This window comes from Halomonas sp. RT37, assembly GCF_040070525.1.
GTDB lineage: Bacteria > Pseudomonadota > Gammaproteobacteria > Pseudomonadales > Halomonadaceae > Halomonas > Halomonas litopenaei.
The window spans coordinates 4406172-4463842 of record NZ_CP098827.1; the positions used below are offsets into that span (position 1 = coordinate 4406172).

Annotated in this window: 52 protein-coding genes, 5 tRNA genes and 3 rRNA genes (2 of these 60 cut by a window edge); 18 read left to right on the forward strand and 42 right to left on the reverse strand. The window is 62.5% G+C overall.

What is annotated here, in order from left to right:
• The 33 genes from rplE to NFG58_RS19325 all read right to left on the reverse strand — a co-directional run.
• A protein-coding gene (gene rplE, locus NFG58_RS19165; protein ID WP_045990850.1) for a 50S ribosomal protein L5 crosses the window boundary here: on the reverse strand, window positions 1-424 show its 5' portion. Its footprint begins 116 nt before the window's first position; only the first 424 of its 540 coding nucleotides appear in the window; the start codon lies at window positions 422-424; its stop codon lies off the left edge, out of view.
• Window positions 425-442: 18 nt separating this feature from the next.
• Window positions 443-760 (reverse strand): 50S ribosomal protein L24, encoded by a 318-nt coding sequence (gene rplX / locus NFG58_RS19170; RefSeq protein WP_045990851.1) that lies wholly within the window; start codon window positions 758-760, stop codon window positions 443-445.
• A gap of 14 nt (window positions 761-774) precedes the next feature.
• Window positions 775-1146, reverse strand: coding sequence for a 50S ribosomal protein L14 (gene rplN, locus NFG58_RS19175; protein ID WP_009723896.1), 372 nt, complete (start codon window positions 1144-1146; stop codon window positions 775-777).
• A gap of 48 nt (window positions 1147-1194) precedes the next feature.
• Entirely contained in the window at window positions 1195-1455 is a 261-nt protein-coding gene (gene rpsQ, locus NFG58_RS19180) for a 30S ribosomal protein S17 (protein WP_045990852.1), read from the reverse strand.
• A 1-nt stretch (window position 1456) separates the two neighbouring features.
• Window positions 1457-1648, reverse strand: a complete 192-nt coding sequence (gene rpmC / locus NFG58_RS19185; protein WP_045990853.1) for a 50S ribosomal protein L29 — start codon at window positions 1646-1648, stop codon at window positions 1457-1459.
• Complete coding sequence (gene rplP, locus NFG58_RS19190) at window positions 1648-2061, reverse strand: 50S ribosomal protein L16 (RefSeq protein ID WP_045990854.1); 414 nt, start codon at window positions 2059-2061, stop codon at window positions 1648-1650. Before rplP ends, rpmC begins: the two co-directional genes overlap by 1 nt.
• Before the next feature lie 15 nt (window positions 2062-2076).
• Window positions 2077-2775 carry a 30S ribosomal protein S3 gene (gene rpsC / locus NFG58_RS19195; protein ID WP_045990855.1) on the reverse strand — a complete coding sequence of 233 codons (699 nt, stop codon included), beginning with the start codon at window positions 2773-2775 and terminating at the stop codon, window positions 2077-2079.
• Between the two features lie 11 nt (window positions 2776-2786).
• On the reverse strand, window positions 2787-3119 hold the full coding sequence (rplV, locus tag NFG58_RS19200) for a 50S ribosomal protein L22 (protein ID WP_045990856.1): 333 nt from the start codon (window positions 3117-3119) through the stop codon (window positions 2787-2789).
• Window positions 3120-3137: 18 nt separating this feature from the next.
• On the reverse strand, window positions 3138-3413 hold the full coding sequence (gene rpsS, locus NFG58_RS19205) for a 30S ribosomal protein S19 (protein WP_045990857.1): 276 nt from the start codon (window positions 3411-3413) through the stop codon (window positions 3138-3140).
• 33 nt (window positions 3414-3446) lie between these two features.
• Entirely contained in the window at window positions 3447-4277 is an 831-nt protein-coding gene (rplB, locus tag NFG58_RS19210; RefSeq protein WP_108133879.1) for a 50S ribosomal protein L2, read from the reverse strand.
• A 17-nt stretch (window positions 4278-4294) separates the two neighbouring features.
• Window positions 4295-4591 carry a 50S ribosomal protein L23 gene (rplW, locus tag NFG58_RS19215; protein ID WP_045990859.1) on the reverse strand — a complete coding sequence of 99 codons (297 nt, stop codon included), beginning with the start codon at window positions 4589-4591 and terminating at the stop codon, window positions 4295-4297.
• The gene (rplD, locus tag NFG58_RS19220; protein ID WP_045990860.1) at window positions 4588-5196 is read right to left on the reverse strand and encodes a 50S ribosomal protein L4; all 609 of its coding nucleotides are present in this window, start codon (window positions 5194-5196) and stop codon (window positions 4588-4590) included. Before rplD ends, rplW begins: the two co-directional genes overlap by 4 nt.
• Before the next feature lie 14 nt (window positions 5197-5210).
• Window positions 5211-5849, reverse strand: a complete 639-nt coding sequence (gene rplC / locus NFG58_RS19225) for a 50S ribosomal protein L3 (protein ID WP_045990861.1) — start codon at window positions 5847-5849, stop codon at window positions 5211-5213.
• A 152-nt stretch (window positions 5850-6001) separates the two neighbouring features.
• On the reverse strand, window positions 6002-6313 hold the full coding sequence (gene rpsJ, locus NFG58_RS19230; protein WP_045990862.1) for a 30S ribosomal protein S10: 312 nt from the start codon (window positions 6311-6313) through the stop codon (window positions 6002-6004).
• A gap of 160 nt (window positions 6314-6473) precedes the next feature.
• Window positions 6474-7667 carry an elongation factor Tu gene (tuf, locus tag NFG58_RS19235; protein WP_045990863.1) on the reverse strand — a complete coding sequence of 398 codons (1194 nt, stop codon included), beginning with the start codon at window positions 7665-7667 and terminating at the stop codon, window positions 6474-6476.
• Window positions 7668-7695: 28 nt separating this feature from the next.
• Window positions 7696-9816 carry an elongation factor G gene (gene fusA / locus NFG58_RS19240; RefSeq protein WP_045990864.1) on the reverse strand — a complete coding sequence of 707 codons (2121 nt, stop codon included), beginning with the start codon at window positions 9814-9816 and terminating at the stop codon, window positions 7696-7698.
• Between the two features lie 30 nt (window positions 9817-9846).
• A complete protein-coding gene (rpsG, locus tag NFG58_RS19245) occupies window positions 9847-10317 on the reverse strand; it encodes a 30S ribosomal protein S7 (RefSeq protein WP_023007554.1) in 471 nt (156 codons plus the stop codon).
• Window positions 10318-10429: 112 nt separating this feature from the next.
• Window positions 10430-10804, reverse strand: a complete 375-nt coding sequence (rpsL, locus tag NFG58_RS19250) for a 30S ribosomal protein S12 (protein WP_045990865.1) — start codon at window positions 10802-10804, stop codon at window positions 10430-10432.
• Window positions 10805-10951: 147 nt separating this feature from the next.
• A complete protein-coding gene (gene rpoC / locus NFG58_RS19255; protein WP_045990866.1) occupies window positions 10952-15169 on the reverse strand; it encodes a DNA-directed RNA polymerase subunit beta' in 4218 nt (1405 codons plus the stop codon).
• 87 nt (window positions 15170-15256) lie between these two features.
• Window positions 15257-19336: a DNA-directed RNA polymerase subunit beta gene (gene rpoB / locus NFG58_RS19260; protein ID WP_108133878.1), complete on the reverse strand. Its 4080-nt coding sequence runs from the start codon at window positions 19334-19336 to the stop codon at window positions 15257-15259.
• Window positions 19337-19570: 234 nt separating this feature from the next.
• Complete coding sequence (gene rplL, locus NFG58_RS19265) at window positions 19571-19945, reverse strand: 50S ribosomal protein L7/L12 (protein ID WP_108133877.1); 375 nt, start codon at window positions 19943-19945, stop codon at window positions 19571-19573.
• Between the two features lie 80 nt (window positions 19946-20025).
• Entirely contained in the window at window positions 20026-20529 is a 504-nt protein-coding gene (rplJ, locus tag NFG58_RS19270) for a 50S ribosomal protein L10 (RefSeq protein WP_045990869.1), read from the reverse strand.
• 253 nt (window positions 20530-20782) lie between these two features.
• A complete protein-coding gene (gene rplA, locus NFG58_RS19275) occupies window positions 20783-21475 on the reverse strand; it encodes a 50S ribosomal protein L1 (protein WP_045990870.1) in 693 nt (230 codons plus the stop codon).
• Between the two features lie 2 nt (window positions 21476-21477).
• Window positions 21478-21909: a 50S ribosomal protein L11 gene (gene rplK, locus NFG58_RS19280; protein WP_045990871.1), complete on the reverse strand. Its 432-nt coding sequence runs from the start codon at window positions 21907-21909 to the stop codon at window positions 21478-21480.
• Between the two features lie 141 nt (window positions 21910-22050).
• The gene (gene nusG / locus NFG58_RS19285; RefSeq protein WP_045990872.1) at window positions 22051-22584 is read right to left on the reverse strand and encodes a transcription termination/antitermination protein NusG; all 534 of its coding nucleotides are present in this window, start codon (window positions 22582-22584) and stop codon (window positions 22051-22053) included.
• A gap of 8 nt (window positions 22585-22592) precedes the next feature.
• The gene (gene secE, locus NFG58_RS19290; protein ID WP_045990873.1) at window positions 22593-22961 is read right to left on the reverse strand and encodes a preprotein translocase subunit SecE; all 369 of its coding nucleotides are present in this window, start codon (window positions 22959-22961) and stop codon (window positions 22593-22595) included.
• A 72-nt stretch (window positions 22962-23033) separates the two neighbouring features.
• Window positions 23034-23109 (reverse strand) — tRNA-Trp (locus tag NFG58_RS19295).
• Between the two features lie 143 nt (window positions 23110-23252).
• Window positions 23253-23327: transfer RNA gene (locus NFG58_RS19300), tRNA-Thr, on the reverse strand.
• Window positions 23328-23367: 40 nt separating this feature from the next.
• A tRNA-Gly gene (locus NFG58_RS19305) sits at window positions 23368-23441 on the reverse strand.
• Window positions 23442-23559: 118 nt separating this feature from the next.
• Window positions 23560-23643, reverse strand: a tRNA-Tyr gene (locus tag NFG58_RS19310).
• A gap of 211 nt (window positions 23644-23854) precedes the next feature.
• Window positions 23855-24694 carry a type III pantothenate kinase gene (locus NFG58_RS19315; protein ID WP_045990874.1) on the reverse strand — a complete coding sequence of 280 codons (840 nt, stop codon included), beginning with the start codon at window positions 24692-24694 and terminating at the stop codon, window positions 23855-23857.
• Complete coding sequence (locus NFG58_RS19320; RefSeq protein WP_348827181.1) at window positions 24691-25743, reverse strand: biotin--[acetyl-CoA-carboxylase] ligase; 1053 nt, start codon at window positions 25741-25743, stop codon at window positions 24691-24693. The genes NFG58_RS19315 and NFG58_RS19320 overlap by 4 nt, the downstream gene beginning before the upstream one ends.
• Before the next feature lie 368 nt (window positions 25744-26111).
• On the reverse strand, window positions 26112-26792 hold the full coding sequence (locus tag NFG58_RS19325; RefSeq protein WP_348827182.1) for an FCD domain-containing protein: 681 nt from the start codon (window positions 26790-26792) through the stop codon (window positions 26112-26114).
• Between the two features lie 153 nt (window positions 26793-26945).
• Between NFG58_RS19325 and NFG58_RS19330 the strand changes: the two genes are divergently transcribed.
• The 3 genes from NFG58_RS19330 to NFG58_RS19340 are packed head-to-tail and all read left to right on the forward strand — an operon-like array spanning window position 26946 to window position 29599.
• Window positions 26946-28085: an aminotransferase class I/II-fold pyridoxal phosphate-dependent enzyme gene (locus tag NFG58_RS19330; protein WP_348827183.1), complete on the forward strand. Its 1140-nt coding sequence runs from the start codon at window positions 26946-26948 to the stop codon at window positions 28083-28085.
• Window positions 28086-28106: 21 nt separating this feature from the next.
• Entirely contained in the window at window positions 28107-29261 is a 1155-nt protein-coding gene (locus NFG58_RS19335) for a Na+/H+ antiporter NhaC family protein (protein ID WP_348827184.1), read from the forward strand.
• Window positions 29156-29599, forward strand: coding sequence for a Na+/H+ antiporter NhaC family protein (locus NFG58_RS19340; protein WP_348827185.1), 444 nt, complete (start codon window positions 29156-29158; stop codon window positions 29597-29599). Before NFG58_RS19335 ends, NFG58_RS19340 begins: the two co-directional genes overlap by 106 nt.
• 145 nt (window positions 29600-29744) lie before the next feature.
• Here NFG58_RS19340 and NFG58_RS19345 read toward each other — a convergent pair whose 3' ends face one another.
• The 6 genes from NFG58_RS19345 to tyrS all read right to left on the reverse strand — a co-directional run bounded on the left by NFG58_RS19345 (window position 29745) and on the right by tyrS (window position 38393).
• On the reverse strand, window positions 29745-30308 hold the full coding sequence (locus NFG58_RS19345) for a type 1 glutamine amidotransferase domain-containing protein (protein WP_108449166.1): 564 nt from the start codon (window positions 30306-30308) through the stop codon (window positions 29745-29747).
• A gap of 975 nt (window positions 30309-31283) precedes the next feature.
• A 5S ribosomal RNA gene (gene rrf, locus NFG58_RS19350) occupies window positions 31284-31399 on the reverse strand.
• Between the two features lie 94 nt (window positions 31400-31493).
• Window positions 31494-34381, reverse strand: a 23S ribosomal RNA gene (locus NFG58_RS19355).
• Between the two features lie 200 nt (window positions 34382-34581).
• Window positions 34582-34657: transfer RNA gene (locus NFG58_RS19360), tRNA-Ala, on the reverse strand.
• A 113-nt stretch (window positions 34658-34770) separates the two neighbouring features.
• Window positions 34771-36308, reverse strand: a 16S ribosomal RNA gene (locus tag NFG58_RS19365).
• The 16S, 23S and 5S rRNA genes sit together here with 1 tRNA gene alongside, the layout of an rRNA operon.
• 882 nt (window positions 36309-37190) lie before the next feature.
• Window positions 37191-38393: a tyrosine--tRNA ligase gene (gene tyrS, locus NFG58_RS19370; RefSeq protein ID WP_045993280.1), complete on the reverse strand. Its 1203-nt coding sequence runs from the start codon at window positions 38391-38393 to the stop codon at window positions 37191-37193.
• Window positions 38394-38571: 178 nt separating this feature from the next.
• Between tyrS and NFG58_RS19375 the strand changes: the two genes are divergently transcribed.
• Window positions 38572-39705: an anhydro-N-acetylmuramic acid kinase gene (locus NFG58_RS19375; protein ID WP_348827186.1), complete on the forward strand. Its 1134-nt coding sequence runs from the start codon at window positions 38572-38574 to the stop codon at window positions 39703-39705.
• A 29-nt stretch (window positions 39706-39734) separates the two neighbouring features.
• Here NFG58_RS19375 and NFG58_RS19380 read toward each other — a convergent pair whose 3' ends face one another.
• Entirely contained in the window at window positions 39735-40841 is a 1107-nt protein-coding gene (locus NFG58_RS19380; RefSeq protein ID WP_213229420.1) for a type IV pilus twitching motility protein PilT, read from the reverse strand.
• Between the two features lie 66 nt (window positions 40842-40907).
• Here NFG58_RS19380 and NFG58_RS19385 point away from each other — a divergent pair, with 66 nt between their 5' ends.
• From NFG58_RS19385 to NFG58_RS19415, 7 genes are all read left to right on the forward strand, one after another.
• Window positions 40908-41603, forward strand: a complete 696-nt coding sequence (locus NFG58_RS19385) for a YggS family pyridoxal phosphate-dependent enzyme (RefSeq protein ID WP_045993282.1) — start codon at window positions 40908-40910, stop codon at window positions 41601-41603.
• A 78-nt stretch (window positions 41604-41681) separates the two neighbouring features.
• Window positions 41682-42506: a pyrroline-5-carboxylate reductase gene (gene proC, locus NFG58_RS19390; RefSeq protein ID WP_108132181.1), complete on the forward strand. Its 825-nt coding sequence runs from the start codon at window positions 41682-41684 to the stop codon at window positions 42504-42506.
• Between the two features lie 20 nt (window positions 42507-42526).
• Window positions 42527-43120: a YggT family protein gene (locus NFG58_RS19395; protein WP_045993284.1), complete on the forward strand. Its 594-nt coding sequence runs from the start codon at window positions 42527-42529 to the stop codon at window positions 43118-43120.
• A 63-nt stretch (window positions 43121-43183) separates the two neighbouring features.
• Window positions 43184-44359: a homoserine O-acetyltransferase gene (locus NFG58_RS19400; RefSeq protein WP_045993285.1), complete on the forward strand. Its 1176-nt coding sequence runs from the start codon at window positions 43184-43186 to the stop codon at window positions 44357-44359.
• On the forward strand, window positions 44349-44945 hold the full coding sequence (metW, locus tag NFG58_RS19405; RefSeq protein ID WP_045993286.1) for a methionine biosynthesis protein MetW: 597 nt from the start codon (window positions 44349-44351) through the stop codon (window positions 44943-44945). The genes NFG58_RS19400 and metW overlap by 11 nt, the downstream gene beginning before the upstream one ends.
• 107 nt (window positions 44946-45052) lie before the next feature.
• The gene (locus NFG58_RS19410) at window positions 45053-45523 is read left to right on the forward strand and encodes a DUF4426 domain-containing protein (RefSeq protein WP_162816430.1); all 471 of its coding nucleotides are present in this window, start codon (window positions 45053-45055) and stop codon (window positions 45521-45523) included.
• The gene (locus NFG58_RS19415; protein ID WP_348827187.1) at window positions 45513-46847 is read left to right on the forward strand and encodes a sigma factor; all 1335 of its coding nucleotides are present in this window, start codon (window positions 45513-45515) and stop codon (window positions 46845-46847) included. The genes NFG58_RS19410 and NFG58_RS19415 overlap by 11 nt, the downstream gene beginning before the upstream one ends.
• A 25-nt stretch (window positions 46848-46872) precedes the next feature.
• Here the strand turns inward: NFG58_RS19415 and sfsA are convergent, their stop codons facing one another.
• Together sfsA and NFG58_RS19425 are read right to left on the reverse strand one after the other, a co-directional pair.
• A complete protein-coding gene (gene sfsA / locus NFG58_RS19420) occupies window positions 46873-47634 on the reverse strand; it encodes a DNA/RNA nuclease SfsA (protein ID WP_348827188.1) in 762 nt (253 codons plus the stop codon).
• A complete protein-coding gene (locus tag NFG58_RS19425) occupies window positions 47631-48797 on the reverse strand; it encodes an aminotransferase class I/II-fold pyridoxal phosphate-dependent enzyme (RefSeq protein ID WP_348827189.1) in 1167 nt (388 codons plus the stop codon). Before NFG58_RS19425 ends, sfsA begins: the two co-directional genes overlap by 4 nt.
• Window positions 48798-49080: 283 nt before the next feature.
• Between NFG58_RS19425 and dksA the strand changes: the two genes are divergently transcribed.
• The 7 genes from dksA to folK all read left to right on the forward strand — a co-directional run.
• Entirely contained in the window at window positions 49081-49518 is a 438-nt protein-coding gene (gene dksA, locus NFG58_RS19430) for an RNA polymerase-binding protein DksA (RefSeq protein WP_045993290.1), read from the forward strand.
• Window positions 49519-49636: 118 nt separating this feature from the next.
• A complete protein-coding gene (gene gluQRS, locus NFG58_RS19435) occupies window positions 49637-50554 on the forward strand; it encodes a tRNA glutamyl-Q(34) synthetase GluQRS (protein WP_124805259.1) in 918 nt (305 codons plus the stop codon).
• 7 nt (window positions 50555-50561) lie between these two features.
• A complete protein-coding gene (locus NFG58_RS19440) occupies window positions 50562-50738 on the forward strand; it encodes a hypothetical protein (protein ID WP_045993292.1) in 177 nt (58 codons plus the stop codon).
• Window positions 50728-53724 carry an ATP-binding protein gene (locus tag NFG58_RS19445; protein WP_348827190.1) on the forward strand — a complete coding sequence of 999 codons (2997 nt, stop codon included), beginning with the start codon at window positions 50728-50730 and terminating at the stop codon, window positions 53722-53724. The genes NFG58_RS19440 and NFG58_RS19445 overlap by 11 nt, the downstream gene beginning before the upstream one ends.
• Entirely contained in the window at window positions 53702-55096 is a 1395-nt protein-coding gene (locus NFG58_RS19450; RefSeq protein WP_108448695.1) for a sigma-54 dependent transcriptional regulator, read from the forward strand. The genes NFG58_RS19445 and NFG58_RS19450 overlap by 23 nt, the downstream gene beginning before the upstream one ends.
• A gap of 1122 nt (window positions 55097-56218) precedes the next feature.
• Complete coding sequence (gene pcnB / locus NFG58_RS19455) at window positions 56219-57625, forward strand: polynucleotide adenylyltransferase PcnB (RefSeq protein WP_348827191.1); 1407 nt, start codon at window positions 56219-56221, stop codon at window positions 57623-57625.
• Between the two features lie 5 nt (window positions 57626-57630).
• Window positions 57631-57671, forward strand: partial view of a 2-amino-4-hydroxy-6-hydroxymethyldihydropteridine diphosphokinase gene (folK, locus tag NFG58_RS19460; RefSeq protein WP_348827192.1) — the beginning only. It continues 478 nt past the right edge of the window; the window shows 41 of its 519 coding nt (coding positions 1-41); its start codon is at window positions 57631-57633; the stop codon falls past the right edge of the window.

The window sequence follows — 57671 nt, forward strand, 5'->3', positions numbered from 1 at the left end:
CGATCTCCGGGAAGATGATCTGCTCACGCACCCCCATGCTGTAGTTGCCACGACCGTCGAAGGACTTCGGGTTGAGACCACGGAAGTCACGAACGCGGGGGATCGCGATATTCACCAGGCGATCGAGGAAGTCCCACATACGCTCACTGCGCAGTGTGACCTTCACGCCGATCGGCCAGCCTTCACGCACCTTGAAGCCCGCGATGGACTTACGTGCCTTGGTCACCATCGGCTTCTGACCGGAGAGCTTCTCCAGGTCGCCGACGGCAGCGTCGATCAGCTTTTTATCGCTGGTCGCTTCGCCGATACCCATGTTCAGAGTCACCTTGGTGATCCGGGGTACCTGCATAACGTTGGCGTAGCTGAACTGCTCTTTCAGTTGAGCCACCACCTCGTTTTGATAACGTTCTTTCAAGTTCGCCATTTTGCTACCCGACTCGCGTTAGGCGTCGATCTGCGCTTGCGTCGACTTGTAGATACGTACCTTGGTACCGTCTTCCTTGATCTGGAAGCCGACGCGATCCGCCTTACCGGTCTCCTGATTGAAGATGGCTACGTTGGACGCGTGAATCGGAGCCTCGCGCTCGACGATACCGCCCTGATTGCCGGCCATGGGGTTTGGCTTGGTGTGACGCTTGATCATGTTCACACCCGCTACCACGAACCGCTCGTCCTTGAGGACGCGCTTCACGGTACCGCGCTTACCCTTGTCCTTGCCGGCGATGACGATCACTTCATCATCACGTTTGATCTTTTGCATGTCGCCTCGCTCCCTTACAGCACTTCAGGCGCTAAGGAAATGATCTTCATGAACTTCTCGTTGCGAAGTTCACGCGTCACCGGCCCGAAGATACGGGTACCGATCGGCTGCTCGTTGGTGTTGTTCAACAAGACAGCCGCATTTCCATCGAAGCGAATCAGCGAACCGTCGCTGCGACGGACGCCACTGCGGGTCCGGACAACTACCGCTTTCAGCACCTGGCCTTTCTTGACCTTGCCGCGCGGAATAGCTTCCTTCACCGTGACCTTGATGACGTCACCAACGCGAGCGTAGCGGCGGTGTGAACCACCCAGCACCTTGATGCACTGCACCCGGCGCGCTCCGCTGTTGTCGGCGACATCCAGCATTGTCTGAGTCTGAATCATCGGTTTTCTCCAAACCTAAACTGACTGCACGAGGTTAAGGCCGTGGCCTTAACCCTTGGCCTGTTCGACAACCTCGACCAGGGTCCAGGCCTTCTTCTTGGACAGCGGACGGCATTCCTGGATGGATACCGTGTCACCGGCCTTGGCCTGGTTGGTCTCGTCGTGGGCGTGCAGCTTGGTGGAGCGCTTAACGTATTTGCCGTAGATCGGGTGGCGCTCACGACGCTCGATCATTACAACGATGGACTTGTCCATCTTGTCGCTCACCACCTTGCCGGTGAGCGTACGGGCTTTTTTCTCTTCGGCCATCTCAGACACCTGCCTTCTCGTTGAGCACAGTCTTCACGCGGGCGATATCCCGACGAACCTGCTTGAGCAGATGAGTCTGGCTCAGCTGGCCGGTGGCCTTCTGCATGCGCAGGTTGAACTGCTCGCGGAGGAGTTCGAGGAGCTGCTCGTTGAGCTGCTCGGCGGACTTTTCACGAATTTCCTGGGCTTTCATCACATCACCGTCCGTTTCACAAAGGTGGTGGAGACCGGGAATTTCTGGGCGGCCAGTGCGAAAGCTTCGCGGGCCAGTTCCTCGGAAACGCCTTCGATCTCGTAAAGGACACGACCGGGCTGGATCTGTGCGACCCAGTACTCGACGGAGCCCTTACCTTTACCCATCCGGACTTCCAGGGGCTTCTTGGAAATCGGCTTGTCCGGGAAGACACGGATCCAGATCTTGCCGCCACGCTTGACGTGACGGGTGATGGCACGACGGCCAGCTTCGATCTGACGGGCGGTGACACGACCGCGGCCGGTGGCCTTGAGGCCGAACTCGCCGAAGCTCACTTTGCTTCCGCGATGCGCCAGGCCACGGTTGCGGCCCTTCTGCACCTTACGGAATTTTGTACGCTTGGGTTGTAACATCGAATCGCTCTCCCCTTACCTGGAACCTTTCTTCTTGGAGGGCGCTGCCTGGCTCTGCTTCGCCTTGGCGCGGACCTCCTCGATGCCCCCGAGGATTTCACCCTTGAAGACCCAGACCTTGACACCGATGATGCCGTAGGTGGTCTTGGCTTCGTAGGTGGCGTAATCGATGTCCGCACGCAGGGTATGCAGCGGAACACGACCTTCGCGGTACCACTCGGTGCGGGCAATTTCCGCGCCGCCGAGGCGACCGGAGAGCTGCACCTTGATGCCGCCAGCGCCCAGACGCATGGCGTTCTGGACAGCGCGCTTCATGGCGCGACGGAACATCACACGGCGCTCGAGCTGGCCGGCAATGTTCTGTGCGACGAGCTGAGCATCCAGCTCGGGCTTGCGAACTTCCTCGATGTTGACGTGAACAGGCACGCCCATCATCTCGGTAACGTCGCGACGCAGGCGATCGACATCTTCGCCCTTCTTGCCAATCACGATACCCGGACGGGCAGTGTGAATGGTGATGCGCGCGTTGTTCGCGGGACGCTCGATGGTGATCTTGCTAACGGAGGCGTTTTTCAGACGCTCTTCCAGGAAGCTACGCACCGCGAGGTCGTTGTTGAGCTTATCGGCATAGGCGCCGCGCTCGGCGTACCAGACAGAGGTATGGTCTTTGACGATACCCAGTCGGATGCCTGTCGGATTGACTTTCTGACCCATCTGGTCGACTCCTACTTCTCGGCTACCTTGACGGTGATGTGGCAAGTGCGCTTCAAAATGCGATCCGCACGGCCTTTGGCGCGCGGACGGATGCGCTTGAGCGTCGTACCCTCATCGACACAGATGGTCGAGACGCGCAGCTCGTCGATGTCCATGCCGTTGTTTTCTTCCGCATTCGCGATGGCGGACTGCAGCACCTTCTTGACCAGCTTGGCCGCCTTCTTCGGTGAGAAGGTCAGCAGGTCGATTGCTTCGGCGACAGGCTTACCGCGCACCTGATCAGCCACCAAACGGGCCTTCTGGGCGGATAAACTGGCGCCACGCAGCTTTGCTGTGACTTCCATCTCTTAATCCTCTCTGGCTTACCGTTTGGCTTTCTTATCCGCCGCATGGCCGCGATAGGTGCGGGTAGCAGCGAATTCGCCCAGCTTGTGGCCAACCATTTCCTCGGAGACGTGCACCGGGACGTGTTGGCGACCGTTATGGACTGCAATGGTGAGCCCGACCATGTTGGGCAGGACCATTGAACGACGCGACCAGGTCTTGATCGGTTTGCGATCGTTCTTTTCCGCTGCAGTCTCAACCTTTTTCAGCAGATGAAGGTCTACAAAAGGACCTTTCTTCAGTGAACGTGGCACAGCCGTTACCTCTTAATGTCTTGGCGTGGGATCTTAACCGCGAGCCTTGCGGCGGCGGACGATCAGCTTGTCGGTGCGCTTGTTCTTGCGGGTCTTGTGGCCCTTGGTGGGCATACCCCACGGGGACACCGGATGACGACCACCGCTGGTGCGGCCTTCACCACCACCGTGCGGGTGATCCACCGGGTTCATCGCGACACCGCGAACAGTCGGGCGCACACCTCTCCAGCGCTTTGCACCGGCCTTGCCAAGTTGACGCAGGCTGTGCTCGGAATTGCTCACCTCACCCAGGGTCGCGCGGCACTCGGCCAGCACCTTGCGCATCTCGCCGGAGCGCAGACGCAAGGTGGCGTAGTTGCCTTCACGAGCCACCAGCTGGGCGCTGGTACCGGCGCTGCGTGCGATCTGAGCACCCTTGCCAGGCTTCAGTTCGATGCAGTGCACCGTGGAACCCAGCGGGATGTTGCGCAGCGGCAGTGCGTTGCCCTTCTTGATCGGCGCATTGACGCCGGACTCGAGGCGATCACCGGCACTCACGCCCTTGGGGGCGATGATGTAGCGACGCTCACCGTCGATGTACTTCAGCAGCGCGATGTGGGCGCTACGGTTCGGGTCATGCTCCAGGCGCTCGACGATGGCCGGAACGCCATCCTTGGTGCGCTTGAAGTCGATGATCCGATAGTGGTTGCGATGACCACCGCCGACGTGGCGAGTGGTGATGCGACCCTGGTTGTTACGACCACCGGACTTGGACTGCTTCTCGAGCAACGGCGCGTAAGCGCGGCCCTTGTACAGTTCCTCACCAACAATCTTGACGACGTGGCGACGACCGGCGGATGTGGGTTTTGTCTTGACGATTGCCATGATCCGTACTCCTGCCTTTACTCGGCGCCAGAGAAGTCTTCAAGCGTCTCGCCGGCGGCCAGTGTCACGTACGCCTTGCGATAACCCTTGCGCATACCAACACCATGCGCGGTGCGCTTGGTCTTGCCCTTCACGTTCAGAACAGAAACGCGATCGACCTTCTTGCCGAACAGCTCCTGGACGGCAGCCTTGATCTCGGGCTTGGTTGCGTCACTCGCCACCTTGAACACGTACTGGTTACGCTCGGCGGCCATGGCGGCCTTCTCGGTCACGTGCGGACCAAGCAGAACCTTGAATACACGCTCCTGGTTCATGCCAGCTTCTCCTCGAATTTGCGCAGTGCGGAGACGGTAGCCAGGACCTTGTCGAAGGCGACCAGGCTGACCGGGTCGGCGGCGGCGACGTCCACCACATCCACGTTGGGGATGTTGCGGGCTGCCAGGTACAGGTTCTCGTCGACTTCTTCGGTGACGATCAGCACCTTCTCCAGGCCCAGGTCGGAAAGCTTGGCGACCAGCTGCTTGGTTTTGGGTGACTCGACAGAGAAGGCATCAACGGCAACAAGACGCTCCTGACGGACCAGCTCGGACAGAATCGAGCGCATGGCCGCACGGTACATCTTGCGGTTGACCTTCTGGGAGTGGTCCTGCGGACGGGCCGCGAAGGTCACACCACCGCTGCGCCAGATCGGCGAGCGAATGGTACCGGCGCGAGCGCGACCGGTGCCCTTCTGGCGCCACGGCTTCTTGCCGCCGCCACGGACGTCGGAGCGGTTCTTCTGGGCGCGGGTGCCCTGACGACCACCAGCCAGATAGGCGGTGACGACCTGGTGCACGAGCGCTTCGTTGAATTCTTTGCCAAAGGTAGCGTCGGACAGCTCAACGGTCCCGGCGCTTGCACCTGCAAGATTCAGATTCATTGGAAAGTTCCCCTTCAGCCAGCTTTGACGGCGCTGCGCACGATGACATCACTGCCGGTAGCACCAGGAACGGCGCCTTTGATCAGCAGCAGGTTGCGCTCGGCATCGACACGGACGATTTCCAGGCTCTGAACGGTGCAACGTGCGTTGCCCATCTGGCCGGCCATCTTCTTGCCCTTGAACACGCGGCCCGGGGTCTGGCACATGCCGATGGAACCCGGAGCACGGTGGGACAGAGAGTTACCGTGGCTGTTGTCCTGGGTACGGAAGTTCCAGCGCTTCACTGCGCCCTGGAAGCCCTTACCCTTGGAGGTGCCGGTCACGTCAACGCTTTGACCAGCTTCGAAGAGGGATACGGTGAGTTCGCCGCCCACTTCCGGAGCTTCGTCGCCTTCGCTCAGGCGGAACTCCATCAGGGAACGACCAGCCTCGACACCTGCCTTGGCGTACAGGCCAGCTTGGGCCTTGGACAGATGCTTGGCTTTGCGGGAGCCGGTTGTCACCTGGACCGCGGCGTAGCCGTCGGATTCGACAGACTTCACGCAGGTCACGCGGTTGGGATCAACCTCGATAACGGTTACGGGCACAGACGCGCCGTCTTCGGTGAAGACACGGGTCATACCGGCCTTCCTACCGACCAAACCGATAGTCATGCTTAGTCTCCTTTAGTGTACGGGGCTATCACCCGCTATGGCTGCCCTTTCCAGAGCATTCCACTAGCACGTTGTGTAACGCCATCCCGGCGTGGCGGCTGCTGAACCTCTACTGGATGAGAGGGACGCTGGGCCGCGAGTGTCTAGTGATATCAGTCGAGCTTGATTTGCACGTCCACGCCAGCGGCGAGGTCGAGCTTCATCAGGGCATCAACGGTCTTCTCGGTCGGCTCGACGATGTCGAGCACACGCTTGTGGGTACGAATCTCGTACTGATCACGGGCGTCCTTGTTCACGTGCGGGGAAACCAGCACGGTGTAACGCTCGCGATTGGTCGGCAGAGGAATCGGACCACGAACCTGGGCGCCGGTACGCTTGGCGGTTTCAACAATCTCCGCGGCGGACTGGTCGATCAGGCGATGGTCGAAAGCCTTCAACCGAATGCGAATCTTCTGGTTCTGCATTTGCCCTAACTCCAATGGAACTTGACGGCGCGAGCCGTCAACCCACGCATTCAAAGGATGCGCATTATATGCGCCGCGCCATCGAGAGTCAAACCCTCAATGACGATGCGCAGAAAAGGGGGCTCCTTGCGGAGCCCCCTTCGGTGATCACCGGTCTGATTTAGACCAGGATCTTGGCCACGACGCCAGCGCCGACGGTACGGCCGCCTTCGCGGATGGCGAAGCGCAGACCTTCGTCCATGGCGATCGGAGCGATCAGGTTGACGACCATCTGGACGTTGTCGCCCGGCATGACCATCTCGACGCCTTCCGGCAGTTCACAGGTACCGGTGATGTCGGTGGTACGGAAGTAGAACTGCGGACGGTAGCCCTTGAAGAACGGAGTGTGACGACCACCCTCGTCCTTGCTCAGCACGTACACTTCCGCCTCGAACTGGGTGTGCGGAGTGATGGTGCCCGGCTTGGCCAGAACCTGACCACGCTCGACTTCGTCACGCTTGGTACCACGCAGCAGGGCACCGACGTTCTCGCCAGCACGACCTTCGTCGAGCAGCTTACGGAACATCTCGACACCGGTAACGGTAGTCTTGGTGGTGTCCTTGATACCAACGATCTCGATCTCTTCGCCCGGCTTGACGATGCCGCGCTCGACACGACCGGTCACAACGGTACCGCGACCAGAGATGGAGAACACGTCTTCGATCGGCATCAGGAACGGCTGGTCGACAGCACGCTCCGGCTCGGGGATGTAAGCATCCAGAGCCTTGATCAGGTTGGCAACGGCGGTAGTACCCATGCCGTTGTCGTCCTTGCCTTCCAGAGCCATCAGGGCAGAGCCGGTGATGATCGGAGTGTCGTCGCCCGGGAAGTCGTACTCGGACAGAAGTTCACGAACTTCCATCTCGACCAGCTCGAGCAGCTCTTCGTCGTCGACCATGTCGGCCTTGTTCAGGAACACGACGATGAACGGAACGCCAACCTGACGAGACAGCAGGATGTGCTCGCGAGTCTGCGGCATGGGGCCGTCAGCAGCGGAACAGACCAGGATAGCGCCGTCCATCTGGGCAGCACCGGTGATCATGTTCTTGACGTAGTCAGCGTGTCCCGGGCAGTCGACGTGAGCGTAGTGACGCTCCTCGGACTGATACTCGACGTGAGAGGTGGCGATGGTGATACCACGCTCACGCTCTTCCGGAGCATTGTCGATGGTGTCGAACTCACGCCAGTCACCGCCGAACACCTCGGCAGAAACGCGAGTCAGGGCCGCCGTCAGGGTAGTCTTGCCGTGGTCGACGTGACCGATGGTGCCGACGTTGACGTGCGGTTTGGAACGTTCGAATTTTTCCTTAGCCACTGCTATGACCTCTTTCGTTAGCTAACGGTTAACCGTTCTGGTTGATGACGGCTTCAACGACGCTGGACGGCGCCTCTTCGTAGTCCGCAAACTCCATGGTGTAGCTTGCGCGGCCCTGGGTCTGAGAGCGCAGGTCGGTTGCGTAACCGAACATCTCAGCCAGCGGCACGGTGGCGCGAATGACCTTGCCGGAGGAAGAGTCATCCATACCCTGGACCAGGCCCCGGCGGCGGTTCAGGTCGCCCATGACGTCACCCATGAATTCTTCAGGGGTCACGACCTCGACCTTCATCACCGGCTCGAGCAGAACTGCCTTGGCCTTGGGAGCGCCTTGCTTGATCGCCATGGAAGAGGCGACCTTGAACGCGGTCTCGTTGGAGTCCACGTCGTGGTAGGAACCGTCGAACAGCGTTACCTTGACGTCGATCATCGGGTAGCCCGCGATGACACCGTTCTGGAGCTGCTCATAGGCCCCTTTCTCGACGGCCGGCACGTATTCCTTCGGAACCACGCCGCCGACGATCTCGGAAGCGAACTTGAAGTGCATCTCTTCGTCGTCGCCCTTGTCTTCGGCCGTCAACGGCTCGATGCGCAGGTGTACGTGACCGTACTGACCGCGACCACCGGACTGACGAACGAACTTGCCTTCCTGCTCGACGCTCTGACGAATCGTCTCACGGTAGGCCACCTGCGGCTTGCCGATGTTCGCCTCGACCTTGAACTCGCGACGCATGCGGTCAACGATGATGTCGAGGTGAAGCTCGCCCATGCCGGAGATGATGGTCTGGCCAGTCTCTTCGTCGGTCTTGACCTGGAAGGACGGATCTTCCTGGGCCAGCTTGCCCAGTGCAATACCCATCTTTTCCTGGTCAGCCTTGGACTTCGGCTCCACGGCCACGGAGATAACCGGATCCGGGAACTCCATGCGCTCGAGAACGATCTTGTCGTTCAGGTCGCACAGGGTATCACCCGTGGTCACGTCCTTCAGGCCGATACAGGCGGCGATGTCGCCGGCCAGAACTTCCTTGATCTCCTCGCGCGAGTTGGAGTGCATCTGGACGATACGACCGACGCGCTCCTTCTTCTGCTTGACGGAGTTGTAGACGCTGTCGCCTGACTTCAGCACGCCGGAGTAGACGCGGATGAAGGTCAGGGTGCCAACGAAGGGGTCGGTCGCGATCTTGAACGCCAGCGCGGCGAAAGGCGCACTGTCATCGGCCTCACGGGTCGCGATGGTGCCGTCCTTGTCGTCGAGCTCACCTTCGATCGCCTTGACCTCGGTGGGAGACGGCATGTACTCGATGACGCCATCGAGAACGGCCTGAACGCCCTTGTTCTTGAACGCAGAGCCACAAGTGACCAGCACGATCTCGTTGTCGAGGGTACGACGACGCAGACCAGCCTTGATCTCGTCGTTGGTCAGCTCGCCCTCTTCGAGGTACTTGTCCATCAGCTCTTCGGACGCCTCGGCGGCGGCCTCGACCATCTGCTCGCGATACTCTTCGGCGGTCTCCTGGAGCTCCGCCGGGATATCAACGAGGTCGTAGTTCATCCCGAAGTTGTCTTCATCCCACAGGATGGCCTTCATCTGGATGAGGTCGATGACGCCCTTGAACTCGTCCTCGGAGCCCCAGTTGATCTGGATCGGCACGACGTTGGCGCCGAGACGATCCTTCAGCTGGTTGACGACCATGAAGAAGTCAGCGCCGCTGCGGTCCATCTTGTTGACGAACACCATGCGCGGAACTTCGTACTTGTTGGCCTGGCGCCAGACGGTCTCGGTCTGCGGCTGCACACCGGAGGAGCCACACAGCACGACGACGGCACCGTCAAGCACACGCAGGGAACGTTCGACTTCGATGGTGAAGTCAACGTGTCCAGGGGTGTCGATGATGTTGATGCGGTGCTCATCGAACTGCTTGTTCATGCCCTGCCAGAAGCAGGTGGTCGCCGCGGAGGTGATGGTGATACCACGCTCCTGCTCCTGCTCCATCCAGTCCATGGTGGCGGCGCCCTCATGGACCTCACCGACCTTGTGGGACAGACCGGTATAGAACAGGACACGCTCGGTAGTAGTCGTCTTACCGGCGTCGACGTGGGCCACGATACCGATATTGCGGTAACGCTTAAGCGGAGTCTTGCGAGCCACGATGTAACTCCCGTTGGTTGGCGATGCGCTTTAGAAGCGGTAGTGAGAGAAGGCCTTGTTGGCTTCTGCCATGCGATGCACGTCTTCACGCTTCTTGACTGCCGAACCCTTGCCTTCGGCTGCATCCAGCATTTCGCCAGCCAGACGCTGCACCATGGTCTTCTCGCCACGACGGCGAGCGGCGTCCACCAGCCAGCGCATGGCAAGCGCCTGGCGGCGGGACGGACGGACTTCGACCGGCACCTGATAGGTCGCACCGCCGACGCGGCGAGACTTCACCTCGACCATGGGCTGGATGGTTTCCAGCGCCTTGTCGAAGATTTCCAGCGGCTCTTCATTGGAACGCTCGGCAACCCTGTCCAGCGCACCATAGACGATACGCTCAGCTACGGACTTCTTGCCGCTGATCATCAGGTGGTTCATGAACTTGGCCAGACGCTCGGATCCGAACTTGGGATCCGGCAGAATCTCGCGCTTGGCCGCAACTCTTCTTCTAGGCATGATAAGCCCTCGGTTGAAGGGTCCTTCAGGTAAACCCGAGACTCGCGCTTGGCGGCTCGACCTTACTCTTATCAGACCGGGTCAAACTTGGTAATGGAAAGCGACGCAGCCCTTAGGACTTCGGACGCTTGGTGCCGTACTTGGAACGGCCCTGACGACGGTTCTGGACACCGGAGGTGTCGAGAGCGCCGCGAACGGTGTGATAACGCACACCCGGAAGGTCCTTTACTCGACCGCCACGAATCAGGACCACAGAGTGCTCCTGGAGGTTGTGGCCTTCACCGCCGATGTAGGAGGACACCTCGTAGCCGTTGGTCAGGCGCACACGGCAGACCTTCCGCAGTGCGGAGTTCGGCTTCTTCGGGGTGGTGGTGTAGACGCGGGTGCAGACGCCGCGCTTCTGCGGGCAGGCCTGAAGCGCAGGCACGTCGGTCTTCGCGGCCTGACGCTTGCGCGGCTTGCGCACGAGCTGATTAATCGTTGCCATAGCTGTTAGCTGACTCCAATGGGTTGCCTAAGCCTTTTCACAGTGGCGCGGATACACCCACCCCACTGTTAAAGGCTGCGCATTCTACTGGCTGATGCCAAGGCGCGTCAAGCCCGGAGCCGCAAAGGCTCCAGGCTTTTGCCGACATCAGATCTCGTCGTCGTCCGAGTCCAGCGCGGTGAGCTGGGCGCCCAGCTCCTGCTCGACGTCGTAGGCCGACGGCTGGAGCAGTCGCTCGGTGTCTTCACGCTTGCGACGACGCTCCTCGTGGTGGGTCAGACCGGTACCGGCCGGGATCAGACGTCCCACCACCACGTTTTCCTTCAGGCCGCGCAGGTAGTCGCGCTTGCCGGTGACCGCCGCTTCGGTCAGCACGCGGGTCGTCTCCTGGAAGGAGGCCGCAGAGATGAACGACTCGGTGGCCAGGCTGGCCTTGGTGATACCCAGCAGCAGGCGCTGGTACTTGGCCGGGAACTTGTCATTGGCCTGGAGCACGGCATTCTGCTCCAGCACACGGACCAGCTCGACCTGATCACCCGGAATGAAGTCGGAGTCACCGGCGTCGGTGATCTCGACCTTGCGCAGCATCTGACGCACGATCACTTCGATGTGCTTGTCGTTGATGCCAACGCCCTGCAGACGATAGACGTCCTGCACCTCGGCCACGATGTACTTGGCCAGCTCGGCGATGCCGAGCAGTCGCAGGATGTCGTGCGGGTTGCTCGGACCATCCGAGATCACCTCGCCCTTCTCGACCGTCTCGCCCTCGAACACCGCGATCTGACGCCACTTGGGAATCAGCATCTCGAAGGGGTCGCCTTCGGACGGGGTGATGGTCAGACGACGCTTGCCCTTGGTTTCCTTGCCGAAGCTGATCACACCGCTGATCTCGGCCAGGATGGACGGCTCCTTCGGCTTGCGCGCCTCGAACAGGTCGGCGACGCGCGGCAGACCACCGGTGATGTCCTTGTTGCCGGACGCCTCCACCGGGATACGCGCGACGATCTCACCGATGCCGATGGACGAGCCATTGTCGACGGTGACGATCGCCTTGCCGGGCAGCGGGTACTGCACCGGAGTGTCGCTGCCGGAGACGGTCACCGGCTTGCCGGCGGCGTCGTTGAGCATGATCATCGGACGCTTGTCGCGACCGGCCATCGGCCGCGCCGCGGACTCGATGATCTCGATCGAGGACAGACCGGTCATCTCGTCGACGCTGCGGTGCATGGTCAGGCCTTCATCCATGTCGACGTAGTGCACCTGGCCTTCCGCTTCGGCGACGATCGGGTGGGTGTGCGGATCCCACTTGGCCACGGCCTGGCCGGGATCGACCGCATCACCGTCACGCACCGAAAGCTCGGCACCGTAGGGCAGCTTGTAGTACTCACGCTCGCGGCCATGCTCGTCGGCCACCGCCAGGGCGCTGGAGCGCGACACCACGACCAGCTTGCCGTCGGCGCGTTCCACGTACTTGATGTTGTGCAGGCGCACCTTGCCGCCATGCTTGACCTGGACGCTGTCCACCGCAGAGGCCCGCGAGGCGGCACCACCGATGTGGAAGGTACGCATGGTCAGCTGGGTACCCGGCTCACCGATGGACTGGGCGGCGATGACGCCGGCCGACTCACCGATGTTGACCTGGTGGCCACGGGCCAGATCGCGCCCGTAACAGGACGAACACACCCCGTGACTGGTTTCACAGGTGATGGTGCTGCGCACGATGATCTCGTCGACGCCCATGGTGTCGAGCTGCTCGCACCAGGCCTCGTCCAGCAGGGTGCCGCGCGGAATCAGCACTTCGTCGGTGCTCGGGTCGATGACGTCCTGAGCGACCACACGGCCGAGTACACGCTGGGCCAGCGAGACGATGATGTCGCCGCCTTCGATGACCGGGTGCAGGGTCAGGCCACGCTCGGTGCCACAGTCGACCTCGGTGATGACCACGTCCTGGGCGACGTCGACCAGACGACGGGTCAGGTAACCGGAGTTGGCGGTCTTCAGAGCGGTATCCGCCAGACCCTTACGCGCACCGTGGGTCGAGATGAAGTACTGGAGTACGTTCAGACCTTCACGGAAGTTGGCGACGATCGGGGTCTCGATGATCGAGCCATCCGGCTTGGCCATCAGACCACGCATACCCGCCAGCTGGCGGATCTGGGCGGCGCTACCACGGGCACCGGAGTCGGCCATGATGAACACGCTGTTGAAGGAGTCCTGTTCGACTTCCTTGCCTTCGCGGTCGATCACGGTCTCCTTGGAGATGCCCGCCATCATCGCCTTGGCGACCTGGTCGTTGGCACGCGCCCAGATATCGATGACCTTGTTGTACTTCTCGCCCGCGGTCACCAGACCGGAGGAGAACTGGTCCTCGATTTCCTTGACCTCTTCCTCGGCCGCCTCGACGATCTCGGCCTTGGCGTCCGGGATGACGAAGTCGTTGACGCCGATGGAGGCGCCGGACCAGGTGGCCAGACGGAAGCCGGTGTACATCAGCTGGTCGGCGAAGATGACCGCGGCCTTGAGACCGGCGCGACGATACACTTCGTTGATCAGCTTGGAGATGGCCTTCTTCTTCATGGCCTGGTCGACCAGATCGAAGGGCACCCCTTGCGGCAGGATGCGGAACAGCAGCGCACGGCCGACGGTGGTGTCACGCAGACGACGGTGCTCGGAGCGCTCGCCGGTCTCTTCGTCGATGTCGACCTCGTCCAGGCGCACCTTGACGCGGGCGTGCAGCGACACGTTCTGGGTGCCGAAGGCGCGCTCGACCTCGTTGAGGTCGGAGAACACCATGCCCTCGCCCTTGGCGTTGATGCGCTCGCGGGTCATGTAGTACAGACCCAGCACCACGTCCTGGGACGGCACGATGATCGGCTCGCCGTTGGCCGGTGACAGCACGTTGTTGGTGGCCATCATCAGCGCGCGCGCTTCGAGCTGGGCTTCCAGCGTCAGCGGCACGTGCACGGCCATCTGGTCACCGTCGAAGTCGGCGTTGTAGGCGGCACACACCAGCGGGTGCAGCTGGATCGCCTTGCCTTCGATCAACAGCGGCTCGAACGCCTGGATACCGAGACGGTGCAGGGTCGGGGCGCGGTTCAAAAGCACCGGGTGCTCGCGGATGACGTCGGCGAGGATGTCCCACACCTCCGGCAGCTCGCGCTCGACCATCTTCTTGGCGGCCTTGATGGTGGACGCCTGGCCGCTGGCCTGCAGCTTGGAGTAGATGAACGGCTTGAACAGCTCAAGCGCCATCTTCTTGGGCAGACCGCACTGGTGCAGACGCAGGGTCGGGCCCACGGTGATGACCGAGCGGCCGGAGTAGTCGACGCGCTTGCCCAGCAGGTTCTGACGGAAACGCCCCTGCTTGCCCTTGATCATGTCGGCCAGCGACTTCAACGGACGCTTGTTGGAGCCGGTGATGGCGCGACCGCGACGACCGTTGTCGAGCAGCGCATCGACGGACTCTTGCAGCATGCGCTTCTCGTTGCGCACGATGATGTCCGGCGCATTGAGGTCGAGCAGACGCTTCAAGCGGTTGTTGCGGTTGATCACGCGACGGTACAGATCGTTGAGATCCGAGGTCGCGAAGCGGCCGCCATCCAGCGGTACCAGCGGACGCAGGTCCGGCGGCAGCACGGGCAGCACTTCCATCACCATCCACGCCGGATCGTTGCCGGAGCCCTGGAAGGCTTCGAGCAGCTTCAGACGCTTGGACAGCTTCTTGATCTTGGTCTCGGAGTTGGTCTGCGGGATCTCTTCGCGCAGACGCTCGATCTCTTCCTCGAGATCGATATCCTTGAGCATCGCCTGGACGGCCTCGGCACCCATACGGGCGTCGAAGTCATCGCCGAACTCCTCGAGGGCCTCGAAGTACTGCTCGTCGTTGAGCAGCTGGCCACGCTCGAGGGTGGTCATGCCGGGATCGACGACCATGAAGCTCTCGAAATAGAGCACGCGCTCGATGTCGCGCAGCGTCATGTCCATCAGCATGCCGATGCGAGACGGCAGCGACTTCAGAAACCAGATGTGGGCGACCGGACTTGCCAGCTCGATGTGCCCCATGCGCTCGCGGCGCACGGCGGCCTTGGTGACTTCGACGCCGCACTTTTCGCAGATGATGCCGCGGTGCTTCATGCGCTTGTACTTGCCGCACAGGCACTCGTAGTCCTTCACCGGACCGAAGATCTTGGCGCAGAACAGGCCATCACGCTCGGGCTTGAAAGTCCGGTAGTTGATGGTCTCCGGCTTCTTGACCTCGCCAAAGGACCAGGAGCGGATCATGTCCGGCGACGCGAGCGTGATCTTGATCGCGTCGAACTCGTCGGACTGTGACTGCGATTTGAGGACTTTCACCAAATCTTTCATTAGGTCGGCTCCGTTGCGGAGTTGTCATGGGCGGGGAGCTATTGCTCCCCGCGGACCGTCATTCATTGAAGCGCCTTTCGGGCCGCCTCAGCTCTCCAGTTCGATATCGATGCCCAGCGAGCGGATTTCCTTCACCAATACGTTGAAGGATTCCGGCATGCCCGCCTGCATGGTGTGATCGCCATCCACGATGCTCTTGTACATCTTGGTACGACCTTCCACGTCATCGGACTTGACCGTGAGCATTTCCTGCAGAGTGTAAGCGGCGCCGTAGGCCTCCAGGGCCCAGACCTCCATCTCACCAAAGCGCTGACCACCGAACTGCGCCTTGCCGCCCAGCGGCTGCTGGGTGACCAGCGAGTAGGAGCCGGTGGAACGCGCGTGCATCTTGTCGTCGACCAGGTGGTTGAGCTTCAGCATGTACATGTAGCCCACCGTCACCGGACGATCGAACGACTCGCCGGTACGCCCGTCGTACAGGGTCATCTGGCCGGAATCCGGCAGATCGGCCAGCTTCAGCAGGTGCTTGATCTCGTGCTCCTTGGCACCGTCGAACACCGGCGTCGCCATCGGCACGCCCTTCTTCAGGTTCTTGGCCAGCGCGATGATCTCGTCATCGGACAGCGACTCGATCTCCTCGACGCGGGTACCCTGGGTGGAGTTGTAGACCTCACCGAGGAACTCGCGCAGCTGAGTGAGCTGCTGCTCGCGGGCGTCACGCAGCATGTGCTCGATCTTCACGCCGAGACCGCGGGCAGCCATGCCCAGGTGCGTCTCGAGGATCTGACCGACGTTCATCCGCGACGGTACACCCAGCGGGTTCAGCACCACGTCGATGGGCTCACCGTTGTCGTCGAACGGCATGTCCTCGATCGGCATGATGGCCGAGATGACACCCTTGTTACCGTGACGGCCGGCCATCTTGTCACCCGGCTGCAGGCGACGCTTGATCGCCAGGTAGACCTTGACGATCTTGAGCACGCCCGGCGCCAGATCGTCGCCCTGGGTGAGCTTGCGCTTCTTGTCTTCGAAACGCTCGTCCATTTCCTTGCGACGGTTCTCGAGCTGCTCGTCGGCCTGAGCCAGCAGTTCATTGAGCTTCTCGTCCTGCATGCGCAGCTTGAACCACTGCTGACGCGGCAGCTCCTCGAGATAGTCCTCGGACAGCACATCATCCTTGGACAGGCGCGGACCACCGTTGACCGGCTGACCGGACAGGGTGCGCTTGAGACGCTCGAAGGTGGCGTCCTCGGCGATGCGGTAGGTCTCCTGCAGGTCCTTGCGCACCTCGTCGAGCTGCATCTGCTCGATGGACAGAGCGCGCGAGTCCTTCTCGACGCCGTCGCGGGTGAACACCTGAACGTCGATGACGGTGCCCTTCATGCCGGTGGGGGCACGCAGGGAGGTGTCCTTCACGTCGGACGCCTTCTCACCGAAGATCGCACGCAGCAGCTTCTCTTCCGGGGTCAGCTGGGTCTCGCCCTTGGGCGTGACCTTGCCGACCAGGATGTCGCCGGCGCCGACCTCGGCACCGATGTACACCACACCGGCCTCATCCAGCTTGCCCAGTGCCGATTCACCGACGTTGGGAATATCGGAGGTGATCTCCTCCGGCCCCAGCTTGGTGTCACGGGACACACAGGTCAGTTCCTGGATGTGGATGGTAGTGAAACGGTCTTCCTGGACCACCCGCTCGGACAGCAGGATGGAGTCCTCGAAGTTGTAACCGTTCCACGGCATGAAGGCGATGCGCATGTTCTGGCCAAGCGCCAGATCACCCATGTCGACGGACGGACCGTCGGCCAGGATGTCACCACGCGCGACGTTGTCGCCGGGGCGAACGATCGGACGCTGGTTCTGGCAGGTGTTCTGGTTCGAACGCAGGTACTTGGTCAGGTTGTAGATGTCGACACCGGCCTCACCGCCGATGATCTCGTCTTCGTTGACCCGCACCACGATGCGCTTGGCGTCGACCGAGTCGATCACGCCGCCACGACGGGCCACGGCACAGACACCGGAGTCACGGGCGACGAAGCGCTCCATGCCGGTACCGACCAGCGGCTTGTCGGCACGCAGGGTCGGCACCGCCTGACGCTGCATGTTGGCACCCATCAGGGCGCGGTTGGCGTCATCGTGCTCGAGGAACGGAATCAGTGCGGCGGCGACGGACACCACCTGACGCGGAGACACGTCCATCAGCGTCACCTGTTCGGGACGCATGAAGGTGGTCTCGCCGCGATGACGCACCTGGACCAGGTCGTCGACCAGCTTCTTGTCGGCGTTGACGGTGGCCGAGGCCTGGGCGATGACGAAGTCACCTTCCTCGATGGCCGACAGGTGCACCACCTCGTCGGTGACCACGCCATCCACGACCTTACGGTACGGCGTCTCGAGGAAGCCGTAGCTGTTGGTGTGGCTGTAGGTCGCCAGCGAGTTGATCAGGCCGATGTTCGGACCTTCCGGCGTCTCGATCGGGCAAAGACGGCCGTAGTGGGTAGCGTGAACGTCACGCACCTCGAAACCGGCGCGCTCACGGGTTAGGCCACCCGGGCCGAGAGCGGACACACGACGCTTGTGGGTCACCTCGGACAGCGGGTTGTTCTGGTCCATGAACTGGGACAGCTGAGAGGAGCCGAAGAACTCCTTCACCGCAGCGGCCACCGGCTTGGCATTGATCAGGTCCTGAGGCATCAGGCCTTCGCTCTCGGCCATGGACAGACGTTCCTTGACCGCGCGCTCGACACGCACCAGGCCGACACGGAACTGGTTTTCTGCCATTTCGCCGACGCAGCGGATGCGGCGGTTGCCCAGGTGGTCGATGTCGTCGACATCGCCAAAGCCGTTACGGATGTTGATCAGCTCGCGCAGCACGTCGAGGATGTCGGTACGATCCAGCACACCGGAACCGGTGTCGGAATCACGACGCAGACGACGGTTGAACTTCATCCGGCCGACGCCGGACAGGTCATAGCGGTCTTCGCTGAAGAACAGGTTGTTGAACAGCGTCTCGGCGGCTTCCTTGGTGGGCGGCTCGCCGGGGCGCATCATGCGGTAGATCTCGACCAGCGCCTCGAGCTGGGAACCGGTGGTGTCCAGCTTGAGGGTGTCGGAGACGAAGGGACCGCAGTCCAGATCGTTGGTGTAGAGCGTCTCGATGGTGGTGATGCCGGCCTGACCGAGGGCCTCGAGCAGCTCCGGGGTGATCTCGGAGTTGCAGGGGCAGATCAGCTCGCCGGTGGCGGGGTTGATCTGGTCCTTGGCCAGGGTCTTGCCGAACAGGTAGTCCATCGGCACTTCCAGACGCTCGAGACCCGCCTTCTCCAGCTGGCGGATATGCTTCTGGGTGACACGACGCCCCTCTTCGACGATGACCTCACCGTCGGCGCCCTTGATGTCAAAGGTCGCGGTCTCGCCACGCAGGCGAGACGGCACCAGCTCCACCGAGAAGCCGGACTTCTCGATGTGGAAGGTGCTGGTGTCGAAGAACTCGTCGAGGATCTCCTCGGCGCTCATGCCCAGCGCGCGCAGCAGCACGGACGCCGGCAGTTTGCGACGACGGTCGATCCGCACGAAGACGTTGTCCTTCGGGTCGAACTCGAAGTCCAGCCAGGAGCCGCGGTAAGGAATCACGCGAGCGGAGTACAGAAGCTTACCGGAGCTGTGGCTCTTGCCCTTGTCGTGATCGAAGAACACGCCGGGACTACGGTGAAGCTGAGACACGATGACGCGCTCGGTACCGTTCACCACGAAGGTACCGTTCTCGGTCATCAGGGGGATTTCCCCCATGTAGACTTCCTGCTCCTTGATGTCCTTGATGGCCTTGTTCGACGACTCCTTGTCGTAGATGATCAGGCGAACCTTGACACGCAGAGGAGCGGAGTAGGTGACGCCGCGCAGCTGGCATTCCTTGACGTCGAAGGCCGGAGTGCCGAAACGATAGCTGACGTACTCGAGCGCAGCGTTGCCGGAGAAGCTCTCGATCGGGAACACGGACCTGAAGGCGGCGTGCAGGCCGACTTCCATGCGCTCTTCGGGAGAGCGGTCCTGCTGGAGAAAGTCGTAGTAGGAATCAAGCTGGATGGCCAGCAGGTAAGGCACATCCATCACTTGGGGCAGTTTGCCGAAATCCTTGCGGATGCGTTTTTTCTCAGTGTATGAGTAAGCCATCTGTATTCCCCAGCTTGTTCACCATGGGTGACCGATGCGTGTCGGCGCCACCCGACGGACGGTCTCCGTCAGGCGCTGACGGCAAGTCCTCGGATGAGTGACTCGCCGTCGGAATTCTGCAAGCTACAGGCCCTTGGGGGCAGGCAGCTAGTGACAACAGAAAAAGGCCGGTAGCGGGCGTCCCGCCACCAGCCGTGGAAGCTTACGCAGCGCGTAAAGCCATGGGCACAAGGATTACTTGAGCTCCACGGACGCGCCGGCTTCTTCCAGCTTCTTCTTGGCTTCTTCCGCGTCGTCCTTGCTCATCGCTTCCTTGATGGTCGCCGGCGCGCCGTCGACGGCACCCTTGGCTTCCTTCAGGCCGAGACCAGTGATCTCGCGGACGGCCTTGATGACGTTGACCTTCTTGTCGCCAGCGGAGGTCAGCACCAGGTCGAACTCGGTCTGCTCTTCGGCAGCGGCGGCTTCGCCACCAGCGCCCGGGCCAGCCACGACAGCAGCAGCGGCGCTAACGCCGAACTTCTCTTCCATGGCTTCGATCAGCTCGACGACTTCCATGACGGACATGTCGGAGACGGCGTTGATGATATCTTCTTTGGTCAGTGCCATTGTCTAGATTCCTAACTTTGCGGGCGTCTCGGTCACCCGAGAACGCGAAATGGATCGTGGTCGGTCGACAGGACGACGCCTTAAGCGGCTTCTTCCTGCTTCTGGTCGCGCAGCGCAGCGAGAGTACGAACCAGCTTGCCGGCAGAAGCTTCCTTCATGACGGACATCAGCTTGGCGATCGCCTCATCGTAGGTCGGCAGGGTCGCCAGACGGTCGATATCGCTTGCCGGGATCAGCTCACCTTCATAGGCCAGCGCCTTGACTTCGAAGTTCTTCTCATCCTTGGCGAACTCCTTGAACAGACGAGCGGCAGCGCCCGGATGTTCGTTGGAGAAGGCCAGCAGAGTCGGACCAACGAAGGTCTCTGACAGGCACTCCCAGGGAGTACCGGTCAGGGCGCGGCGTGCCAGGGTGTTGCGCACAACACGCACCTGGACGCCATTCTCGCGAGCCTGCTTGCGCAGTTCGGTCATCTTGTGGACCGCGACGCCGCGAGAGTCGGCAACTACGACGGAGAGTGCATCCTTGGCGACTTCACTGACCTCGGCAACAATTGCCTTCTTGCCTTCGAGTGCTAGTGCCACTGTGATCACTCCTTCGTGCCGGAACCCGAGGGCTCCGATGGTTACCATCTCCCCTTCCGTAGAAGAGGGGCTTCAATGATGGTGCTCACCAGATGCCTGGCGGCAACACCATCTGCGCAGGTGCCCGGGGGCGATTAAGCCGCCGGCAGACCCGAAGGTCAGGCGGCGGCGCCTGCGGTCTTTGACGGTGCCCCGCCGGCCGGGTGAATCACCCGGCACGGGGACCGCAAAGTGTCTTGCCTGTTGTGTCGCATCACACCAGCGCGGAGTGATCGACGGTCAGACCCGGGCCCATGGTGGTGGACAGGGTCATCTTCTTGAAGTACACGCCCTTGGAAGTGCTCGGCTTGAGCTTCTTCAGGTCGGCGAGCAGCGCATCCAGGTTGCCCTTGATGGCGTCGGCTTCGAAATCGACCTTGCCCAGGGTGGTGTGGATGATGCCGTTCTTGTCGGTACGGAAACGAACCTGACCGGCCTTGGCGTTCTTGACGGCGGTAGCGACGTCGGGGGTCACGGTGCCGACCTTGGGGTTCGGCATCAGGCCACGCGGACCCAGGATCTGACCCAGCTGGCCGACGACACGCATGGCGTCCGGCGAGGCAATGACCACGTCGAAGTCGAGCTGGCCTTTCTTGACCTGCTCGGCCAGGTCGTCCATACCGACGATGTCGGCACCGGCTTCCTTGGCGGCTTCTTCGTTGGCACCCTGGGTAAAGACGGCAACGCGCACGTCCTTGCCGGTACCGTTGGGCATCACGGTCGCACCGCGCACCACCTGGTCGGATTTACGCGGATCGACGCCCAGGTTGATGGCGACGTCCAGCGACTCCTTGAACTTGACGGTGGACAGCTCGGAGAGCAGAGCCACGGCCTCGTCGATGGAGTAGACCTTGGTGGCGTCAACCTTGTCGCGAATCTGCTTTGCGCGCTTGGTAAGCTTTGCCATGATCAGAGACCCTCCACGTTGAGGCCCATGCTGCGGGCGCTACCGGCAATGGTACGCACCGCGGCGTCGAGATCGGCAGCCGTCATGTCCGGCTCCTTAGTCTTGGCGATCTCTTCGAGCTGCTCGCGGGTCACGGTACCGACCTTCTTCTTGTTCGGCTCACCAGAGCCGGACTTGATACCAGCGGCCTTCTTCAGCAGCACCGCGGCGGGCGGTGTCTTGGTGACGAAGGTGAAGCTGCGGTCGGAGTAGACGGTGATGACCACGGGAGTCGGGAGACCCGGCTCGATGTTCTGCGTCTCGGCGTTGAACGCCTTGCAGAATTCCATGATGTTGACACCGTGCTGACCCAGCGCGGGACCCACGGGGGGACTCGGGTTGGCCTTACCAGCTGCAACCTGCAGCTTGATGTAAGCCTGTACTTTCTTGGCCATGATGGACTCCAGTTGGGTAGTAGCGCCTTGCGGCTCCCCGGACAAAACGGCCGCCTCTCGAGGCGACCCCTACGCACTGAAAACTTTCAGCACATGACGGTGGGCCTGCCTGAGCAGACCCACCGTAAGAAACTTGTCGACCTACTCCTTCTCGACCTGGGAAAACTCCAGCTCGACGGGAGTGGCGCGCCCGAAGATCAGCACGCTGACCTGCAGACGACTCTTGTCGTAGTTGACCTCTTCGACCACGCCGTTGAAATCGGCGAAGGGGCCATCGATGACGCGCACCGACTGACCGGGCTCGAACATGGTCTTGGGACGCGGCTTTTCGGCCCCATCCCTGACGCGACTGAGAATGGCGTCGGCCTCGCGCTGAGTGATCGCCGCCGGCTTCTCCTTGGTCCCGCCGATAAAGCCCATGACACGGGGCGTCTCGTTGACCAGGTGCCAGGTCTCGTCGACCATTTCCATCTCGACCAGCACGTAGCCGGGATAGAACTTGCGCTCACTCTTGCGGCGCTTGCCGTCACGCATCTCGACGACTTCTTCGGTCGGCACCAGAATCTCACCAAAGAGATCTTCCATGCCGTGCATCTTCACACGCTCGATCAGCGAGCGCATGACGTGCTTCTCGAAGCCGGAGTAGGCGTGGACGACGTACCAACGCTTGGACATGAAGACTCCTAACCGATGACGCCGGACATCGCCCAGCTGAGCAGCGTGTCGATCAACCAGAGCAGCAGCCCGACCACCAGCACAGCCACCAGCACGATGGCGGTGGTCTGGATGGTCTCGGGGCGCGTCGGCCAGACGACACGTTGAATTTCCTTCCTGGCGCTCTGCGCCAGCTCCACCAATTCACGCCCCTTGGTGGTGGTCAATGCGACCAGGGCAGCAACGACAGACAGGGCAACAACGCCCAGAACACGATACAGAAGCGGCTGGTCGGCAAAGTAGGTGTTGCCAACGACGGCCAGCACCAGAAGAACGACGACAACCGCCCACTTGAGCCCGTCGTGGCGCGACTCCTGCACCTCGGCGTTATGCTTCATGAAAACGAGACTCCTCAGGGCGCGGCAATCGAAACACGAAAGTATATAAAAAACTGCCAGCCTGGGGAAGACTGGCAGGCCAGGAGGGAATCGAACCCCCAACCTGCGGTTTTGGAGACCGCTGCTCTGCCAATTGAGCTACTGGCCTGTACTCGATGCAAACCACCCTTTGCGGGCAGCCTCTGCAACAGCGGGCGCCATGATAGCGAAACGGATCTCGCCTGGCAACCCCCTCCGCCCTGCAGACGCGGCGGAGAAAGAAAAAGCGAGCCTAGGCTCGCTTTTCTTAGATGGAGCTCATGGACGGATTTGAACCGTCGACCTCACCCTTACCAAGGGTGTGCTCTACCCCTGAGCTACATGAGCGCACTCTTCGGCAATCCAACGACTCACATTGCCTGAACTCTGGAGCGGGCAGCGGGGATCGAACCCGCATCATCAGCTTGGAAGGCTGAGGTTCTACCATTGAACTATGCCCGCAAAATCGGTACTAAACCTTCTTTGCTGAAGCAAAGCCCACCGAACCCAAACCAGCCTGGCAGCGTCCGACCGCCTGCTCCGCATCAACCAGAAACCACAACTCTGGTCGATCAAAATCTGGTGGAGGGGGAAGGATTCGAACCTTCGAAGCTTTCGCGGCAGATTTACAGTCTGCTCCCTTTGGCCACTCGGGAACCCCTCCAACTGGCGACGTATTTTATCGCCCTGCTCCGAGAAGTCAAGTGGTTGTTTTAAAAGAATCAAGCTGCACGCAAAACTCTTACAACCTGTCTCGACGGCAGCCTGCAACCCGCGGGTCGCTGTACCTCGGAACGCGGCGCATTGTGTCAAAGCAGAATGGATAACGCAAGGCTTCCATAGGCTTTTTTTTACGGCGCACCGGAAAACCACGGTCACAGCAGCATCGAAAACGCCAACCCCGCGCGGATCTTTTCCAGCGCCACCGGAGCCGGCGGCACCGGCGCCCCCGCCATCTTGCCGGCACGTTCTGCTGCCGTCAGAGGGAAGCACGCTTCAAGGCCGGCGTAGACCATGTCCGGCCAGATCGCGTGGGGTACGCGAATACCACGAGACACCACCCTGGCATCGCCGCCGGTGACCAGCATGGGTAGCGCCACCCCTTCACGATCACAGACCTCGCTGTAGATCCGATTGACCGCGCTGACAGCGGCCATGTAGATACCGTGATTGACCGCCTCTACCGTGCGCCGCCCAGGAGCGAGCAGCTCGTCTGCCTCGCTGTCCGGGTCGATGGCCACGTTGCGGGTGCCCAGCTTCAGGCTTTCTTTCATCAGACGCAGCCCCGGCAGGATGTACCCCCCGAGATGACGCCCGCCTGGCAGCACGAAGTCGATAGTGATGGCACTGCCACAGTCCACCGTGCAGCTGGCACCGGCAAGCTGATAGCCCGCCAGCACCCCCATCCAGCGATCCACGCCCAGTCGACCCGGCTCGTGATAGCCGTTGGTGACGCCCAGCGCTTCGTGGCAGGAACGCGCCACGTGCACCGAACGCACCCGGTCCTTGAGCAGCGACTCGGTCTGCGCCAGCACCGAACGCCTCGCTACACTGGAAATGCGCACCGTCTCGACCACGTCGAGGTCGGGAATGTCCGACCCGGGCTTCCACTCCTCCCGGGTCCACACCGCGCCCCTGGAGCGAATCTCGCTGCTGTCAGCGTCCTTCAGGCGCCACTTGGACAGGGTATTGCCGATATCCAGATCAAGAATCATGGGCGAGCCCGCACGCTGATCTCTCCTCCCACCAGGCGCTCTTGCCGCTCTCCGTCAACGCCCTTGCGCACCCAGAGATTGCCACTGCCATCCACGTCTCCTGCCTGGGCCAGCTCGCGCTGCTCCCCTCGAATGATCTCGATGTCCCAACCGGCAAAGGCGTGACGTGCGTTCCAGGCGTCGCGCCAGGCATCGAACCCCTGCTCCTCGAAACCTGCCAGCATGCCCAGCAGACCGTCCAGCAATTCGGCCGCCAGCACGTTACGGGATAGCCCCGGAGCCTGATCATGCACACAAGCGACCGGCTGATCGATCTTCGCCCGGAAGCTCTCCGGCAGATCCACGTTGATGCCCATGCCGAGCACCACCTCACAGGGGCCGGCGGCGTCACCGCTCATCTCAACCAGAATACCGGCCAGCTTGCCAAAGCCCTGCTGACCCGCCCCCTGCCCGGTCGCTGCCTGCTCATCCAATCCTTGCTGAGCCGCCCCTTGCGGACCCAAGGGCAACAGCACATCGTTGGGCCACTTCAGCCCGGGCTTGAGCCCATGGCGTTCCAGCACCTGGGCCAGCACCACACCGATGGCCAGGCTGAGGCCTTCCAGGGCAGCGACACCCGAATCGAAGCGCCAGCCCACGGAGCACATCAGCGTGCGCCCCCAGGGGGTCGTCCAGGTGCGCCCGCGCCGCCCACGGCCGGCGCTCTGCTGTTCGACCAGGCAGGCCTCAGCGTGCCCTGCTCCCTGACGAAAACGCTCGCGCAGGAACTCGTTGCTCGAGGGCAGGGTGTCTTCCACGAAGAGGCGCGAGAGGTGCCGACGCGACTCGCGTGACAACGCGGCTACCACCGAGGGCCCATCGAGCAGCTCAAGGGGTTCGGCTAGCCGATACCCCTGCCCCTTGACCGCCTCCATGGGGATGCCGAGATCCTCAAGCTTGCGCAGCTGCTTCCACACCGCCGCCCGCGACACGCCCAGCTTTTCCCCCAGCTGCTGGCCGGAGTGGAACTCGCCGTCACTCAACAGCCGAATCAGCTCACCAATGGTCATCCCTCGCCCCTTCCACGGGAAAAGGGCATAGTCTATCGAATGTCGCCTGTCGCCGGAAATCCACGCGTCTGCAACACTCCTGTGGGTGTGCCTCTGAGCAACTCCTCCAGGTGTTACGAGCACCGACGGGCGGTGGCAAGCAAAAGGAAAATGGCACCATGCAAGCGTCCGCCACTCTGCTCGATTGCAGCCACGCGGACAATGCCCGAGCCTGGACTCGAAAGTCCTCCACAACGCCAATGCCAGCCGCCTACTGACCGGCCACTGCTTCGCTGCTTGCTGCATCGAAGCAGCAAGATCTGATGGGCGAAGCCCGCCCTGTACGCTATTGCTGCAGGCGCAACGAACCAGCCACCAGGCCGGCGTCTTCACGACACCATGGCCTCGACGCTCTTGCGCGTGGCACCGACCAGGCTGTCGAAGGCGGCCAGAGCGGCCTGCTCATCACGCCGCCGCATGGCCTCGAGCAGGTCTTCGTGGTGGGCAAAACTTGCGTCAAACACTTCATGACGATCGTCCGGCGAGTCCCAGGACAGGTACAGCTCGTCGTGCATCATCTGGATCAGCCCAACCAGCACGCGATTGCCGCAGGCCTGATAGATCGCCAGGTGAAAAGCCGCGTCGGCCTCGCTGACCGCGAGGAAATCCTCCCTCGCCCGAGCACGTCGATAGTCATCCAGGTGGCCGGCCATGGCCTCGAAGGCGGCCTCTTCGGCGTGCCGCACGGCCAGCAGGATGGCCTGAGCCTCCAGCGCCTGGCGAACCTCGAGCATCTCCAGCAGATGCGCCCTGGCGTCGTGGATGCCAAGACTGGCCAGCAGTTGAAAGGTCCGCTGTTCGCTGACGAAGATCCCCTTGCCGTTGACCACCTCGATGATGCCCTCGGCCTGGAGCTTCTTGAGGCCCTCCCGGAGGGTAGATCGACCTACCTTCAGGCGCTCCATCCACTCCCCCACCGAGGGTAGGCGCGCCCCCGGCGCCAACTGCTCTTTGGCGATATAGGCGCTGATCTCTCCGGCGACGGTGTCCGATAAGTAGAGTCGTTTCATGACGTTGGCATCCAGGAAGGAAAGGCGTCCAGGGGACTGATCGACGGTAACGGCAAACCTCTTCTGGATCAATTGTGGGGCCAGCAGGGCCGTGCTAGCTTAGCTATCAGACAGGCTGATAGCTCAATCCACCCTGCTTGCGGAGACCGCACCGTGGACCCACAGGATCGCCATATCTGTAGTCACGCCTTCGAACAGCGCCAGGATCATCACGGCGCCGTGGCACCTCCCGTCTACCAGACGAGCATCTTCACCTTCCCGGACCTCGAAAGCTTCAGCCGCGCACAGCTGGCCGAACGCGAACGCTTCATCTATAGCCGCGGGCTCAATCCCACCGTCAAGTTGCTGGAGGACAAGCTGGCGGCGCTGGAACGTGGCCAGGCATGCAAGGCCTTTGCCTCCGGCATGGGCGCCATCTCCGCCACGCTATTCTCGCTGCTGAAGCACGGCGACCACGTCCTGCGCATCAACCAGACCTACGGGCCGAGCGTCGAGTTGCTCGACCATATGGCCCGCTACGGCGTCAGCCACGACGGTATCGCCGGTGACCAGCAACTGACCGACCACCTGCGGCCCGAGACCCGCCTGATCTACATCGAGAGTCCGTCGTCACTGCGCATGGAGCTGGCAGAGCTCGAGGCTATCTCCGCCATCGCCCGGAAACGCGGCATCCTCACGCTGATCGACAACACCTGGGCCACCCCGCTGTTCCAGAAGCCGCTTACCCACGGCATCGATGTGGTGGTGCACTCGCTGTCGAAGTACATCGGCGGGCACAGCGACGTGGTCGGCGGCGCAGTCATCGCCGACGCCGAGCTGATCGACAGGCTCTTCGCCAACGGTCACCAGTTGCTGGGGGCCGCCCTGTCGCCCCACAGCGCCTCGCTGATCCTGCGCGGTCTACGCACCCTGCCGGTGCGCATGGCCGAGCATCAGCGCAACGCCTTGGCGGTCGCCCGTTTTCTCGCTGACCACCCGCAGGTCGCAGCGGTGCATCACCCGAGCCTCGCCAAAGGCGCCGCCGCCGACTGGGCCGCCCGCCAGCTGCACGGCCATTCGGGCCTGCTCAGCTTTGCGCTTCACCACCCCAGCTACTCGCGCATCGCGAACTTCATCGACGCCCTCGAACTGATGCGTATCGGCGTCAGCTGGGGCGGCTACGAAAGTCTTGCGCTGTCTCCCATGCGCCCCGACGGCAGCGGACAACCGCTGATTCGCCTGGCCATCGGGCTTGAACACATCGACGACATCATCGACGACCTCGAGCGGGGGTTCGCCGCGCTCGAACGCTGATCACCACGAGGAGGACATCCCATGCCAGCCATACAACGACAACCTGGACTTGTTCCATCCCTGATCCTGCTGACCGCCATCGCCTTCGCCATCGTCTACGGCATCGTGGTGGCGGGCCTACCCACCGAACTGGTGCTGATCACCCTGGGCGCCGCCGCCACCCTGTTCAGTCTGCTGCACGGCGGGACCTGGGAAGGCGTCATGGACATCATGGGCAACAAGGTACGCACCGCCCTGTCCGCGCTACTGGTGCTCTACAGCATCGGTATCATCATCGGCACCTGGATGATCTCGGGCACCATTCCCTACTTCATCTACCATGGCCTGGAGCTGATCGATCCCCGCTACCTGTACGTCATGGCGTTCTTCGGCACCGCCATCGTCTCCACCTTCACCGGCACCTCCTGGGGCTCCGCCGGGACCCTGGGGGTGGCCATCATGGGCATCGCCGCGGCCATGGACATCAACCTGGCGATCACCGCCGGCGCGGTGCTCTCGGGCGCCTACTTCGGCGACAAGCTGTCGCCGCTGTCGGACACCACCATCATGGCTTCCATGGTGGTAGGCGAAGACCTGTACCGACACATCCGCCACCTGATGTACACCTCACTGCCCGCCAGCGTGGTGGCCGCTGTGGTCTACCTGATACTCGGCCTCAACATGGACCTGGCAGAGGGCACCCCGGAGGCCATCGCCGCCAGCGCCGAGACCATCGGCGGGCTCTATCAGCTGAACCTCCTGTTGCTGCTGCCGGTAGCCATCGTGCTGTTCGGCTCGGTGCGCAAGAAGCCGACCCTAGTGGTACTGTTCCTGGCCTCGGCCTGCGCCGCCCTGCTGGCGATACTGCTCCAGGGTGCCAGCCCCGAGGCGGTGGCCAAGGCCGCAGTATCGGGCTTCAACGTCAGCCTGCTGGCCGGCTTCAACCCGGGCCTGGACGTCGCCACCCTGCCCCCGGCACTGGTCAGCCTGCTGAACCGTGGCGGGCTCTACAGCATGCACGGAGCAGTGCTGTTCGCGCTGTGCGCCTTCTTCTTGCCTCGGCGCTGGAGGCAGCCGGCATCCTCAAGGTCGTGCTCGATCGCAGCCTGGCCTACGTGCGCTCCGCCCGCGGCACTATCCTGGCCTCGCTGGCGGCCAGCAGCACCATCATCCTGGCCACCGGCAACAGCTACGTAACCTTCTTTTTGACCCGTGAGCTGTTCGCCGAGCAATATCGCAAGCGAGGCCTGCACCAGCTCAATCTGTCGCGCAGCATGGAAGACGGCGGCATGATTCCCGAGCCACTGGCCCCCTGGACCGTCTCCGCCGTCTACATGGCAGGCACCCTGGGTGTCGCCACCCTGGACTACGCTCCATGGGCGCTGTTCAATTACCTGGGTATCGTCTTCTCGATCCTGCTGGCCATGATCGGGCCCTGGACCGGCTGGTTCGGCGTAAAGCGCATCGAGCCCACTGGCGAGGAACAGACCGATTCGGTCACTCCATCAATGAACGCTTCTTCCACCGTCAAATAGGCCCGTCGAACCAGCCCTTCGAACGAGCCCGTCGAACTGGCTCGGCTACATCACCAGCCAACACCACCTCAACACGCAACAGGCCCCCGGCGACCAAGTCGCCGGGGGCCTGTTGCGTTCCGCCAGGTTGCTGTATCGAACAGCGTCAGGCGTGCTGCTTCTCGTGACGCCCTTCGTGGATTTCCTCGACCAGCTTGTGGCAGAAGATATCCAGATCATCAGGCTTACGGCTGGTCACCAGGCCGTTATCCACCACTACCTGCTCGTCGACCCAGTCGGCGCCTGCATTGCGCAGATCCTGTTCGACACTCGGGTAGGAGGTCAGCCTGCGACCTTCGACCACCCCGGCGTTGATCAGGATCCAGGGGGCGTGGCAGATCGCTGCCACCGGCTTGTGAGCCTGGAAGAAAGCATTGACGAAGCTCAAGGCCTTCTCGTCCTGGCGCAGGGCGTCGGGATTGAACAGGCCGCCAGGCAACACCAGAGCGTGATAGTCATGTTCGCTGACATCATCCAGGGCCACGTCGACGTCGTAGGTGTCACCCCAGTCGTTTTCTGCCCAGGCCTTGATGCCCTTGGCCTCCGGGGAGACCACGTGCACCACGATGCCCTGCTGCTGAAGCTTCGCCTTGGGTACCGCCAGCTCCGACTCCTCGAAACCGTGGGTGGCGAGAATCGCGACACGTTTGCCTTCCACTTGCTGCGTCATGACATCCTCCATGGATCGATAAATTAGACAATCGACTTTATCTGTCACGTGCTTGTACAAGATGGAGGTCCAGCCGCCGTGCTTCAACCCGCGTATCGCACAAGCCTAAATCAAGTTTGTCGGTCGCCACTCTCCCCTTCTGGTGGAAGATTCTGGTGATAGCGCTGGCTCAGCTGCTCGATGACCAGACTTTACAAAACGAAGGCCCAACTCCTCCTGGAATTGGGCTTCTTCTGAATAAATGCCTGACGATGACGCTTAGACAACAAGTCCGCTCGCATGGGGGTGAGTCACCCCAGCGCTCTTCACAAGGGCTGCAGCGAAGCTGCAAGGGGGACGAACGACGCGAGCCCCCCCCTTGAGAAGAGCCAGGCCGGACCGCACCGCGGGGGCGGCGGCGCGGCCCCACAAATAAAAAGCGGGGCTGAACTTGTAGAGAGCCATGCATGCGCTCTTTACAAAAAGAAGGCCCGACTATCTCTCGATAATCGGGCCTACTTCTGAATAAATGCCTGACGATGACGCTTAGACAACAAGGTCGCTCGCATGGGGGTGAGTCACCCCAGGGTTTGCAGCGAAGCTGCAAGGGGGGACGAACGACGCGAGCCCGCCCTTGAGAAGAGCCAGGCCGGACCACACCTCGGGGGCGGCGGCGCGGCCCCACATATAAAAAGCGGGGCTGAACTTGTAGAGAGCCATGCATGCGCTCTTTACAAAAAGAAGGCCCGACTATCTCTCGATAATCGGGCTTACTTCTGAATAAATGCCTGACGATGACGCTTAGACAGCAAGGTCGCTCGCATGGGGGTGAGTCACCCCGAGCTTTTGCAGCGAAGCTGCAAGGGGGGACGAACGACGCGAGCCTGCGAGCGGCCGGACCGCACGCAGTGCGGCCCCACATATAAAGAGCGGGGTCTGCCCCATGCATACGAAAAAGCCCAACTCCTCTCGGAATTGGGCTTCTTCTGAATAAATGCCTGACGATGACCTACTCTCGCATGGGGAGACCCCACACTACCATCGGCGCTGAGCGGTTTCACTTCTGAGTTCGGCAAGGGATCAGGTGGTTCCCACTCGCTATGGTCGTCAGGCGGAAAAAGGCAATGTATATCATGCTGACGATACGTTTCATCGTATCCGTCAATTGATTCGAGACATCATCGACCAAAACCCTTTGGGTGTTATATGGTCAAGCCTCACGGACCATTAGTACCGGTTAGCTCAACGCCTTGCAGCGCTTCCACACCCGGCCTATCAACCAGCTGGTCTTGCTGGGTCCTTTAGGAGGCTCAAGGCCTCAGGGAGATCTCATCTTGAAGGGGGCTTCCCGCTTAGATGCTTTCAGCGGTTATCCCGTCCGTACATAGCTACCCGGCAATGCCACTGGCGTGACAACCGGAACACCAGAGGTACGTCCACTCCGGTCCTCTCGTACTAGGAGCAGCGCTTCTCAAATCTCCAACGCCCACGGCAGATAGGGACCGAACTGTCTCACGACGTTCTAAACCCAGCTCGCGTACCACTTTAAATGGCGAACAGCCATACCCTTGGGACCGACTTCAGCCCCAGGATGTGATGAGCCGACATCGAGGTGCCAAACACCGCCGTCGATGTGAACTCTTGGGCGGTATCAGCCTGTTATCCCCGGAGTACCTTTTATCCGTTGAGCGATGGCCCTTCCATACAGAACCACCGGATCACTAGAACCTACTTTCGTATCTGCTCGACGTGTCTGTCTCGCAGTTAAGCACCCTTATGCTCTTGCACTCACTGCACGATTTCCAACCGTGCTGAGGGTACCTTCGTGCTCCTCCGTTACTCTTTGGGAGGAGACCGCCCCAGTCAAACTACCCACCACACACGGTCCTCGAACCGGATTACGGTCCTGAGTTAGAACGCCAATGATGCCAGGCTGGTATTTCAAGGTTGGCTCCACCCCATCTGGCGACAGGGTTTCAAAGCCTCCCAGCTATCCTACACAAGCAACATCAGCGTCCAGTGTGAAGCTGTAGTAAAGGTTCACGGGGTCTTTCCGTCTAGCCGCGGGTACACAGCATCTTCACTGCGATTTCAATTTCACTGAGTCTCGGGTGGAGACAGCGTGGCCATCATTACGCCATTCGTGCAGGTCGGAACTTACCCGACAAGGAATTTCGCTACCTTAGGACCGTTATAGTTACGGCCGCCGTTTACCGGGGCTTCGATCAGGAGCTTCGCGTGAGCTAACACCATCACTTAACCTTCCGGCACCGGGCAGGCGTCACACCCTATACGTCCGCTTGCGCGTTTGCAGAGTGCTGTGTTTTTAATAAACAGTTGCAGCCACCTGGTATCTTCGACCGCGTCAGGCTCCGGTCGCGAGGACCTTCACCCTAATGCGGCGTGCCTTCTCCCGAAGTTACGGCACCATTTTGCCTAGTTCCTTCACCCGAGTTCTCTCAAGCGCCTTGGTATTCTCTACCTGACCACCTGTGTCGGTTTGGGGTACGGTCTCACAGTATCTGAAGCTTAGAGGCTTTTCCTGGAAGCGTGGCATCGATGACTTCCTGACCGTAGTCAGTTCGTCTCGCCTCTCGGCCTTAAGGATCCGGATTTACCTGAATCCTCAGCCTACCGGCTTTCACCAGGACAACCAACGCCTGGCTCACCTAGCCTTCTTCGTCCCCCCATCGCAATACTGTGAGGTACGGGAATATTGACCCGTTTCCCATCGACTACGCCTTTCGGCCTCGCCTTAGGGGCCGACTCACTCTGCTCCGATTAGCGTCGAACAGAAACCCTTGGTCTTCCGGCGGGGGAGTTTTTCACTCCCCTTGTCGTTACTCATGTCAGCATTCGCACTCGTGATACCTCCAGCATGCTTCTCAACACACCTTCATCGGCTTACACGACGCTCCTCTACCGCTCGCCATTCGGCGAACCCGTAGCTTCGGTACCTGGTTTGAGCCCCGTTACATCTTCCGCGCAGGCCGACTCGACTAGTGAGCTATTACGCTTTCTTTAAAGGATGGCTGCTTCTAAGCCAACCTCCTAGCTGTCTAAGCCTTCCCACATCGTTTCCCACTTAACCAGGATTTCGGGACCTTAGCTGACGGTCTGGGTTGTTTCCCTTTTCACAACGGACGTTAGCACCCGCTGTGTGTCTCCCACGCTTGCACTCACCGGTATTCGGAGTTTGCCTCGGGTTGGTAAGTCGGGATGACCCCCTAGCCGAAACAGTGCTCTACCCCCGGCGGTGATACGTGAGGCGCTACCTAAATAGCTTTCGAGGAGAACCAGCTATCTCCGGGCTTGATTAGCCTTTCACTCCGATCCACAAGTCATCCAAATCTTTTTCAACAGATCCTGGTTCGGTCCTCCAGTTGATGTTACTCAACCTTCAACCTGCTCATGGATAGATCGCCCGGTTTCGGGTCTATTTCCAGCGACTGGTCGCCCAGTTAAGACTCGATTTCTCTACGCCTCCCCTATACGGTTAAGCTCGCCACTGAAAATAAGTCGCTGACCCATTATACAAAAGGTACGCGGTCACCAAACAAGTTGGCTCCCACTGCTTGTACGCATACGGTTTCAGGATCTATTTCACTCCCCTCTCCGGGGTTCTTTTCGCCTTTCCCTCACGGTACTGGTTCACTATCGGTCAGTCAGGAGTATTTAGCCTTGGAGGATGGTCCCCCCGTCTTCAGTCAAGGTTTCACGTGCCTCGACCTACTCGATTTCACAACACTCAGGTTTCGGTTACGGGGCTATCACCCACTATGGCCAGATTTCCCAATCTGTTCACCTACCAGTTGTGTTGCTTAAGGGCTGGTCCCCGTTCGCTCGCCGCTACTAGGGGAATCTCGGTTGATTTCTTTTCCTCGGGGTACTTAGATGTTTCAGTTCCCCCGGTTCGCCTCTCATGTCTATATATTCAACATGAGATACCCAAGTTACCTTGGGTGGGTTTCCCCATTCAGAGATGTCCGGGTCGCAGGTCGTTTGCCACCTCGCCGAACCTTATCGCAGGCTTCCACGTCTTTCATCGCCTCTGACTGCCTAGGCATCCACCGTATGCGCTTCATCGCTTGACCATATAACCCCAAAGGGTCTGTCAATCGATGATGTCACGACAATTGCCGGATACGCTTGAAACGTATCTTACTTTGTCAGCATGATATACATTGTTAAAGAGCGTTAGAGCAAAAGCTCTAAGCGAGAGACTTGATACCGCCTGATGGCGAACAAGTATCTTGCTTAGAACTTGACGACTGTTTTACTCGAAATCGAGAAATGGTGGAGCCAAGCGGGATCGAACCGCTGACCTCCTGCGTGCAAGGCAGGCGCTCTCCCAGCTGAGCTATGGCCCCATACTACAAGGGTCCAGCTACTCTAGCCTCGAGCGTTGACCCTTCAGTCGCTACTCTTGCTTGATCAGGTAATTCATTGTGAGCACTTACCGACAGTCAGATGACGTGTCGTTTAAGGAGGTGATCCAGCCGCAGGTTCCCCTACGGCTACCTTGTTACGACTTCACCCCAGTCATGAACCACACCGTGGTGATCGCCCTCCGAAGTTAGGCTAACCACTTCTGGTGCAGTCCACTCCCATGGTGTGACGGGCGGTGTGTACAAGGCCCGGGAACGTATTCACCGTGACATTCTGATTCACGATTACTAGCGATTCCGACTTCACGGAGTCGAGTTGCAGACTCCGATCCGGACTGAGACCGGCTTTATGGGATTAGCTCCACCTCGCGGATTCGCAACCCATTGTACCGGCCATTGTAGCACGTGTGTAGCCCTACCCGTAAGGGCCATGATGACTTGACGTCGTCCCCACCTTCCTCCGGTTTGTCACCGGCAGTCTCCCTAGAGTTCCCGACCGAATCGCTGGCAAATAGGGACAAGGGTTGCGCTCGTTACGGGACTTAACCCAACATTTCACAACACGAGCTGACGACAGCCATGCAGCACCTGTCTGAGAGCTCCCGAAGGCACCAATCCATCTCTGGAAAGTTCTCTCGATGTCAAGGGTAGGTAAGGTTCTTCGCGTTGCATCGAATTAAACCACATGCTCCACCGCTTGTGCGGGCCCCCGTCAATTCATTTGAGTTTTAACCTTGCGGCCGTACTCCCCAGGCGGTCGACTTATCGCGTTAACTGCGCCACAAAGCTCTCAAGGAGCCCAACGGCTAGTCGACATCGTTTACGGCGTGGACTACCAGGGTATCTAATCCTGTTTGCTACCCACGCTTTCGCACCTCAGCGTCAGTGTCAGTCCAGAAGGCCGCCTTCGCCACTGGTATTCCTCCCGATCTCTACGCATTTCACCGCTACACCGGGAATTCTACCTTCCTCTCCTGCACTCTAGCCTGACAGTTCCGGATGCCGTTCCCAGGTTGAGCCCGGGGCTTTCACAACCGGCTTATCAAGCCGCCTACGCGCGCTTTACGCCCAGTAATTCCGATTAACGCTCGCACCCTCCGTATTACCGCGGCTGCTGGCACGGAGTTAGCCGGTGCTTCTTCTGTGAGTGATGTCCTCCCTCGAGGGTATTAACCTCAAGGCTTTCTTCCTCACTGAAAGTGCTTTACAACCCGAAGGCCTTCTTCACACACGCGGCATGGCTGGATCAGGCTTTCGCCCATTGTCCAATATTCCCCACTGCTGCCTCCCGTAGGAGTTCGGGCCGTGTCTCAGTCCCGATGTGGCTGATCATCCTCTCAGACCAGCTACGGATCGCAGCCTTGGTGAGCCGTTACCTCACCAACTAGCTAATCCGACATAGGCTCATCCGATAGCGCAAGGTCCGAAGATCCCCTGCTTTCCCCCGTAGGGCGTATGCGGTATTAGCCTGGGTTTCCCCAGGTTATCCCCCACTACCGGGCAGATTCCTATGCATTACTCACCCGTCCGCCGCTCGACGCCTCCTAGCAAGCTAGGATCGTTTCCGCTCGACTTGCATGTGTTAGGCCTGCCGCCAGCGTTCAATCTGAGCCATGATCAAACTCTTCAGTTTAAAGCCTGATAGTCCGTTAAGCGGACCAAACTTGGCTCAAGGTTCAAACGTCTCGTTTGACGAGTCGCTTGCCTTGATATTTCAGTGACAGTGCCACTGACTCATCGGCAAGCGCCCACATGAATTACCTGATCAAATTATTAAAGAGCGTCTCGCTTTGCTGCGCCGCAGCCCGAATCGTTAACCCGAGCCCTTGTCACAGCGCCCTGCGAGGAAGGCGTATTCTACAGAATCGAAGCGTTTCGTCAAGGCTTTCTTTTTTCGCCGTGCAAGCGATGCCTGCAGGACCCAAGAGAAAGCGAAGCGAGCCTGACGCGCATCCTGCGATGCCGTTTTGGCGACTCCGATCGAGTGGCGAGCATTTTACCGATTTCTCGTTGCCCGTCAAATGGAGAATTTTTCGAAGACTTGAAAAAGCCTTTTCAAAACAATCACTTTACCACCCTTCACCGCCTGTGACGTTTGCTCGTCGCCGGCAGCGGATGCGTACTTTACGGATCGGGGCCGGCCTTGGCAAGCACTTCGTGTAAAAAAATTTCACGCCGGCGTCATCACATCGTCATGAGCCAGAAGCCTCCAACACCCACCCCCTACTTCACGTCTCTACTGCGCTATTCCAGACCAGTACTCCATAGCTGATTGGTGCAGCGAGCCGGCCTGTCCTTTCACTTCCCGCTGCGCCCCCGGAAGCCTCGCCTGTCGTTGCCAAGCCACCCTTGCTGCGCCAGCCCTGGCCTTCGCCTGCCCCACGACTCGCGCCTTCATGTTACCCACAGCCATCTTCTCGCACCCGCCTGTGGACAGGTCGCAGGCAGGCGGGTGGCAAAACGAAGGACGCCCGCCAGTGGCGAGCGTCCCGGAAGCGATGGTCACACCGGCGGATCAGCCGCGCAGCGTCACTCTGGCGTAACGCTTCTTGCCGGCCTGGATGACATAGCTCTGGCCGAGCGCCAGCATCAGATCCTTGGCCACCACTTCGCCATCGACGCGCACACGCCCATTACCCAGCATGTCCTTGGCCTGGGCGCTGTTGTTGGCAAGTCCCGAGCGATTGAGCACTGCCGCAATCGGCGCCTGATCGCTGCCTTCAAAGACCACCTCGACCTCGGGCAGGTCTTCGGGCAGCTCACCTTCCGCCAACTGGTTACCGGCGCTTCGGTGTGCGTTCGCCGCCGCTTCATCACCGTGATAGCGGGCAATCAGCTCGCGCGCCAGCTCCATCTTGATGTCACGAGGGTTGTCACCGCGCTCGATCCGCGCGCGCAGATCCTCGATGGCGGCATTGTCCTTGAGCGACAAGAGTTCGAAATAGCGCCACATCAGGCTGTCGGGCATCGATACCAGCTTGTTGAACATCGCCCCCGGCGCTTCGTCGACGCCGACATAGTTGCCCAGCGACTTGGACATCTTCTGCACGCCGTCGAGGCCTTCCAGCAGCGGCATGGTAATGACGACCTGGGGCTCGAGACCGAAGTGCTTCTGCACCTCGCGGCCCATCAGAAGGTTGAACTTCTGGTCGGTTCCACCCAGCTCGATGTCAGCCTTCAAGGCGACGGAGTCATAGCCCTGGACCAGCGGGTAGAGGAACTCGTGTACCGAGATGGCCTGGCCACCCTTGTAGCGCTTTTCGAAGTCATCGCGCTCGAGCATCCGCGCCACGGTGGTCTGACCGGCGAGTTCGATCATGTCAGCGGCGCTCATTTCGGAGAACCACTCGGCGTTGAAGCGAACCTCGGTCTTGTCGGGATCGAGGATCTTGAACACCTGCTCCTTGTAGGTCTGGGCGTTGGCCTTGACCTCGGCCTCGGTCAGCGGCTTGCGGGTGACGTTCTTGCCGGTGGGGTCACCGATGCGTCCGGTGAAATCGCCGATCAGAAAGATGACCTCGTGGCCGAGATCCTGAAACTGGCGCATCTTGGTCAACAGTACGCTGTGGCCCAGGTGCAGGTCCGGCGCGGTCGGATCGAAGCCCGCCTTGATTCTCAGCTTGCGCCCGGAAGCGAGCTTTTTCTTCAGCTCATCCTCCAGCAGAATCTCGTGCGTGCCGCGCTGAATCAGCGCAAGGGCCTCGTCCACATCGCTCATGGTATTCACTCCACTTATCAATTCGGCTTTCCAGCTCGGCTTGGCTTGGTCAATCGGCCCTTGCGCGGACATCGACGCCCCCGTCAGCAGGGGCACGTCGTCGCGGCGCCGGCGCCAGGTATAGACAGTGGCGGGGATGTTACCATGAACCTTTCCACCGGTTGAGATGACAAGGCCCATGCAACGCTTCATTGGACTGATGTCGGGCACCAGCATGGACGGGATCGACGCCGCCCTGGTGCGCTTTGACGCCACAGGCACGGCAGCTCTGGAGGCCAGCGTCGGCATTCCCATGCCGCAGGCTCTGCGTGAGCGGCTGTGGCAACTGGCCCACGCCGATCAGGTCAGCTTTGCTGACCTGGCCTGGGCCGAGGAGGCTTTCTGCCAGTGCCAGGCCGAGGCAGTCCAGCGATTGCTCGAGCAACAGGGACTTGAACCCGAGGACATCGCTGCCATCGGTAGCCATGGGCAGACCATCGAGCATGCCCCCTACGGCCACCAGCCAGGCTCGCCCCCCTATACATTGCAACTGGACAATCCCAGCCGGCTGGCCGAGCTGACTCGCTGTGCCGTGGTCGCCGACTTCCGCCGCCGCGACCTGGCCGCAGGTGGTCAGGCCGCGCCACTGGCACCGATCTTCCACCAGCAGGTATTTCGCCACCCCGAACGCTGGCGGCTGGTGCTGAACCTTGGCGGCATCGCCAACCTGACGCTACTGCCGCCGACCTCGGACCCGCGTGCTCCACTGGGCTTCGACACCGGGCCTGCCAATGCCCTGCTCGACGCCTGGCACCAACGCCATCGCGGCACCCACTTCGACGCCAACGGCGATTGGGCTGCCGGCGGCCAGGTGGATACCGCGCTGCTCGAGCGTTGGCTGGCAGAGCCCTACTTTCACCGCCCACCGCCTCGCAGCACCGGGCGTGAGCTGTTCTCTCTCGACTGGGCAGAGGCGCAGTTGAACGGTTCAGAGTCACCACAGGACGTCCAGGCCACCCTGGCGGAACTCACTGCCACCAGCGTCGCCCTGGGCATCGAGATGGCGCGGGAGCACTTTACCGCCCCTGCCTCCCTCGACCTGGTGCCCTGCGGCGGCGGTTCACGCAACCTGGACCTGCTGGCACGCCTTGCGCGCCAGCTGCCGGAGGCTACTCTACTGGACAGCGAATCCCTGGGCTGGCCGGCCGACTGGCTGGAAGCCGCCGCCTTTGCCTGGCTGGCCCATGCCCGACTGAATCTGCAACCCGGCAACCTGCCGTCGGTCACCGGCGCCAGCGCAGAGCGCGTGCTCGGCGGGCTCTACGCCCGCTAAAGGGTAACGACTGGCTCTGAACCACCGCTTCACCCCCAGCCTTCGCCCTGGGGGCTCACCCAGCCCTCGTTCTGCCCGCCGCTCCAGCCGGCGCTCGGCGCGCTATCGACCAGAGATTCACGCGTCAGGCGCCGGGCATCCTCCGGCGCCACCTCGCCACAGGCCACCAGTCTCGCCAGGTCGGCGTCCAGGGTCTGCATGCCGGCCTGGCCGCCGGTCTGCATCGATGAGTAGATCTGGGCCAACTTGTCCTCGCGGATCAGATGACGGATCGCCTGATTGATCAAGAGGATCTCGCGTGCCGCCACTCGCCCGCCCCGGCTGCTGGGCAGCAGCGCCTGGGAGACGACCGCCTGCAACGACTCCGACAGCATGGTCCGCACCGCATTCTTTTCATCACCCGGGAAGGCATCGATGATCCGATCGATGGTCTTGACCGCGGAGGCGGTATGCAGGGTGGCAAATACCAGATGCCCGGTCTCGGCCGCGGTCATGGCCAGGCGCGCCGTTTCCAGGTCGCGAATCTCTCCGACCAGAATGACGTCGGGATCCTCGCGCAGGGCGCTGCGCAGGGCGACGGCAAAGCCCTCGGTGTGGCGGTGTACCTCACGCTGGGACACCAGCGCCTGCTGGCTGTGGTGGATGAACTCGATGGGATCCTCGATGGTGAGGATATGGTCGCGACGGTGGCGGTTGATATGGTCGATCATCGCCGCAAGCGTAGTGCTCTTGCCGGACCCGGTGGGCCCGGTCACCAGTACCAGGCCCCGCGGCAGGGCGACAAGACGTTCGAAGATCTCGCCCATCCCCAGCTCCGAAAGCGTCGGGATACGATCGGGGATGGTACGCAGGACCGCCGCCGCCCCGCGCTGCTGGACGAAAGCATTGACGCGATAACGCGACAGACCCGGTATCTGGTGGGAAAAGTCGGCCTCGTGGGTGCGCGAATACTGCTCGCGCAGCTCCTCATCCATCAACGACTCGAGCAACAATCTGACCTGACCATCGCCCATCGGCGGGCCAGGCAGACGCTCCAGTTCACCATTGACGCGCATCACCGGTGGCAGTCCCGCCGACAGGTGCAGATCCGAGGCGCCCTGCTTTGCCGAGAGTGCCAGCAGTTCGGTAATATCCATGGGCTTACCAGGCTTGAACCCCCGACTCGGGGGCAGGGAGCCCCACGATAGGACAGACCCAGGCCGATGACCACGACGATTGCCGAATCCTTGACCCAAGCCCGGACACGCCTGAATCAGGCACTTGCAAAGGCGGGAAGAGCGCCCGACGCGGCCCTGCTGCTGGCGGTCAGCAAGACCAAGCCAGCCGACATGATCCGGGATGCCTATGCCCTGGGCCAGCGCGACTTCGGCGAGAACTATCTACAGGAAGCGCTGGATAAACAGGCCCAACTGGGCGACTGCCCTGGCATACACTGGCACTTCATCGGACCGCTGCAATCCAACAAGACACGTGACGTGGCCAGCCATTTCGACTGGGTACATGGTGTCGATCGTGCCAAGATCGCTCAGCGCCTGAGCGATCAGCGCCCGGATGGCCTTCCCGCACTGAATATCTGTCTGCAGGTCAACGTCAGCGGCGAAGCAACCAAATCAGGCGTCAGCCTGGAGGAGCTGCCTGAGCTGGCGAGCCTGGCGGCGGCGCTGCCTCACGTGCGTCTGCGCGGATTGATGGCCATCCCGGCCCCCAGCGAAGACCCAGAAGCGCAGCGCGAGCCCTTCCGGCTACTGGCCGAGGCCTTGTCATCGCTGCGTCGAGAGCTGCCGGACGCACCGCTGGACACCTTGTCCATGGGCATGAGTGCCGACCTGGAGGCCGCCGTCGCCGAGGGCGCCACCATCGTGCGCCTGGGCACCGCGATCTTTGGCTCGCGCCAGTGAGCCCGTCGCCACGACAGGCCTGGTGACGCTACCCTGTTTGTCCGAATATCCAATGCCCTACCCTTCAAGGAGCCCCGCATGGCCAGCAACGTGACCTTTATCGGCGCCGGCAACATGGCCAGCGCCATCTTCGGCGGCATGGTGCACAGCGGCTACCCAGCCGATGCCATCACCGCCACCGCCACCCGTGACGCCACCCTGGCGCCGCTCGCCGAGCGCCTGGGCATCCATACCACCACCGACAATCTGGCGGCGATCGAGCACGCCGACGTGGTCGTACTGTCGGTCAAGCCACAGATCATGCGCCAGGTGTGCGAGACTCTACGGGATTCGGTGCAAAAGCGTCGGCCGCTGATCGTGTCGGTGGCGGCTGGCCTCAGCGCCGAGACCTTGGAACAATGGCTGGGTGGCGGCCTGGCGGTGGTCCGCTGCATGCCCAACACTCCGTCGCTGGTCGGTGCCGGCGCCTCCGGGCTGTATGCCAACCCGCGCGTCAGCGACGAGCAGCGCGCCCTGGTCGGCGAGCTGATGACGTCCGTCGGCATCATCGAATGGGTCGAAGACGAAGCCCTGCTGGAAGCGGTCACCGCCGTCTCGGGTAGTGCACCGGCCTACTTCTTCCTGATGTTCGAGGCCATGGAAGAGGCCGCCGTCAAACTCGGGCTAAGCGCCGAAAGCGCTCGCCGACTGGCGATGCAGACCGCCTACGGGGCCGCCTCGATGGCGATGCAGAGCGACCGTGATCCCGGTGAACTGAAACGCAATGTGATGTCCCCGGGGGGTACCACCGAGAGGGCCATCGAATATCTGGAGCAGGCAGGACTGCGGCAGGCGCTCGACGGCGCCATGCAAGCCTGTGCCAAGCGTGCCCAGGAAATGTCTGCCGAACTCGGCAAGGGTTAATCAAAGACGGAGGAGCCCACATGGGCAGTCAACTGGGAAACGCTGGCCTGCTGCTGGTCAACACCCTGATCAACATCTTCTTGTTCCTGCTGATGCTGCGCTTTCTGCTGCAGGCCTCGAAGGCGGATTACTACAACCCCTTGAGCCAGTCGGTGGTCAAGATTACCCAGCCGGTGGTGCGTCCCTTCCAGAGCGTGCTTGGCCCGGTGATGGGCCGCTTTGACCTGGCCACCCTGGCCGCGGGCTTTCTGGTCAAGGTGATCAGCATCATCATCCTGCTGCAGCTGGCCGGTGTCGGCATGCCGAGGCTCGATGGCCTGGCCATCGCCGGCGTCGCGGCCCTGGCCAGCGCGATCCTGAAGATCTACTTCTTTGCGCTGATCGTGATGATCATCCTCAGCTGGGTCGCCCCCAACGCCAGCCATCCCGGCGCGCTGCTGGTGATGCAACTGGTGGAGCCGATCATGGCGCCGGTACGCCGGGTGATTCCGCCGCTGGGGATGCTCGACCTGTCACCCATCGTGGTGTTCATCGGCATCAACCTGATCGATGGCATCGTGGTGGGCTCGCTGGTCCGGGCCGCCGGTATCTCCGGGATGCTGGTCGGGCTCTAGGCTCGACCAACGCTCGCGTACACGGCCACGACAACACCAACTTTCACTGGACACACACGACTGATGCCCGAGACGACTCGCGATTCGGTCGGACTGGTGACGCCGCAGGTGGCGCACTTCGACGACCCTCTGCCCCTGGTCTGCGGCAAGACGCTGCCGGCCTACGACCTGGTCTACGAGACCTACGGCACCCTCAATCAGGACCGCAGCAATGCGGTCCTCATCTGCCATGCCCTGTCCGGCCACCACCACGCCGCGGGTTATCATGACGAGGCCGATCGCAAGCCAGGCTGGTGGGACGCCCACATCGGTCCCGGCAAGTCCATCGACACCGATCGTTTCTTCGTCATCTCGCTGAATAACCTCGGCGGCTGCCACGGCTCCACCGGGCCTTCCAGCATCAACCCGGACACCGGCCGCCGCTGGGGGCCGGACTTCCCCATGGTCACCGTCTGCGACTGGGTCGACAGCCAGGTTCGCCTGGCCGATCGCCTGGGCATCAGCCGCTTCGCCGCCGTCGTCGGCGGCAGCCTGGGCGGCATGCAGGTGCTGCAGTGGTCACTGGCCTATCCGGAACGCATCGCCAACGCGGTGGTCATCGCCGCCACGCCCAAGCTGTCGGCGCAGAACATCGCCTTCAACGAGGTCGCGCGTCAGGCCATTCGCTCGGACACCGACTTCCACGACGGCCACTACGCCGATCACGAGACCCTGCCCCGTCGCGGACTGAAGCTGGCACGCATGGTCGGCCACATTACCTATCTGTCCGAAGACGCCATGGGTTCGAAGTTCGGCCGCGATCTGCGCAGCGAAGACCTCAACTTCGGCTTCGACGTGGAGTTCCAGGTGGAGTCCTACCTGCGCTACCAGGGCGACGCCTTTTCCACCTCCTTCGACGCCAACACCTATCTGCTGATGACCAAGGCGCTGGACTACTTCGACCCGGCCTCGTCCCACCAGGGCGACCTGGCCAAGGCCCTGGCCCCGGCTGAGTGTCCGTTCCTGGTGGTCAGCTTCAGCACCGACTGGCGCTTCCCGCCGTCACGCTCCAAGGAGCTGGTCAACGCCTTGATTCGTGCCGGCAAGTCGGTCAGCTACGCCAATATCGACTCGCCACACGGCCATGATGCCTTCCTGATGCCGGAGCCGCGCTATCAAGCGATCTTCGCCGGCTTCATGAGACGCGTCGCCGATGACCTCAAGCTGCCGTCACGCCAGGAGGCCGACCATGCGCTCTGACCTCACCCTGATTCACGGCTGGATTCCCGAGGGCGCCCATGTACTCGACCTGGCCTGCGGTGACGGCACCCTGCTGCACGCTCTGGCGCGCGACAAGGGCGTCACCGGATACGGTCTGGAGATCGATCCTGACGGCATCACCGCCTGTATCGAGAAGGGCGTCAGCGTCATCGAGCAGAACCTCGACGAAGGACTCGCCAACTTCGAGGATGACGCCTGCGATCTGGTGATCATGACCCAGGCGTTGCAGGCGCTGCGCCGCCCCGACCGCATGCTCGACGAAATGCTGCGGGTGGCCCGGGAATGCATCATCACCTTCCCCAACTTCGCCTACTGGCGCCACCGGGTCCATCTTGGACTACGCGGCTACATGCCGGTGTCCAAGTCGCTGCCCCACGCCTGGTACGACACCCCCAACATTCACCTGTCGACGTTCAATGACTTCGAGGCGCTGTGTCGTGACAAGGGGGTGACCATCGTCGACCGCGCGGTGGGCATCAAGGACCACGAAGGTAGACGGCTGTCACGGCTGTGGCCCAACCTGTTTGGCGAGATCGCGATCTTTCGCGTGAGCCGCGACGGCTGACACCTGGCGCGGGCGCGCCACAGGCCTCGGCGCGACAGGATGGGCCGAGGGTCAAGGCAGCAATGAGTCGGACGTCAGCAGGCAGGCCTGCTGCCAAGGAGCATGAGATGAACGTCAATCGAGCCAGCCACCGACGATACGCGCTCGCCTTGTCTCTGCTGGTGCTGCTGGCGCTGCAGGCATTGCCGACGGCGCCAGCCCAGGCCCAGCAGTTCGAGCGCTTCGGCGATATCGAGGCGCACTACAGCGCCATCACCACCGACTTTCTCCCCGAGGAGATGGCCCGCCGTCTGGATATCCAGCGCAGCCCGCACCAGGGTCTGGTCAGCCTCAGCGTTCGCGACGCCGATGGCCAGGCCCTCAACGTCGCCACCGAAGGCAGCGTCTCGGTGGTGGGCAAGCCCGGCGAGACACCTCTGGCCTTTCGCACCCTGCGGGAAGGCGATGGCATCTCGCGCTATGCCACCTTCGCCATCGACACCAGTGCGCCGATGCGCTTTCGGCTCTCGCTGCAGCTTGACCGCAACGCTTCCCCCGAGGCAGTCAGCTTCTTGAAACGGTTCTATCGTGACCAGTGATACCCTTTTCTCTTCGGCGCCACCCGTCACCTCGGCGGTCGGCGACGCCCTGAAAGAGTGCGCTCAGGGCGCCACCGGCGGCCTCGAGACCCTTGCCAGGCTGACGGTGCCGCACCTGACCGCCATCGCCCGCCACTTTCTCGACGCGCCAAGGGATGTCGAGGACGTGATCCACGACACCCTGGTGCTGGCATGGCACAACGTCTGGCGCTTCGACCCCGCCGCCGAGTCCCCCCATGCGTGGCTGATGCAGGTGTTCGCCTCGCGCCTGGCGAGCCAGCGCCTGGCGTTGGCCACACCGGCCGATGCCACGCCCTGGCGGCTCGATGTCGACCGCGTCGTTCTGCCGCCTCCGCTGACGGATGCCCAGCGCCCGACGCTGGACGCCTTGATGGCGCTGTACCAGCAGTTGCCTCCGGCGTCGGTGGATGATGCCCTGAAGGCACGGCTGTGCTGTGCCATCAGCCTGCTGGATGCCAGCCGCGACATGCCGCTGACGCCCGGCGGCGAACCCGCCGACCCCAGCCTGTACGATCCCAGCCTGGGCCCGCGCATGAGCCTGTCACGGCTGGCCCAGCGGGCCAAGGGACTGATCAATCGCTCGCTGACACTGCCGCTGGAGCACCTGGCCCTGCGCCTGTGGCTGTCCGAGGCCCCGGGCAGCCGGCCCCTCGAGGCCCGCGGCCTGCCCCGACGCGGCATCGAATCACGCTACGGCGAGGCCCTGGACGTCAGCGTCGACCCGCGTCGGCTGCTCAAGCAGATCCACTATCCACGCTCCTTCCCGGATCGGCGCGAGCGTCACCGGATCAGCGATCGCCTGTTATGGGACGGCGACTGGGATCTGTCGACGACCCACGCCCTGTCGAGCCGTCGCATGCACTTCATCGCCGACATCTGGGCACACCGTCGCGACCCAAGCCAGAGCCGCAGCTACCACCAGCTGGCCGAACGCCTGGCCAGAGGCAAGCCGGTGGCCTCGCACTCCGACGGCATGGTGCTGGATCGTCCCGAACGCATCCTGGCCTATCTGCGCCGTTACCTCCTGTACATGGAGGCCATGGCCTGTTTCGGCTTCGACAATGGCCTCGGCAAGGACCGTCTGGGCGCGGCGGTGGATCGGCACGGCGAGCTGGTCAAGATCAACAAGGGACTGCACCGCATGGCCATGGCCCAGGTGATCGGCATACCACGGGTCGAGGTGCGCGTCCGCGGCATCCATCGTCAGTGGTGGGACCAGGTCAGCGAGGGAGCCAAGGGCGACACCGCCATGCTGCGCGTCCTCGCGGCCCTGCCCGACTGCCGTCCGTCCGCAGCAGACTGAACCCGCCCCTCACAGAAGCGCCGATTCAGGCCTCGACGAACTGCGCCATCGGCCGCACCGGCAAGGCTGCATCCAGGGTCAGCGACAGTGGCCTGCCCTGGTCGTCTCGCCGGGCGCGGATGCGGTAGGCCAGCACCTCGACGCCCTCGGCCATCACCCGTCTCAGGGTATCGCCGTACCCCGGATCCAGGTGCATCGCCGGGGCGACATCGTCGATGCCCTCGTGGGCGACCAGGAACAGCAACACCGCTCGCTTCCCCTCGGCCACCAGCTGCGCCAGGCTTTCGAGGTGCTTGCGCCCACGTTCGCTGACCGCGTCGGGAAAGTAACCGTGGCCATCGCTTTCCTTGAGGGTGACCTGCTTGACCTCGACGAAGCAGCTCGGACGCTCGTCGTCATCCAGGCGAAAGTCCAGCCGGGCGTTGGCCACCTTGGCCTCGCGCTTGATCGCCGAATAACCCGTGAGTTCGGCCACCGTCCCCGAGCGCAAAGCCTCCTCGACGATCCGGTTGGCTCGTCCGGTATGCACCGAGGCCAACGCCGACGCAGCACCGGCCTGGGCGTCGCCAGACGGCAGTTCGATCAATTCCCAGGTCCAGGCCAGCTTGCGCGCCGGATTGTCGCTGGGGGACAGCCAGACCCGGGCGCCGGGGACATTGACCGCGCGCATCGAGCCGGTGTTGGGGCAGTGGGCGACCACCTCGCGCCCGTCGTCGAGGCGCACATCGGCCAGAAATCGCTTGTAGCGGCGCAGCAATACGCCGCCGACCAGGGTGGGGTAGTTCATGAGCCCTGCCGTGCCAGAAAACGTTCCAGACGCGCCAGGGCTTCCTGCAGACGCGGCACTTCGGTGGTAAAGGCGATGCGCACGTGGAGCTCGCCGCCCTGCAGGGCAAAGTCGGTCCCCGGGGTAATCGCCACGTTCTCCTCTTCGAGCAGGCGCAGGCAGAACGCCTGGCTGTCGTTGCTGTAGGCGGAGATGTCGAGCCAAAGATAGAAGGCCCCCTGGGGCGGCAGCGACGGTGCCAGGCCGAGCCGCGACAGCCCTTCCAGCAAGGCGTCCCGGCGTGTCTGGAGCTCTCGCCGGCGCTCCTCGAACAACGCCTGACACTCAGGGCTGAAAGCGGCCAGCGCCGCGTGCTGGGCCGGCGTGGAGGCGGCCAGGAAGACGTTCTGAGCCAGTCGTGTCAGCGGCTCCACTGCGTCCTCGGGCGCCACCAGCCAGCCCAGGCGCCAGCCGGTCATGCCGAAGTACTTCGAGAAGCTGTTGACGATAAAGGCCCGATCGCTGAGTGACGCCACCGACAGCGGCGCCATGCCGTAGTTGAGCCCCTGGTAGATCTCGTCCACCAAGAGTTCACCACCACGCTCGGCCACCGCGTCCACCACCGCGCCGAGCGCCGAGCGCTCGAGCACATGGCCGGTGGGGTTGGACGGCGAGGCCAGCATCGCCAGGCGCGTATCGTCGCGCCAATGCCGCGCGATCAGCTCGGCGTTCAGCTGCCAGCCGCTATCGGGCCCTACCGGCACCGCGTCTACCCGGGCGCCGGCCAGCGCCATGAAGTGGCGATTGCAGGGGTAGTTCGGGTCGGCCATCAGCACGCCGTCTCCGGGCCCCGCCAGCAATTGACTCGCCAGCAGCAGCGCCCCGGACGCGCCGGGGGTGACGATAATCCGCTCCGGCGCCACCTCGGCATCGAAGTGCTCACGATAGTGGCCGGCAATCGCCTCGCGAAGCGCAGGAATACCGGTGGCAGGGGTATAGCGGGTGCGTCCCTCGTCCAGGGCACGGTGGCCGGCCTCGCGCACCGCAGGTGGGGTCGAGAAGTCCGGCTCGCCGACCTCCAGATGGATCACGTCCTCGCCGGCCGCCTCGCGCTGCTGAGCGAGTTCCAGCAGATGCATCACACGGAAAGGGGCGACCCCTTCGACCCTGGCGTTAAAGCTCATGGCTTCCTCTCTTGATCGCGGCCCGCAGCGAACCCGAGCCCTGCTTGATGGTCCAATGGAGGTATTGAAACATGGAACCTGGTCGCCGTCCGTCACCGTCCAGGACGCCAATCATTGATCCGGGCGATGAAGGCTACGACTTTCGGGGATAAAACTGGTAGTTATCGCGCAAAACTATTGCACTACGGCCAAATATCCGCTAAACAACCTTCCCTTTGGCGTGAGATACCTTAGCCTAGCGTGGGGTATTGATCAGCAGTCACTAAAGTAATGAGGCAATCCCATGCCAGTTGCACAGAAAAAACCGGAAGCGCCCAAGAAGTTCATCCCGTACGAGCCGGCGGCGGGTGAAGAATACATGAACGAGAAGCAGCTCGAGCACTTCCGCCAGATTCTGCTTGGCTGGAAGCAGGAGCTGATGGAAGAAGTCGACCGTACTGTTCGCCATCTGCAGGAAGAGGCCAACAACTACGCCGACCCGGCTGACCGTGCCACCCAGGAAGAGGGCTTCAGCCTGGAGCTGCGGACCCGCGATCGCGAGCGCAAGCTGCTCAAGAAGATCAACGAGACCCTCGAGATGATCGATGAGGACGACTACGGCTTCTGCGATGCCTGCGGCGTGGAGATCGGCATCCGTCGCCTGGAAGCGCGTCCCACCGCCACCCTCTGTGTCGACTGCAAGACCCTGGCCGAACTGAAGGAAAAGCAGCTCGGCGGCTGATCCCCCCCCTCGCCGGACCTTCGACAACGGGCACCTCAGGGTGCCCGTTTGCGTGATCACCTGCCCCGCGGCTGCCTGTTCACGAGGGTTGCCTGTTCCCGATAGCGCTGGAGCCCCCATGCACCACGTCCATGGTCGCTTTGCCCCCACCCCCTCAGGACCGCTTCACGCCGGCTCGCTGGTGGCCGCGGTGGCGAGCTATCTGGATGCGCGTAGCCAGCAAGGCCGCTGGAGCCTGCGCATCGAGGATGTCGATCCCCCCCGCTGCCCTCCTGGCAGCGTCGATACCATCCTGCGCCAGCTCGAGACCTTTGGCCTCGCCTGGGACGGCGAGGTGCGCTACCAGAGTCATCGCCATGACGCCTATGCACGTGCCCTTGCGCGGCTGACCGAGCAGGGCATGGCCTACCCCTGCAGCTGCTCGCGCAAGCAGTGGCGGGACCACGGCATCTATCCAGGCTGGTGCCGCGACGGCGTATGCCAGCCCGAGGCCCCGCAGGCCTGGCGCCTGCGCAGCGACCTGGGGCAGCGCCCGGTCAGCTGGCACGATCGGCTGCAGGGTCTGCAGCGCTTCGACCCTGCCGCCCTGGGTGACGTCGTGCTCAAGCGCAAGGACGGCCTCTGGGCCTACCAGCTGGCGGTGGTGGTGGATGATATCGACCAGCACATCACCGACGTGGTGCGCGGCGCCGATCTTCTCGACAACACCCCCTGGCAGCTGCAGCTGCTCGAAGCCCTCGGTGCCGAGCCGCCGCGCTACCTTCACCTGCCGCTGGTGATAGGGCAGGATGGGCAGAAGCTGTCCAAGCAGAACCTGGCCCGACCGCTGCCCGAAGATCCCCGTGACGTACGCCGGCTGCTGCATGCCACCCTGGCACTGCTGGGGCAGTCCCCCGACCCGGCGGCGAGCGAGGCGCCGGTGGCCGAGCAGCTCGAGGCCGCCTGCCGCCGCTGGCGTCCTCGACAGATCCCCCGCGCAGACATCGCCTCGCAGGGGCTGCAAGTGGACGGCGACGACGCTGACACCAACGAGTGAGCCTGCCATGTACGTCTACCGCATCATGCTGCTGCTTGTGTTTTGCGGGTATCTGCTCTCGCCGCTGCTGATGACCGGCTGGGGCCAGCCCGGCAACGCCTGGTACCGCCCGTTCCTGATCTGGGGGGCACTGATCGCCCTGACCCTGTGGCTCGAGCAGAAGCGAGCGCTGGATGAGCGCTGAGCTCGTCTCCCTTGTACTGCTGGGGCTTGGCTACCTGTCGGCACTGTTCGCTACCGCCAGCGCGGTGGAGCGCGGCTGGATTCCGCGGCGGCTGGTCCACCACCCACTGATCGGCATCCTGGCCCTGGGCGTCTACGCCAACGCCTGGGCGGTGATCGGCAGCCTTGGCGTGGCCCACCAGCGGGGATTTGGTTATCTCGCCTACTACCTGGGTGCCGCCGGCGCCTTTGTGCTGGCACCGGTCCTGCTGCTGCCACTGCAGCGCATGACGCGAACCCACCAGCTGTCTTCCCTGGCGGACCTGTTCGCCTTTCGTTTTCGCTCCCGCTGGGTCGGCACCTGCGTCACCCTGCTGAGCCTGGTGGCGGTCATGCCGCTGCTGGCGATGCAGGTGGAGGCCATGAGGCATGCCATCCATCGCTATACCGACGCTGCCTCTCCAGGCCTGCTGTCGCTGTTGCTGTGTGCCTTGATCGCACTGTTCGCGATACTGTTCGGCGCCCGTCATACCCACGTCCATCGACGCTACGACGGCTTGACCGCCGCCATCGGCCTGGAGTCGCTGATCAAGCTGACCGCCTTTCTCGGGCTGGGCGCCTTTGCGCTCTACGCCATCTTCGACGGCCCCGGCGACCTGCAACGCTGGCTGGACGGGCCCGGCAGCGTCCACCAGGCCCAGGCGAGCCAGTTTGATGCCGCCCAATGGAGAACCCTGCTGCTGCTGTTCTTCGCCGCTGCGCTGCTGATGCCTCACATGTTTCACGTGACCTTCGCCCGCCCGCTCAGTCGCCGAACCCTGCTCAGCGCGGGCTGGGGACTGCCGCTGGTGCTGCTGCTGATGGCACTGCCGGTGCCGCTGGTGCTGTGGGCCGGTCAGCGCATGGGGGTGGCCGATGATATCCAGGAGGCCGCCTACGTCATCTTCGCGCTGTCCGATAGCCCCGCCGTCACCGCCCTGGCCTTTGTCGCGGTACTGGCCGCCACCTGCGGCACCCTGATCCTGAGCGCGCTGGCGCTCGCCGGGATGGTGCTGAACCATCTGGTGCTGGTCGCCCATCCCCCGGTGGAGCACCCCGACCTCTATCGTTGGCTACGCTGGCTACGGCGCGGCCTGATCGGCGCCATCATTGTGGCCGGCTGGCTGTTCGCCCAGGCCGTCGACGCCAATACCGAGCTGACCCGACTGGGGCTGGTGGCGGTGGTTGGCATGGCTCAGTGTCTGCCGGGTCTGCTGGCCCTGCTGTACTGGCCCGGTGCCAACCGCAAGGGGGTGATGACCGGCCTCGGCCTGGGTGTGGCGATCTGGTGTGCCGGCCTGTGGCTGCCGCTGCTCAGCGATCTGCCGCCGCTGCTTGCGCCGCTGGACGCCTTGCTCGGGCTTCTCGGCGACGAGGCTGTCACCGACTCGCCCGCCTGGTATCCGGTCGCCCTGGTATCGCTTGGCGTCAATGGCCTTAGCCTGATTCTGGTGTCGCTGATCACCCCCACCTCCGCCGGAGAACGAGCGGCCGCCGAGGCCTGCTCGGTGGATGCGGTCATCCGCCCCAAGCGCCTGCCGCTGAATCTGGCCGACAGTGATGACGTCAGGCGGCGCCTGGCCATGGCGCTGGGCGACGAGGTCGCCGAGCGCGAAGTGACCCGGGCGCTGGCAAGCCTCCATCAATCTTCCAAGGATGCCAGGCCCTACGCGCTGCGACGTCTGCGCGACCGTATCCAGGCCAACCTGTCCGGCCTGATGGGCCCATCGGTCGCCCAGGACATCGTCGATCACTACCTGCCCTATCGGCGCGATGGGCGAGCGCCGAAGGAAGATATCCACTTCGTCGAAAGCCGCCTGGAGGCCTACCGATCTCGCCTCACTGGCCTCGCGCGGGAACTCGACGAGCTGCGACGTCACCATCGCCGCATGCTGACGCGACTGCCTGTCGGGCTGTGTGCCTTCGGTGACGACGGCGAGGTACTGATGTGGAACGACGCCCTGGCCGAGCTCAGCGAGATTTCCGGCGAGGAGATCATTGGCGCCCATCGGCAGGCCCTGCCTGCGCCCTGGGCCGAGCTGCTCGGGACCATTCTGGAAAGCGACAAGGACCACCTCTACCAGGAAGCCGTGGAGCTGCCCCGAGGGTTGCGTTACGTCAGCCTGCTCAAGGCCAGCCTGGTGGACGAGCCTGCGGCAGACGCCGCTGGTGGCACGGTCATCCTGGTCGAGGACCACAGCGAGATGAAATGGCTGGAGAACGAACTCATCCACGCGGCTCGCCTCGCCTCCATCGGCCAGATGTCCGCCGGCGTGGCCCACGAGATTGGCAACCCCATCACCGGCATCTCATCGCTGGCCCAGAACCTGCGCTATGACACCACGGATCCCCACGTGCTCGAGACCGCCGAACAGATCCAGACACTGACCAAGCGCGTGTCGCGTATCGTTGGCTCACTGGTGGGCTTTGCCCACGGCGGTCGCCACGTCACCGGCAGCGACTTCGCGCCGGTATCGGCCAGGCATCTGGCCGACCAGGCGCTGCACTTGCTCAAGCTGGCCCGCAAGAGCGACGATGTTCGCTACGACAATCGCTGTCCGGCGCGGCTCGACATCACGGGAGACGAGCAGCGCCTGCTGCAGGTATTGATCAACCTGCTGAGCAATGCTCGTGACGCCAGCCCGGCCAACGGCCTGGTGGTCATCGACGCCGGCGAGGAAGGTGAGCGTCACTGGCTGTCGGTCACCGACCAGGGGCCCGGCATCGATCCCAGCGTGCGCGAAAACCTGTTCGAGCCCTTCACCACCACCAAGCCGCCAAGCCAAGGTACCGGTCTTGGTCTCGCCCTGGTGGTAAGCATCGTGGCCGAGCACCAGGGCAAGGTCGAGGTGGAGTCGCCCCTGCCGGGGCAGGCCGGTGGCACCAGAATTCAGGTATGGTTACCTTCTCCCGATGTCCATCGACCTGCCGGGGATATGCCGATCCATGAGCCGAATCCTGATCGTTGAAGACGAAGCCATCATCCGCAGCGCCCTGCGCCGCCTGCTCGAACGCCACGACCACCGCGTGTGCGAATGCGAGTCGGTGGAGCAGGCATGCGGGCAGGGCTTTGGCGAGTACGACCTGATCATCAGCGACCTGCGCCTGCCCGGTGCACCCGGCACCGACCTGATCAAGGCCGCCGCCCCCTGCCCGGTACTGATCATGACCAGCTACGCCAGCATGCGCTCGGCGGTGGATGCGCTGAAACTCGGCGCGGTGGACTACGTCGCCAAGCCGTTTGATCATGATGAACTGCTGGAAACCGTGGCTCGAGTACTGCACCGCCAGGCGAGTCAGCGCAGCACGCCGCCCGCCATCGCCGACGAGGGTGGACGGCGCCACACCATGATCGGCAACTGCCCGGCGATGCAGGCGGTCTACACCCGTATCCGCAAGACCGCCCCGGCAGACGTGACGGTACTGATTCAGGGTGAATCCGGTACCGGCAAGGAGCTGGTGGCCAAGGCCCTGCACCAGCAGAGCCGCCGTGCCGAGGCGCCGCTGGTCTGCGTCAACTGTGCAGCCATCCCCGAGACGCTGATCGAATCTGAGCTGTTCGGTCATGAGAAGGGCGCCTTTACCGGGGCCAGCGCCATGCGTACCGGACTGGTCGAGGCCGCCGACGGCGGCACCCTGTTCCTCGACGAGATCGGCGAATTGCCGCTGGACGCCCAGGCCCGATTGCTGCGGGTGCTGCAGGAAGGCGAGATACGCCGCATCGGTTCGGTGGAGACGCGCCACGTCGACGTTCGCCTGATCGCTGCCACCCACCGTGACCTGCGCGCCCTGTCACGCAGCGGAGACTTCCGTCTCGATCTCTACTACCGCTTGAACGTCATGCAGATCGACCTGCCTCCGCTGCGCGAGCGCGAGGACGACATTCTCGAGATTGCCGACGTGCTGCTGGCCAAGGCCTGCAAGCGCCACGCCCGCGACGGTCTGCACCTGTCTCGCGCCGCACGGCGGGACATCGCCGACTACCCCTGGCCAGGCAACGTCAGGGAGCTGGAAAATGCCCTGGAGCGTGGCGTGATCCTCGCCGAAGGCCAGTTGATCCATCCGGACGACCTGGGCCTGGCAACGGTGCCGGTAACGCGACCGCCCAGTCCCCCCAAGGAGGCGGCCACGTCACTGGAGGCGCCCGCCTCCGAAAGATCCGACACGGCTACCGAGGACGACCTGTCGCTGGAAGACTACTTCCAGCACTTCGTACTCGAACATCAGGACCAGATGAGCGAGACGGAGCTGGCCAACAAGCTGGGAATTTCACGCAAGTGCCTGTGGGAGCGCCGCCAGCGTCTGGGTATCCCGCGCAAGAAGGCGGCGCGGCGCCACTGACGCGAGACCACCGGCTCGACACCCTGGGGCCCTCGCCCCGCGCTTCGCCCCGGCCTCCCTTGGGCCGCTCACCTTGCCCTCCCTTCGACTCACCCCTCGACTCACCCCTCGGCTCGCCCTTGCCTGCCGCTTCCTGCCATGCCCCCTGCTTTGGTTCATTCGACCATGGTGCAAGTGTCTGTAGCGATCAATACAGGCATTGTAGGCCCTGCACGCCAGCTACCTCTTGATGCACCGGTTGTTACCATCCCACACAGGGGAGTGCGCCAAAATGGGTAGCCCGAGGTAACACAAATGACCCGGCGGTTTGCTTCGAACCAACGACAATGAAGCAAGCGGCTGATAAAAAAGAAAAAAATCAAAGTAGGCACGACAACTGCAGTAAGTCTGGGCAAGAACAACAAATTCCGGCGATCGTGGGCAGCCAACAACAATAACCTGCACCGCCACGATCGAATCCGCCGCCCCAACAACAACAACGCTTCCAGGTGAAGCAGGCGGATTGGGCACTAGGCACCGCAGCCTTGACAACAACAATACGGACCTGCGGAGCTACCACTCGTCGAACAACAACAAGACGACGAGGCCCGGAGTACCAGGACGCGACGCGCCAACGATGACCGACCAACAAGAACAACAGGGTCGTCAGAGCGCACTCCCGGCAACAATGCCAATAATTCGGGAGGAGGCATGATCCCATGCCGTCGTGGTTGGACTATTGTTTTGAATACGAGACGGTCGCCGTCAGGAGCGCCAATAACAACAACATCATTGCTTGCCTGAAACTCCTTGGTGACTGTGGTGCGTATTCAAGGCGATGCGCCATCACGAAGAAAAATTAGCAGCACGGACGCTGCATCCTGCTTTGATGGGGAGGCCCTTGGCCTCCCCTTCTGCTGTCTGGCCTCCGAGCGTCAAGCCAGTCGTTGCCCCGCCAGACGAGACAGCCCCCAAGGGCTCAATCGCCATGGGCAACCGGACCTTTTGCGCCTCTTCGCAGCACGAACACTGCGCCGACTGTCGTCCTTGACACCCGAGCGGCTTTGTCCACTGCGCTTTGCAAGGCCGGGAGCGTCCGCTACACTCATCACCTTTCCGTACCCCGCGAGTCCAAATCGCCGCATGATCAAAGGATTTACCCGCTTTCTACAGAGCCCAGGCGAGCACTTGAAGTCGCTGTTCGGCGCTCAGGAAGCCGCCGCAGGACCGCCGATGCCCCGCGTACTCACACGCGACGAACACCCCGTGTCCCGTCGCCAGTTCAGCGAAGCCTCCCTCAAGGTGCTCTACCGCCTGCACAACGCCGGCTACGAAGCCTACCTGGTCGGAGGCTGCCTGCGTGACTCCCTGCTCGGGATCGCTCCCAAGGATTTCGACGTGGCCACCGACGCCACGCCGGAGCAGGTCAAGCAGCTGTTTCGCAATTCACGCATCATCGGCCGCCGCTTCCGTATCGTGCACGTGCGTTTCGGCCGCGAGGTCATCGAGGTCACCACCTTCCGTGGCAAGCCCCGTGACGACCACGGCGAGCATGTCGCCTCCCAGTCCGATGACGGCCTGCTGCTGCGCGACAACGTCTGGGGCAATATCGAGGAAGACGCGCTGCGTCGCGACTTCACCGTCAACGCCCTGTACTACAGCATCGCCGACTTCAGCCTGCATGACTTCGCCGGCGGGGTCGACGACATCGAGTCGCGCACCCTGCGCCTGATCGGCGACCCGGAGACCCGCTACCGCGAGGACCCGGTGCGCATGCTTAGGGCCATCCGCTTCGCCGCCAAGCTCGACTTCGATATCGCCCCGGATACCGAGGCGCCGATCGCCGAAATGGCGCCGCTGCTGTTGCAGATTCCTCCGGCGCGGCTCTTCGACGAGATCCTCAAGCTGTTCCTGTCCGGTGAAGGACTGACCACCTTCCGTCTGCTGCGGGACTATGGCCTGTTCGCGATGCTGTTCCCCGAAGCCGACGAGTGCATGGCCGAGCTGCCCTGGGCCGAGCCGCTGATCGAGCAGGCACTGGAAAGCACCGACCGTCGCATTCGCGAGGATCGCCCGGTCACGCCCGCCTTCCTGCTGGCCGCCTTCATGTGGGGGCCGGTGCAATTGCGCCAGCGTGATCTCGAGGCCGACGGCATGCCTCCCGTTCCGGCCCTGCAGACCGCCGCCCAGCAGGTCATCAGCCGCGAGCTGAAGCACGTATCGCTGCCCAAGCGCTTCAGCATGCCGATGCGAGACATCTGGGACCTGCAGCAGCGTCTGCCGCTACGTCGAGGCAAGCGCGCCTTCCAGACCCGTGACCATCCGCGCTTCCGTGCCGCCTACGACTTCCTGCTGCTGCGCGAGGCCGCCGGCGAACTCGAACCGGGACTGGGTGACTGGTGGACCGCCTTCCAGGAAGCCGACGAGCACGAACAGCGCCGTCTGCTGGGCAAGGTAGGCGCCGACCCTGCCGGCACCGCCGCCCCGCGCAAGCGCCGCCGTCGGCGGCGCAAGCCGCGCCCGCAACAACCGCCGCAGTCGGACGAGTGAACCAGGTGGGGCGCCATACCCAGGCCTTTATCGGCCTCGGCAGCAA

Bases quoted from the DNA above. Each gene is read 5' to 3' on its own strand.
- rpsG (WP_023007554.1), bottom strand. From the start codon at position 10,317: ATGCCTAGAAGAAGAGTTGCGGCCAAGCGCGAGATTCTGCCGGATCCC.
- rpmC (WP_045990853.1), bottom strand. From the start codon at position 1,648: ATGAAAGCCCAGGAAATTCGTGAAAAGTCCGCCGAGCAGCTCAACGAG.
- dksA (WP_045993290.1), top strand. From the start codon at position 49,081: ATGCCAGTTGCACAGAAAAAACCGGAAGCGCCCAAGAAGTTCATCCCG.
- rplB (WP_108133879.1), bottom strand. From the start codon at position 4,277: ATGGCAATCGTCAAGACAAAACCCACATCCGCCGGTCGTCGCCACGTC.
- NFG58_RS19315 (WP_045990874.1), bottom strand. From the start codon at position 24,694: ATGATTCTTGATCTGGATATCGGCAATACCCTGTCCAAGTGGCGCCTG.
- tyrS (WP_045993280.1), bottom strand. From the start codon at position 38,393: ATGAGCGATGTGGACGAGGCCCTTGCGCTGATTCAGCGCGGCACGCAC.
- rpsJ (WP_045990862.1), bottom strand. From the start codon at position 6,313: ATGCAGAACCAGAAGATTCGCATTCGGTTGAAGGCTTTCGACCATCGC.
- rplX (WP_045990851.1), bottom strand. From the start codon at position 760: ATGCAAAAGATCAAACGTGATGATGAAGTGATCGTCATCGCCGGCAAG.
- secE (WP_045990873.1), bottom strand. From the start codon at position 22,961: ATGAAGCATAACGCCGAGGTGCAGGAGTCGCGCCACGACGGGCTCAAG.
- proC (WP_108132181.1), top strand. From the start codon at position 41,682: ATGGCCAGCAACGTGACCTTTATCGGCGCCGGCAACATGGCCAGCGCC.
- rpsL (WP_045990865.1), bottom strand. From the start codon at position 10,804: ATGGCAACGATTAATCAGCTCGTGCGCAAGCCGCGCAAGCGTCAGGCC.
- sfsA (WP_348827188.1), bottom strand. From the start codon at position 47,634: ATGAACTACCCCACCCTGGTCGGCGGCGTATTGCTGCGCCGCTACAAG.
- NFG58_RS19335 (WP_348827184.1), top strand. From the start codon at position 28,107: ATGCCAGCCATACAACGACAACCTGGACTTGTTCCATCCCTGATCCTG.
- NFG58_RS19385 (WP_045993282.1), top strand. From the start codon at position 40,908: ATGACCACGACGATTGCCGAATCCTTGACCCAAGCCCGGACACGCCTG.
- NFG58_RS19450 (WP_108448695.1), top strand. From the start codon at position 53,702: ATGAGCCGAATCCTGATCGTTGAAGACGAAGCCATCATCCGCAGCGCC.
- rplN (WP_009723896.1), bottom strand. From the start codon at position 1,146: ATGATTCAGACTCAGACAATGCTGGATGTCGCCGACAACAGCGGAGCG.
- NFG58_RS19440 (WP_045993292.1), top strand. From the start codon at position 50,562: ATGTACGTCTACCGCATCATGCTGCTGCTTGTGTTTTGCGGGTATCTG.
- rplK (WP_045990871.1), bottom strand. From the start codon at position 21,909: ATGGCCAAGAAAGTACAGGCTTACATCAAGCTGCAGGTTGCAGCTGGT.
- NFG58_RS19425 (WP_348827189.1), bottom strand. From the start codon at position 48,797: ATGAGCTTTAACGCCAGGGTCGAAGGGGTCGCCCCTTTCCGTGTGATG.
- rplA (WP_045990870.1), bottom strand. From the start codon at position 21,475: ATGGCAAAGCTTACCAAGCGCGCAAAGCAGATTCGCGACAAGGTTGAC.
- NFG58_RS19345 (WP_108449166.1), bottom strand. From the start codon at position 30,308: ATGACGCAGCAAGTGGAAGGCAAACGTGTCGCGATTCTCGCCACCCAC.
- metW (WP_045993286.1), top strand. From the start codon at position 44,349: ATGCGCTCTGACCTCACCCTGATTCACGGCTGGATTCCCGAGGGCGCC.
- NFG58_RS19380 (WP_213229420.1), bottom strand. From the start codon at position 40,841: ATGGATATTACCGAACTGCTGGCACTCTCGGCAAAGCAGGGCGCCTCG.
- nusG (WP_045990872.1), bottom strand. From the start codon at position 22,584: ATGTCCAAGCGTTGGTACGTCGTCCACGCCTACTCCGGCTTCGAGAAG.
- NFG58_RS19395 (WP_045993284.1), top strand. From the start codon at position 42,527: ATGGGCAGTCAACTGGGAAACGCTGGCCTGCTGCTGGTCAACACCCTG.
- gluQRS (WP_124805259.1), top strand. From the start codon at position 49,637: ATGCACCACGTCCATGGTCGCTTTGCCCCCACCCCCTCAGGACCGCTT.
- rplP (WP_045990854.1), bottom strand. From the start codon at position 2,061: ATGTTACAACCCAAGCGTACAAAATTCCGTAAGGTGCAGAAGGGCCGC.
- pcnB (WP_348827191.1), top strand. From the start codon at position 56,219: ATGATCAAAGGATTTACCCGCTTTCTACAGAGCCCAGGCGAGCACTTG.
- NFG58_RS19325 (WP_348827182.1), bottom strand. From the start codon at position 26,792: ATGAAACGACTCTACTTATCGGACACCGTCGCCGGAGAGATCAGCGCC.
- rpoB (WP_108133878.1), bottom strand. From the start codon at position 19,336: ATGGCTTACTCATACACTGAGAAAAAACGCATCCGCAAGGATTTCGGC.
- NFG58_RS19400 (WP_045993285.1), top strand. From the start codon at position 43,184: ATGCCCGAGACGACTCGCGATTCGGTCGGACTGGTGACGCCGCAGGTG.
- NFG58_RS19375 (WP_348827186.1), top strand. From the start codon at position 38,572: ATGCAACGCTTCATTGGACTGATGTCGGGCACCAGCATGGACGGGATC.
- rplD (WP_045990860.1), bottom strand. From the start codon at position 5,196: ATGAATCTGAATCTTGCAGGTGCAAGCGCCGGGACCGTTGAGCTGTCC.
- rplV (WP_045990856.1), bottom strand. From the start codon at position 3,119: ATGGAAGTCACAGCAAAGCTGCGTGGCGCCAGTTTATCCGCCCAGAAG.
- rpoC (WP_045990866.1), bottom strand. From the start codon at position 15,169: ATGAAAGATTTGGTGAAAGTCCTCAAATCGCAGTCACAGTCCGACGAG.
- NFG58_RS19320 (WP_348827181.1), bottom strand. From the start codon at position 25,743: ATGACCATTGGTGAGCTGATTCGGCTGTTGAGTGACGGCGAGTTCCAC.
- NFG58_RS19410 (WP_162816430.1), top strand. From the start codon at position 45,053: ATGAACGTCAATCGAGCCAGCCACCGACGATACGCGCTCGCCTTGTCT.
- rpsQ (WP_045990852.1), bottom strand. From the start codon at position 1,455: ATGGCCGAAGAGAAAAAAGCCCGTACGCTCACCGGCAAGGTGGTGAGC.
- NFG58_RS19445 (WP_348827190.1), top strand. From the start codon at position 50,728: ATGAGCGCTGAGCTCGTCTCCCTTGTACTGCTGGGGCTTGGCTACCTG.
- rpsC (WP_045990855.1), bottom strand. From the start codon at position 2,775: ATGGGTCAGAAAGTCAATCCGACAGGCATCCGACTGGGTATCGTCAAA.
- rplC (WP_045990861.1), bottom strand. From the start codon at position 5,849: ATGACTATCGGTTTGGTCGGTAGGAAGGCCGGTATGACCCGTGTCTTC.
- rplW (WP_045990859.1), bottom strand. From the start codon at position 4,591: ATGAACCAGGAGCGTGTATTCAAGGTTCTGCTTGGTCCGCACGTGACC.
- rplL (WP_108133877.1), bottom strand. From the start codon at position 19,945: ATGGCACTGACCAAAGAAGATATCATCAACGCCGTCTCCGACATGTCC.